This window comes from Actinomadura oligospora ATCC 43269 (assembly GCF_000518265.1).
In the GTDB taxonomy this organism is placed as follows: Bacteria; Actinomycetota; Actinomycetes; order Streptosporangiales; family Streptosporangiaceae; genus Spirillospora; species Spirillospora oligospora.
On record NZ_JADG01000012.1, the window covers coordinates 57,672 to 114,538 of the forward strand.

At 72.6% G+C, this 56,867-nt stretch carries 54 protein-coding genes (1 of these 54 only partly in view); 24 read left to right on the forward strand and 30 right to left on the reverse strand.

The genetic code is table 11. From position 1 onward, the window contains the following. Positions 1–117: 117 nt before the first annotated feature. The 3 genes from P696_RS0120400 to P696_RS0120410 form a co-directional block, all read right to left on the reverse strand. The gene (locus P696_RS0120400; protein ID WP_026413776.1) at positions 118–870 is read right to left on the reverse strand and encodes an amino acid ABC transporter ATP-binding protein; all 753 of its coding nucleotides are present in this window, start codon (positions 868–870) and stop codon (positions 118–120) included. Positions 871–1,034: 164 nt separating this feature from the next. Further along, on the reverse strand, positions 1,035–1,958 hold the full coding sequence (locus P696_RS0120405; protein WP_026413777.1) for an amino acid ABC transporter permease: 924 nt from the start codon (positions 1,956–1,958) through the stop codon (positions 1,035–1,037). Between the two features lie 5 nt (positions 1,959–1,963). Further along, positions 1,964–2,926: an ABC transporter substrate-binding protein gene (locus P696_RS0120410; RefSeq protein WP_026413778.1), complete on the reverse strand. Its 963-nt coding sequence runs from the start codon at positions 2,924–2,926 to the stop codon at positions 1,964–1,966. 356 nt (positions 2,927–3,282) lie between these two features. Here P696_RS0120410 and P696_RS0120415 point away from each other — a divergent pair, with 356 nt between their 5' ends. Both P696_RS0120415 and P696_RS46930 read left to right on the forward strand, forming a co-directional pair. After that, a complete protein-coding gene (locus tag P696_RS0120415) occupies positions 3,283–4,482 on the forward strand; it encodes an NAD(P)-dependent malic enzyme (protein ID WP_026413779.1) in 1,200 nt (399 codons plus the stop codon). 246 nt (positions 4,483–4,728) lie between these two features. Next, positions 4,729–5,352, forward strand: a complete 624-nt coding sequence (locus P696_RS46930; protein WP_064744077.1) for a CGNR zinc finger domain-containing protein — start codon at positions 4,729–4,731, stop codon at positions 5,350–5,352. On the opposite strand, the gene P696_RS0120430 is transcribed toward P696_RS46930, so the two are convergent. After that, the gene (locus P696_RS0120430) at positions 5,309–5,728 is read right to left on the reverse strand and encodes a S24 family peptidase (RefSeq protein ID WP_245627745.1); all 420 of its coding nucleotides are present in this window, start codon (positions 5,726–5,728) and stop codon (positions 5,309–5,311) included. The genes P696_RS46930 and P696_RS0120430 overlap by 44 nt on opposite strands. 181 nt (positions 5,729–5,909) lie before the next feature. Here P696_RS0120430 and sodN point away from each other — a divergent pair, with 181 nt between their 5' ends. The 4 genes from sodN to P696_RS0120450 all read left to right on the forward strand — a co-directional run bounded on the left by sodN (position 5,910) and on the right by P696_RS0120450 (position 8,304). After that, positions 5,910–6,311 (forward strand): superoxide dismutase, Ni, encoded by a 402-nt coding sequence (gene sodN / locus P696_RS0120435; protein ID WP_026413781.1) that lies wholly within the window; start codon positions 5,910–5,912, stop codon positions 6,309–6,311. A gap of 113 nt (positions 6,312–6,424) precedes the next feature. After that, entirely contained in the window at positions 6,425–6,895 is a 471-nt protein-coding gene (locus P696_RS0120440; protein WP_026413782.1) for a GNAT family N-acetyltransferase, read from the forward strand. 153 nt (positions 6,896–7,048) lie between these two features. Continuing rightward, complete coding sequence (locus P696_RS0120445; RefSeq protein WP_026413783.1) at positions 7,049–7,477, forward strand: ATP-binding protein; 429 nt, start codon at positions 7,049–7,051, stop codon at positions 7,475–7,477. Between the two features lie 68 nt (positions 7,478–7,545). Continuing rightward, entirely contained in the window at positions 7,546–8,304 is a 759-nt protein-coding gene (locus tag P696_RS0120450) for an RNA polymerase sigma factor SigF (RefSeq protein ID WP_026413784.1), read from the forward strand. 60 nt (positions 8,305–8,364) lie between these two features. Here the strand turns inward: P696_RS0120450 and P696_RS46935 are convergent, their stop codons facing one another. Then, positions 8,365–8,814 (reverse strand): hypothetical protein, encoded by a 450-nt coding sequence (locus P696_RS46935; protein WP_051467932.1) that lies wholly within the window; start codon positions 8,812–8,814, stop codon positions 8,365–8,367. Positions 8,815–8,969: 155 nt separating this feature from the next. Between P696_RS46935 and P696_RS0120460 the strand changes: the two genes are divergently transcribed. Then, positions 8,970–9,920 (forward strand): diacylglycerol/lipid kinase family protein, encoded by a 951-nt coding sequence (locus P696_RS0120460; RefSeq protein WP_026413785.1) that lies wholly within the window; start codon positions 8,970–8,972, stop codon positions 9,918–9,920. Between the two features lie 290 nt (positions 9,921–10,210). Beyond that, positions 10,211–10,465, forward strand: a complete 255-nt coding sequence (locus P696_RS0120465; RefSeq protein ID WP_026413786.1) for a WhiB family transcriptional regulator — start codon at positions 10,211–10,213, stop codon at positions 10,463–10,465. Between the two features lie 215 nt (positions 10,466–10,680). Here P696_RS0120465 and P696_RS0120470 read toward each other — a convergent pair whose 3' ends face one another. Further along, positions 10,681–12,486 (reverse strand): ABC transporter ATP-binding protein, encoded by a 1,806-nt coding sequence (locus P696_RS0120470; RefSeq protein ID WP_026413787.1) that lies wholly within the window; start codon positions 12,484–12,486, stop codon positions 10,681–10,683. Between the two features lie 90 nt (positions 12,487–12,576). Between P696_RS0120470 and P696_RS0120475 the strand changes: the two genes are divergently transcribed. Next, on the forward strand, positions 12,577–13,008 hold the full coding sequence (locus P696_RS0120475; protein WP_034486027.1) for a MarR family winged helix-turn-helix transcriptional regulator: 432 nt from the start codon (positions 12,577–12,579) through the stop codon (positions 13,006–13,008). 79 nt (positions 13,009–13,087) lie between these two features. On the opposite strand, the gene P696_RS0120480 is transcribed toward P696_RS0120475, so the two are convergent. After that, positions 13,088–14,743 (reverse strand): PAS domain-containing sensor histidine kinase, encoded by a 1,656-nt coding sequence (locus P696_RS0120480; RefSeq protein ID WP_026413789.1) that lies wholly within the window; start codon positions 14,741–14,743, stop codon positions 13,088–13,090. Positions 14,744–14,807: 64 nt separating this feature from the next. Between P696_RS0120480 and P696_RS0120485 the strand changes: the two genes are divergently transcribed. Both P696_RS0120485 and P696_RS0120490 read left to right on the forward strand, forming a co-directional pair. Then, positions 14,808–16,079, forward strand: coding sequence for an 8-amino-7-oxononanoate synthase (locus P696_RS0120485; RefSeq protein ID WP_084337872.1), 1,272 nt, complete (start codon positions 14,808–14,810; stop codon positions 16,077–16,079). Positions 16,080–16,116: 37 nt separating this feature from the next. Beyond that, complete coding sequence (locus tag P696_RS0120490) at positions 16,117–16,914, forward strand: GntR family transcriptional regulator (protein WP_084337874.1); 798 nt, start codon at positions 16,117–16,119, stop codon at positions 16,912–16,914. 56 nt (positions 16,915–16,970) lie between these two features. Here P696_RS0120490 and bioB read toward each other — a convergent pair whose 3' ends face one another. Both bioB and bioD read right to left on the reverse strand, forming a co-directional pair. Beyond that, positions 16,971–17,966: a biotin synthase BioB gene (bioB, locus tag P696_RS0120495; RefSeq protein ID WP_026413792.1), complete on the reverse strand. Its 996-nt coding sequence runs from the start codon at positions 17,964–17,966 to the stop codon at positions 16,971–16,973. Next, a complete protein-coding gene (gene bioD / locus P696_RS0120500) occupies positions 17,963–18,694 on the reverse strand; it encodes a dethiobiotin synthase (RefSeq protein ID WP_034486030.1) in 732 nt (243 codons plus the stop codon). The genes bioB and bioD overlap by 4 nt, the downstream gene beginning before the upstream one ends. A gap of 209 nt (positions 18,695–18,903) precedes the next feature. Here bioD and P696_RS0120505 point away from each other — a divergent pair, with 209 nt between their 5' ends. Then, positions 18,904–19,674: a hypothetical protein gene (locus tag P696_RS0120505; protein WP_157429818.1), complete on the forward strand. Its 771-nt coding sequence runs from the start codon at positions 18,904–18,906 to the stop codon at positions 19,672–19,674. Between the two features lie 77 nt (positions 19,675–19,751). On the opposite strand, the gene P696_RS0120510 is transcribed toward P696_RS0120505, so the two are convergent. The 11 genes from P696_RS0120510 to P696_RS0120560 all read right to left on the reverse strand — a co-directional run bounded on the left by P696_RS0120510 (position 19,752) and on the right by P696_RS0120560 (position 32,831). Further along, positions 19,752–22,328, reverse strand: a complete 2,577-nt coding sequence (locus tag P696_RS0120510; protein ID WP_026413795.1) for a glycosyl hydrolase family 18 protein — start codon at positions 22,326–22,328, stop codon at positions 19,752–19,754. Between the two features lie 10 nt (positions 22,329–22,338). After that, complete coding sequence (locus tag P696_RS0120515) at positions 22,339–22,926, reverse strand: DUF305 domain-containing protein (protein WP_245627746.1); 588 nt, start codon at positions 22,924–22,926, stop codon at positions 22,339–22,341. Then, positions 22,923–23,798, reverse strand: coding sequence for a lytic polysaccharide monooxygenase auxiliary activity family 9 protein (locus P696_RS46940; protein ID WP_211245814.1), 876 nt, complete (start codon positions 23,796–23,798; stop codon positions 22,923–22,925). The genes P696_RS0120515 and P696_RS46940 overlap by 4 nt, the downstream gene beginning before the upstream one ends. Before the next feature lie 35 nt (positions 23,799–23,833). Further along, complete coding sequence (locus P696_RS58815) at positions 23,834–25,399, reverse strand: chitinase (RefSeq protein WP_026413797.1); 1,566 nt, start codon at positions 25,397–25,399, stop codon at positions 23,834–23,836. 329 nt (positions 25,400–25,728) lie between these two features. Beyond that, positions 25,729–25,917, reverse strand: a complete 189-nt coding sequence (gene bsaP / locus P696_RS0120530; protein ID WP_034486033.1) for a biotin synthase auxiliary protein BsaP — start codon at positions 25,915–25,917, stop codon at positions 25,729–25,731. A 32-nt stretch (positions 25,918–25,949) separates the two neighbouring features. Beyond that, complete coding sequence (locus P696_RS0120535; RefSeq protein ID WP_026413799.1) at positions 25,950–27,296, reverse strand: acetyl-CoA carboxylase biotin carboxylase subunit; 1,347 nt, start codon at positions 27,294–27,296, stop codon at positions 25,950–25,952. Positions 27,297–27,463: 167 nt separating this feature from the next. Then, positions 27,464–28,834 (reverse strand): HD-GYP domain-containing protein, encoded by a 1,371-nt coding sequence (locus tag P696_RS0120540; RefSeq protein WP_034486154.1) that lies wholly within the window; start codon positions 28,832–28,834, stop codon positions 27,464–27,466. Beyond that, the gene (locus tag P696_RS46945) at positions 28,831–30,255 is read right to left on the reverse strand and encodes an HD-GYP domain-containing protein (protein ID WP_084337878.1); all 1,425 of its coding nucleotides are present in this window, start codon (positions 30,253–30,255) and stop codon (positions 28,831–28,833) included. The genes P696_RS0120540 and P696_RS46945 overlap by 4 nt, the downstream gene beginning before the upstream one ends. Before the next feature lie 571 nt (positions 30,256–30,826). Beyond that, positions 30,827–31,738 (reverse strand): NAD-dependent epimerase/dehydratase family protein, encoded by a 912-nt coding sequence (locus tag P696_RS0120550; RefSeq protein WP_026413801.1) that lies wholly within the window; start codon positions 31,736–31,738, stop codon positions 30,827–30,829. Positions 31,739–31,819: 81 nt separating this feature from the next. After that, entirely contained in the window at positions 31,820–32,107 is a 288-nt protein-coding gene (gene rsrA, locus P696_RS0120555; RefSeq protein ID WP_026413802.1) for a mycothiol system anti-sigma-R factor, read from the reverse strand. Between the two features lie 49 nt (positions 32,108–32,156). After that, positions 32,157–32,831: a sigma-70 family RNA polymerase sigma factor gene (locus tag P696_RS0120560; protein WP_245627747.1), complete on the reverse strand. Its 675-nt coding sequence runs from the start codon at positions 32,829–32,831 to the stop codon at positions 32,157–32,159. Between the two features lie 306 nt (positions 32,832–33,137). On the opposite strand from P696_RS0120560, the gene P696_RS54615 reads away from it, so the two are divergent. Continuing rightward, complete coding sequence (locus P696_RS54615) at positions 33,138–34,172, forward strand: methyltransferase domain-containing protein (protein ID WP_026413804.1); 1,035 nt, start codon at positions 33,138–33,140, stop codon at positions 34,170–34,172. 117 nt (positions 34,173–34,289) lie between these two features. Here the strand turns inward: P696_RS54615 and P696_RS0120570 are convergent, their stop codons facing one another. Further along, positions 34,290–34,628, reverse strand: coding sequence for a TraR/DksA family transcriptional regulator (locus P696_RS0120570; protein ID WP_026413805.1), 339 nt, complete (start codon positions 34,626–34,628; stop codon positions 34,290–34,292). A 66-nt stretch (positions 34,629–34,694) separates the two neighbouring features. Continuing rightward, the gene (locus P696_RS0120575; RefSeq protein WP_026413806.1) at positions 34,695–35,471 is read right to left on the reverse strand and encodes an SOS response-associated peptidase; all 777 of its coding nucleotides are present in this window, start codon (positions 35,469–35,471) and stop codon (positions 34,695–34,697) included. Between the two features lie 18 nt (positions 35,472–35,489). On the opposite strand from P696_RS0120575, the gene P696_RS52690 reads away from it, so the two are divergent. Continuing rightward, positions 35,490–36,287 carry a DoxX family protein gene (locus P696_RS52690; RefSeq protein WP_245627748.1) on the forward strand — a complete coding sequence of 266 codons (798 nt, stop codon included), beginning with the start codon at positions 35,490–35,492 and terminating at the stop codon, positions 36,285–36,287. A 188-nt stretch (positions 36,288–36,475) separates the two neighbouring features. Continuing rightward, positions 36,476–36,937, forward strand: a complete 462-nt coding sequence (locus tag P696_RS0120585) for an NUDIX domain-containing protein (protein WP_026413807.1) — start codon at positions 36,476–36,478, stop codon at positions 36,935–36,937. A 286-nt stretch (positions 36,938–37,223) separates the two neighbouring features. Here the strand turns inward: P696_RS0120585 and cydC are convergent, their stop codons facing one another. Genes cydC through P696_RS0120600 form a run of 4 tightly spaced genes read right to left on the reverse strand, consistent with a single transcriptional unit; the run spans position 37,224 to position 42,903 of the window. Then, on the reverse strand, positions 37,224–38,876 hold the full coding sequence (cydC, locus tag P696_RS46955; protein ID WP_170026532.1) for a thiol reductant ABC exporter subunit CydC: 1,653 nt from the start codon (positions 38,874–38,876) through the stop codon (positions 37,224–37,226). Between the two features lie 17 nt (positions 38,877–38,893). Beyond that, positions 38,894–40,468, reverse strand: coding sequence for a thiol reductant ABC exporter subunit CydD (cydD, locus tag P696_RS46960; RefSeq protein WP_034486038.1), 1,575 nt, complete (start codon positions 40,466–40,468; stop codon positions 38,894–38,896). Positions 40,469–40,481: 13 nt separating this feature from the next. Next, entirely contained in the window at positions 40,482–41,489 is a 1,008-nt protein-coding gene (gene cydB, locus P696_RS0120595) for a cytochrome d ubiquinol oxidase subunit II (RefSeq protein WP_026413808.1), read from the reverse strand. A gap of 13 nt (positions 41,490–41,502) precedes the next feature. Beyond that, positions 41,503–42,903 (reverse strand): cytochrome ubiquinol oxidase subunit I, encoded by a 1,401-nt coding sequence (locus P696_RS0120600; RefSeq protein WP_026413809.1) that lies wholly within the window; start codon positions 42,901–42,903, stop codon positions 41,503–41,505. A gap of 175 nt (positions 42,904–43,078) precedes the next feature. Between P696_RS0120600 and aroA the strand changes: the two genes are divergently transcribed. The 4 genes from aroA (at position 43,079) to P696_RS0120620 (ending at position 48,645) form a co-directional block, all read left to right on the forward strand. Then, positions 43,079–44,389 carry a 3-phosphoshikimate 1-carboxyvinyltransferase gene (gene aroA / locus P696_RS0120605; protein WP_026413810.1) on the forward strand — a complete coding sequence of 437 codons (1,311 nt, stop codon included), beginning with the start codon at positions 43,079–43,081 and terminating at the stop codon, positions 44,387–44,389. A 12-nt stretch (positions 44,390–44,401) separates the two neighbouring features. After that, positions 44,402–45,406: a ribosome small subunit-dependent GTPase A gene (gene rsgA / locus P696_RS0120610; protein ID WP_026413811.1), complete on the forward strand. Its 1,005-nt coding sequence runs from the start codon at positions 44,402–44,404 to the stop codon at positions 45,404–45,406. Between the two features lie 109 nt (positions 45,407–45,515). Then, a complete protein-coding gene (locus tag P696_RS52695; RefSeq protein ID WP_051467934.1) occupies positions 45,516–47,144 on the forward strand; it encodes a serine/threonine-protein kinase in 1,629 nt (542 codons plus the stop codon). A gap of 13 nt (positions 47,145–47,157) precedes the next feature. Next, a complete protein-coding gene (locus tag P696_RS0120620) occupies positions 47,158–48,645 on the forward strand; it encodes an FAD-binding oxidoreductase (protein ID WP_026413812.1) in 1,488 nt (495 codons plus the stop codon). Between the two features lie 118 nt (positions 48,646–48,763). Here P696_RS0120620 and P696_RS0120625 read toward each other — a convergent pair whose 3' ends face one another. Then, positions 48,764–49,618 (reverse strand): hypothetical protein, encoded by an 855-nt coding sequence (locus P696_RS0120625; protein WP_026413813.1) that lies wholly within the window; start codon positions 49,616–49,618, stop codon positions 48,764–48,766. Between the two features lie 112 nt (positions 49,619–49,730). Here P696_RS0120625 and hisN point away from each other — a divergent pair, with 112 nt between their 5' ends. From hisN to lhgO, 3 genes are all read left to right on the forward strand, one after another. Continuing rightward, on the forward strand, positions 49,731–50,543 hold the full coding sequence (hisN, locus tag P696_RS0120630) for a histidinol-phosphatase (RefSeq protein WP_026413814.1): 813 nt from the start codon (positions 49,731–49,733) through the stop codon (positions 50,541–50,543). A gap of 136 nt (positions 50,544–50,679) precedes the next feature. Next, positions 50,680–50,871, forward strand: coding sequence for a hypothetical protein (locus P696_RS0120635; protein ID WP_026413815.1), 192 nt, complete (start codon positions 50,680–50,682; stop codon positions 50,869–50,871). A gap of 127 nt (positions 50,872–50,998) precedes the next feature. Continuing rightward, positions 50,999–52,177, forward strand: coding sequence for an L-2-hydroxyglutarate oxidase (gene lhgO, locus P696_RS0120640; protein ID WP_051467935.1), 1,179 nt, complete (start codon positions 50,999–51,001; stop codon positions 52,175–52,177). 49 nt (positions 52,178–52,226) lie between these two features. On the opposite strand, the gene P696_RS0120645 is transcribed toward lhgO, so the two are convergent. The 3 genes from P696_RS0120645 to P696_RS0120655 all read right to left on the reverse strand — a co-directional run bounded on the left by P696_RS0120645 (position 52,227) and on the right by P696_RS0120655 (position 54,954). Next, complete coding sequence (locus P696_RS0120645; protein ID WP_026413817.1) at positions 52,227–52,736, reverse strand: GNAT family N-acetyltransferase; 510 nt, start codon at positions 52,734–52,736, stop codon at positions 52,227–52,229. Between the two features lie 54 nt (positions 52,737–52,790). Next, positions 52,791–54,254 carry a carboxylesterase/lipase family protein gene (locus P696_RS0120650; RefSeq protein WP_026413818.1) on the reverse strand — a complete coding sequence of 488 codons (1,464 nt, stop codon included), beginning with the start codon at positions 54,252–54,254 and terminating at the stop codon, positions 52,791–52,793. Between the two features lie 85 nt (positions 54,255–54,339). Beyond that, positions 54,340–54,954 (reverse strand): TetR/AcrR family transcriptional regulator, encoded by a 615-nt coding sequence (locus P696_RS0120655; RefSeq protein ID WP_026413819.1) that lies wholly within the window; start codon positions 54,952–54,954, stop codon positions 54,340–54,342. Positions 54,955–55,050: 96 nt separating this feature from the next. Between P696_RS0120655 and P696_RS0120660 the strand changes: the two genes are divergently transcribed. After that, positions 55,051–55,887, forward strand: coding sequence for an oxygenase MpaB family protein (locus P696_RS0120660; RefSeq protein WP_245627749.1), 837 nt, complete (start codon positions 55,051–55,053; stop codon positions 55,885–55,887). Positions 55,888–56,016: 129 nt separating this feature from the next. Next, positions 56,017–56,867, forward strand: partial view of an aldehyde dehydrogenase family protein gene (locus P696_RS0120665; protein WP_026413821.1) — the 5' portion only. It continues 610 nt past the right edge of the window; the window shows 851 of its 1,461 coding nt (coding positions 1–851); its start codon is at positions 56,017–56,019; the stop codon falls past the right edge of the window.

The window sequence follows — 56,867 nt, forward strand, 5'->3', positions numbered from 1 at the left end:
GTCACGGAACGGCCACCGGTTCGCCGGAAACCGGAAACGGCCCGCCCCGGGTGGGACGGGCCGTTCCGTTCGGAACCGCTTCGGACGCGCTTGCCGACCCGCGCCGGCGGACCCGCGCTAGAGGACCTTGGAGAGGAAGTCCTGGGTGCGCGGGTGCTGCGGGTTCTCGATGACGTCGCGCGGACGGCCCTGCTCGACCACCACGCCGCCGTCCATGAAGACCAGCGAGTCGCCGACCTCGCGGGCGAAGCCGATCTCGTGGGTGACCACGATCATCGTCATGCCGTCCAGGGCGAGCTGCTTCATGACCTCCAGCACCTCGCCGACCAGCTCCGGGTCGAGCGCGGACGTCGGCTCGTCGAACAGCATCAGCGCGGGCTCCATGGCCAGGGCGCGCGCGATCGCGACCCGCTGCTGCTGCCCGCCGGACAGCTGGCCCGGGTAGGCGTCCATCTTGTCGGCGAGGCCCACCCGCTCCAGCAGCGCGACGGCCCGCTCCCGGACCCGCGCCTTCGGCAGCCCCTTCACCTGGACGGGCGCCTCCATGACGTTGCCGAGCGCGGTCATGTGCGGGAAGAGGTTGAACCGCTGGAACACCATCCCGATGTCCCGGCGCTGCGCGGCGACCTCCCGCTCGCGCATCTCGTACAGCCGGTCGCCCTTCTGCCGGTAGCCGACCAGGTGGCCGTTCACCCAGAGCCTGCCGCCGTTGAGCTTCTCCAGGTGGTTGATGCAGCGCAGGAAGGTGGACTTCCCCGAGCCGGACGGCCCGATCACGCACATCACCTCGCCCGGCCGCACCGTGAGGTCGATGCCCTTCAGCACCTCCAGGCGGCCGAAGTTCTTGTGCACGTTCTCGGCGCGCACCATGAACTCGGGCGCCCCCGTCCCGGCCGTCGTCGCATCGCCGGACGCCGCCGTGTCGGACGCCTGCACGGCGTCCTCCCCGGAGGCCGTGGTCTCCGCCGCGTCCACGGCGTCCACGGCGTCCTCCGTGTCCGCCTTCGCCACGGACGGCCTGTCGTCGGTCGCCATCAGGCGCTCCTCCCGCCGCGGATCCGCAGGTTGGCCACGAACCGCTCCAGCATCGTCTGCCGCTGCGCGGTGCCCCGCCCGAAGTAGCGCTCCAGGTAGAACTGCCCGACGGTGAGGATCGAGGTCATGACGAGGTACCAGATGCTCGCCACCAGCAGCATCGGGATCGTCTGGTAGGTCCGGTTGTACACGATCTGCACCGAGTACAGCAGGTCGGCCAGCGCGATCACCGACACCAGCGAGGACGTCTTCAACATGGAGATCGTCTCGTTGCCGGTCGGCGGGATGATCACCCGCATCGCCTGCGGCAGCACCACCCGACGCATGATCTTCGCCCGGCTCATGCCGAGCGCGGTCGCCGCCTCGCTCTGCCCCGGGTCCACCGACAGGATGCCCGCCCGGACGATCTCCGACATGTACGCCGCCTCGTTCAGCCCGAGCCCGAGGCAGCCCGCGACGAACGCGGTGATCAGGTCGTTGGCGTTGAAGTGGACGAACGTCGGCCCGAACGGGATCCCGAGCGAGAACGTCGGGATGAGCGCCTTCACGTAGAACCACAGGATGATCTGCACCAGCACCGGCGTGCCACGGAACACCCAGACGTACAGCCAGGCCACGCCCGAGATCAGCGGGTTCGGCGACAGCCGCATCACGGCCAGGACGACGCCGCCCGCCACGCCCATCAGCATCGCGATGACCGTGAGCTCCAGGGTCATCACGATGCCGTCGAGGATCGAGCCGTCCCAGAACCACGCGTTGATCGTGTCCCAGCCGAACCGCTCGTTGTTGGCGACGCTGTGGATCGCCCACAGCGCGACATAGGCGATCAGGACGGCCGCGATCCAGCGTCCGTAGTGCCGGACGGGGACGGCCTTGATCTCGGCCGGCCGTCCCCGCGGGGTCTTCTCTTCGGTCAGGGTCATGCGGGTCAGCTCTGCGCGCCGTTGATGCCCGGGGTGCCGAGCGCGCCCGCCTCGATGCCCCACTTCTCGAGGATCTTCTTGTACGTGCCGTCCGCCTGCAGCGCCTTCAGCGCGCCGAGCACGGCCTCCTTGGTCGTGCCGAGCTGCTTGCTGAGGGCGATGCCGTACGGCGCGGTGTCATAGGTCGCGCCCGCGGTCTCGAACTGCCCGTTGGACTGCTTCACGGCGTACTCGATGACCGGGGAGTCGGCCAGCACGGCGTCCGCGCGTCCGGACGACAGCGCCAGGTTCGCGCCGTTCTGGTCGGGGAACGCCTGCCCCGTCGGGCCGGGCTTGCCGCCGTCCTTGCACTTCTTGGTGCGCGCGCCGGTGCCCTTGGCGGCGTCGACGGTCGCCGACACCTCGTCCAGCTGGACGGTGCCCTTCTCGACCGCGACCTTCTTGCCGCACAGCGACAGGTCGTCCGGCTTGTAGGCGCCCGGGTTGCCCTTCTTGACCATCAGCGCGGTGCCCGCGGTGAAGTAGGTCACGAAGTCGACCGTCTTCTCCCGCTCCTTGTTGTCGGTGATCGACGACATCGCCGCCTGGTACTGGCCGCTCTGCAGGCCCGGGATGATGCCGTCGAAGCTCGCCTTCTGGAAGGAGAAGTCGATGCCGAGCTTCTTGCCGAGGGCCTTGCCGAGGTCGAGGTCCATGCCGACCAGGGTCTTGTTGTCGTTGCCGTAGAACTCGTTGGGCGCGTAGGACGGGTCCGTCGCGACGACGATCTTGCCGGACGACTTGACCGCCGGGCCGAGCTGGTCGTGCAGCTGCGGGTCCTGCTTGATCGCCGAGAAGATGTCGCCGACGTCCTTGCCCGTGGTGCCGGTGTCCTTCTTGCTGCCGCCACAGGCCGAAAGGGCGAGCGCCGCCGAGATCACGAGCACGCCCGCCGTGGCGGTGCGGCGCCCCAGAGAACCGTTGTTCACTGGTCCCCCTCCAAGTCGATTCGTCGGACCGCGTCCCGGCCCGGGTTGGAAGGCACATTTTGGCGCATATTGCCTGTGGCCTTGATTAAGTCTCCGAAACAATCGGACAACAAGGCAGCGCCCAAAATCCAGATGAACCAGGGTAAATTCACCCTGTGTGAGCTAGTTCACACGGTACGTCGCCACGTGACCGAGACCATCCCGGCCACTCCCCGGGCGTCCGCGACCCGTGTGGCACAATCGGACAACGGGTGACCCCCGTACGTCGCGAGATGCACCCGACCGGCCCTGGCCACCAGACCAGCGCCCACCGTGGCGGCATCGTCCGTATCGCCGAAACTCTGACAGGGGTCGCTGTGGCCGCCGAGCCCATCACTCATCCCTACACACCCACCGCCTCGCTCAACGACGATCCGGCGTTCGCCCTGCACGTGGGCGGCAAGCTCGAGGTCCGCTCCTCGGTCCCCGTGCGCAACGCCGACGACCTGTCGCTCGCCTACACGCCCGGCGTGGCCCGGGTCTGCAGCGCGATCGCCGACAACCCCGAGCTCGCCCGCGACTACACCTGGACGTCCCGGGTGGTCGCCGTGGTCACCGACGGGACCGCCGTCCTCGGCCTCGGCGACATCGGCCCGGCCGCGTCCATGCCCGTCATGGAGGGCAAGTCCCTGCTGTTCAAGGAGTTCGCCGGGGTCGACTCCGTGCCGATCGCGCTGGACTGCACCGACGTCGACGAGATCGTCGAGACCGTGATCCGGATGGCGCCGAGCTTCGGCGGCATCAACCTCGAGGACATCAGCGCCCCGCGCTGCTTCGAGATCGAGGACCGGCTGCGCGCCGCCCTCGACATCCCCGTCTTCCACGACGACCAGCACGGCACCGCCGTGGTCGCGCTCGCCGCGCTGAAGAACGCCGCCCGGTTCGTCGGCCGCCCCCTGTCGGACCTGCGCGCCGTCGTCGCGGGCGCGGGCGCGTCCGGCATCGCGGTGTCGAAGATCCTGCTCGAGGCGGGCATCGGCGACATCGCCCTGTCCGACAGCAAGGGCCTCATCTACCAGGGCCGGGACGGCCTGAACCCGGTCAAGCGGCGCATGGCCGAGATCACCAACCGGACCGGCCTGACCGGCTCCACCGAGGACGCGCTGCGCGGCGCGGACGTGTTCATCGGCCTGTCCGGCAGCACCGTCCAGGAGTCCTGCGTGGCCGGGATGAGCGAGGACGCGATCGTGTTCGCGCTGTCCAACCCGACGCCCGAGGTGCACCCGGAGGTCGCCCGGCGGCACGCCCGCGTGGTCGCCACCGGCCGCAGCGACTTCCCCAACCAGATCAACAACGTGCTGGCCTTCCCGGGGATCTTCCGGGGGGCGTTCGACGTCCAGGCGCACACCATCACCGAGGGCATGAAGCTCGCCGCCGCGGACGCGCTCGCCGCGATCGTCGGGGACGACCTGACCGCCGACTACGTGATCCCCGGCCCGTTCGACCCGCGCGTCGCCCCGGCCGTCACCTCGGCCGTGGCCGCCGCCGCCCGCGCCGACGGGGTCGCCCGCGCCTGACCTCGCCTTTTCCCGCACGGCCCGCTCTCCGCCCCCGAGAGCGGGCCGTCCGCATTATGAGATCCGGTCGCGACCATAATTCCGGAACATCTTGTCGCGACCGGGTGGGGAGGCCAACAAATCACCGGTTCGGAGCGGTGAACGCCGAATGATTTCCCCTTTTCCGCCGTCCCGGCCGCCGAACGAAGTGCCATACTCGGCAAAGGGGAGAAACGCATCATCGGGTCAACTCCGGCAGGAGCGCACGTGGACCTCGCTTCCTACGCCGACCTGGCGATCGTGCTCGTGAACAGCCGGCACCGGCCGGACGGGGACGCCCTGCGCGACCTCGACGGGCTCCGCGACCTGCTCGCCGGGCGACCGCACCTGAGCGGCACACTGCGGCAACGCGACCTGGACGCCATGCGCGAGCTGCGCGACCAGCTGCGCGCGGTCTTCGCCGCGTCCGCCGCCGGCGAGCACGAGCTCGCCGCCGAACGGCTGAACGAGCTGCTCATCCAGCATCCCGTCCACCCGCAGCTGTCCGCGCACGACCACCTCGGCTGGCACCTGCACGTCAACGACGGCGGAGCGATCCCGGACGTCTACGCGGCCCGCGCCGCGATGGGCCTCGCCGTCCGGGTCGCCGAACAGGGCATCGACCGCCTACGCGTCTGCCCCGCCGACGGCTGCGGCCGCGTCTTCCTCGACACCACCAAGGACCGCTCCCACCACCACTGCTCCCCCGAACACGCCCCCACCCACCCCGACACGGACGCGTCCGGGCAGACGCGAGTCGGCGTGGACGGCAGCCGCCCTCAGGTCGGCGCGGACGGGCGGCCGGGGGTCAGCGCGGACGTGCCGAGCGGGAGAGCAGGCCCGCGCGCCTGAACGGCCAGTAGCGCGCGACGACCGGGCCGAGCACCAGCCCGTGCGGGACGGCGTCGAAGTCCCAGCTGTCCTGGCGTCCGTGCGCGCGCTGGTTGTCGCTCTCCAGCCACCAGCCATCCGCTTCCTCCCGGACGGCCCGCTTCACGATGAGCTGGTCCTCGTTCCATGGGTGCCGCGCGACGACGGCGTCGCCGTCCCGGACCCGCGCGCCCGACCGGACGAGCAGCCAGTCCCCCGCGCGCAGCGCGGGCAGCATCGACTCGCCGGTCACCGCGACCGCGCGCAGCCCGCTGCGCCGCCACGCCAGCGCCGCGAGTCCCGCGCCCGCGGCGCACGCCCCGGCCGTCGCCGCCGTGCGTCCGGCCCGCTTCCGCATCGCCACTCCTCGCCTCGCCGCCCGCCGACCCGCCACCCGCGGCGCGCCGGACCGGACCGGACCGACCGGACCGGCCGGGACCTACGTCCAAAGACCGAGCGCCCTGGCCGAACGCGCCGCCGCGCACAAGGGTAATGTCGGTGTCCTGAGCATGATCCGATATCGAGGGAAGGGAACGCAGGTGCTGGTCAACCTTCTGCGCCCGAAGACCACGGTCTCCGCCCACTGCGACCTGCCGTGCGGCGTCTACGACCCGGCGCAGGCCCGGATCGAGGCCGAGTCCGTCAAGGCGATCATCGAGAAGTACAACGCCAACGAGGACCCGGCGTTCCGGACGCGTGCCATCGGCATCAAGGAGCAGCGGTCCCAGCTGGTCAAGGAGCACCTGTGGGTGCTCTGGACCGACTACTTCAAGCCGCCGCACTTCGAGAAGTACCCGCAGCTCCACACGCTGTTCAACGAGGCGACCAAGCTCGCGGGCGCCGGCGGCACCAAGGGCGGCATGGACGTCGCCGTCGCCGACAAGCTCCTCGAGAAAATCGCCCAGATCGACAAGATCTTCTGGGAGACCAAGCAGGGCTGAGCCCCGCTGAAGACCTGACCGAGGCCCGTTCCCTCCTGCGGCTGGGGGGCACGGGCCTCGGCACGTCCCCGGACTTTTCGGAACGGCGCCGTCCGTGTGGCTAGCCTGGGGACATGATTCGCGCAGCACGTTCCGAGGACGTCCCGTCGATCCTGCGCCTGGTGCGTGACCTGGCCGAGTACGAGCGCGCGGCGCACGAGGCCAAGGCGACCGAGGAGGACCTGCGCCGCGATCTGTTCGGCCCGGAGCCGAAGGTCTTCGCGCACGTCGCCGAGCACGAGGGCGAAGTGGTCGGCTTCGCGTTGTGGTTCCTCAACTACTCGACGTGGCTGGGGCGCCACGGCATCTACCTGGAGGATCTCTACGTCTCGCCGGAGACGCGCGGCCACGGCTTCGGCAAGGCCCTGCTCTCCGAGCTGGCGCGGATCGCGGACGAGCGCGGCTACGGACGCGTCGAGTGGTCCGTCCTCGACTGGAACGCCCCCGCGATCGGCTTCTACGAGTCGATCGGCGCCCGCCCGCAGGACGGCTGGACGGTCTACCGCGTCACCGGCGACACCCTCCCGCGCCTCGCCAAGGGCTGAGGCGTGTGCGATTTACCGCTTCTTGACCGGGTTTACGGGGTGAACGACCACCTCGCCCCCTAGTTCGGTGGGCCACCCGCGCGCCGGACGCTCCGGAGGGGCTCCGCAAGCGGTAGTTTCGAAAACAGCGGGACCACCCCAAGAGGGAGAGACGTGACCGAGGAAACCGCTGCCATGGCGGCCAGTACCAAGTTGTCCGTGCGTGACGTGGTGACCGTCCGGCTGCCGGCCGACAGCGCCTACCTTTCGGTGCTGCGGACCGCGACGGCGGGGCTCGCCGCGCGTCTGGACTTCACCCTGGACGAGATCGAGGACCTGCGCATCGCGGTCGACGAGGCGTGCGCGATGCTGCTCGCCCAGGCCGTCCCGGGAACCGACCTGACCTGCGAATTCGAGCTCTCCGGAGACGCGATGCGGATCTCGGTGTCGGTGCTCACGGTGGACGGCCGGGAGCCCAGCCGCGACACCTTCGCCTGGACGGTCCTGTCGTCCCTGGCGGGCGAGGTCGACGCGCGGGTCGGCGCCGACGACCGGGTCACCGTGACGTTGCAGAAGCGCCGCGGTGCTGCGGGGGCCCCGTGACGGAGAACAGGACCACGCTCGCGGGCGACAGCCCCGGCAACTCGGGCACCGAGCGCGAGGGAGGCGCGGTGCCGGACCGGGCGCGTGCCCGCGCGCTGTTCGAGCGGCTCGCCGAGCTGCCGGAGGGCGACCCCGAGCGCCAGCGCATCCGCGACCAGCTGGTCGAGCTGCACCTGCCGCTGGTCGAGTACCTCGCGCGCCGGTTCCGCAACCGCGGTGAGTGGCTGGACGACCTGATCCAGGTCGCCACCATCGGCCTGATCAAGTCGATCGACCGGTTCGACCTCGGCCGGGGAGTGGAGTTCTCCACCTACGCGACCCCGACGATCGTCGGCGAGATCAAGCGGCACTTCCGCGACAAGGGCTGGGCGGTGCGGGTGCCGCGCCGGCTGCAGGAGCTGAAGCTGTCGCTGACCAAGGCGATCAGCGACCTCGCCCAGCGCGAGGGCCGCGCGCCCACGGTCAGCGAGCTCGCCGCGCACCTGCAGATGACCGAGGAGGAGGTGCTGGAGGGCCTGGAGTCCGCCAACGCCTACTCGACGGTGTCCCTGGACGCGCCCGACTCCGGTGACGAGGACGCCCCGGCCGTCGCCGACTCGCTCGGCATGATCGACGAGTCGCTGGAGGGCGTGGAGTACCGCGAGTCGCTGAAGCCGCTGCTGGAGAAGCTCCCCGCCCGGGAGAAGAAGATCCTGCTGCTGCGCTTCTTCGGCAACATGACCCAGTCCCAGATCGCCGCCGAGCTGGGCATCTCGCAGATGCACGTGTCCCGCCTGCTGGCGCGGACGCTGGCCCAGCTGCGGGAGGGCCTGACGGCGGACGAGTGATCCGCGCGCCTCAGAGGCCCGGCCGACCCCGTGTCGTCCGGGCCTCGCGCGTGTCAGGGGTCAGGAGCCGGATCCGGCCTTGTGGTCGGCGTCCTCGGCGGTGTCGGCGTCGTCCTCGTCGTCGTCCCGGCCGTCCTGGAGGTTGATCCAGGCGGTGACCGGCGGGCTGAGGACGAGCAGGAGCGTGATGATCGCGACGGCGCCGAGCGGGATCGCGAGGGCGGGCTGGTCGCTCTGCCAGAGGGACCAGGCGACCGGCAGCGCGAACAGCTGGGTCAGGACGATCGGGGCGCGGCCACGGCTGTCGCCGCGCAGCAGCAGCCGGGCGCAGCCGAGCATGGCGAGGCCTCCCCCGAGCGCCAGGACGGTCACGGCGACCGCGCTGGTCGGGTCCACGGCCGCGCCGGTGGCCGTCTCGATGCCGGAGAACAGCCCGAAGCCCACGGCGGCGAGGCCCTCGGCCCCCTCCAGCGCGGCGGCGGCGGTCACGATGCTGGGACGCTTCGACACAACCCGAAACCCTACCGGCCGCCCGCGCGAGCCTCCGTCCGGGGACGCCACGAGCCCTCCGTGACCTCCGCGCGGGGGGGCCGGGGTGTGGGGCGTGCGGGGTGTGGGGTGACCGCGGCGAGGCGTGCCGGGCGGGAGATCGGTACCCTTGCGCCGTGCGCGCCATGCTGATCGCCAACCCCAAGGCGACCTCCACCAGCCGACGCGCCCGTGACCTGCTCGTCCGGGCGTTCGCCGGGGACCTCGACCTGGAGACCGCCGAGACCGGGCACCGGGGCCATGCCACCGAGCTGGCCGCCCGGGCGGTCGCCGAGCGGTTCGACCTGGTGATCGCGATCGGCGGTGACGGCACGGTGAACGAGGTCGTCAACGGGCTGCTGCGGGACGGGCCGTCCGACGACCTCCCCGCGCTGGCGGTGCTGCCGTTCGGCAGCGCGAACGTGTTCGCCCGCGCGCTGGGCCTGCCGAACGACATGGTGGCGGCGACGCGGCAGGTGCTGACGGCCCTGCGGGCGGGACGGCACCGGACGGTCGGGCTCGGCGCGGCCGTCCTCCCGGACGGCTCGGAGCGGTACTTCACCTTCTGCGCGGGCATCGGCCTGGACGCGGAGGTGATCCGGGAGGTCGAGCGGGCGCGGCTGGCGGGCGCGAAGGCCGATCCGCTGCTGTACGTCCGGTCGGGGCTGCGCCGGTTCTTCGCGGGCACCGACCGGCGGCGTCCCGCGCTGACGATGGAACTGCCGGGACGCGATCCGGTCGGCGCCAAGGGAAAGCTGTTCCTGGCCTTCGTGTCGAATACGGCCCCGTGGACGTACGCGGGCCCGTTCCCGGTGAATCCGAGCCCCAAGGCGCACTTCGCGCGGGGCCTGGACGTGTTCGGGATGCGTTCCCTGGCCGTCCTTCCGACGCTGGGCGCGCTGGCCGGGATGTTCGTCGCGCGGGTGCGTCCGGTGCGCGGCCGGCAGGTGCTGAACGTGCACGACGCGCCGCAGGTCACGGTGACGGCCGACCATCCGACGGCCTACCAGCTGGACGGCGATTATCTCGGCGAGGTGGAACGGATCACGTTCCGTTCGGTGCCGAAGGCGATACGCATCGTCATTTGATGCCGATCGGGTGATCCGTTAACAACAAAGTCACACGAACGACCCACCCGTGTGACACATGCGACACCCATACTTCGAGAAACCTTTCTCGGAGGTCTTGCGTCTGTCCACGCCCCCCTGACACGCTCAAAGCGCGCCGGTAGTCAGGGGCCCAATGAGGCAGCCACCTGATCGCAGCGCCGCCGAACTGTCACCCCTGACGAAACCTTGACCGTTCCGGGGTGTTCGCGACATGTGAAACCGTTCACAAGTGGAGTGACTTCCGCCACCGCTGACGAAGGAGTGGACGCATGGACTGGCGCCACCGGGCAGCCTGCCGTGACGTGGACCCCGAGCTGTTCTTCCCGATCGGCAACACCGGGCCCGCGATCGTGCAGATCGAAGAGGCCAAGCAGGTATGCCGCCGCTGCGACGTGACCGACGCCTGCCTGCGCTGGGCGCTGGCGTCCGGCCAGGACTCGGGCGTCTGGGGCGGCATGGGCGAGGACGAGCGCCGCGCGCTGCGCCGCCGCAACGCCCGTGCCCGCGCCCGCGCCACGGCCTGAGAAGCACCGCCTCGGCTCAGGGCCGCCGAACCCCTCCCGGTCGGAACGGCCCCCGCCGCACAAACGAATCACGCCGGTCTCGTGGAGGCCGTCCGCACCCCTTAGGGAAGCGGCCGACCCCCATAAGATCGGCGTTTTTTCTTTCCCGCCACCGCACTTCATTCTTTTCCGAAGGAAAGGCGCCGCCGCATAGGCCGTGTCCTTAGGGCGCGGCCTTAGGCGGGGGTCAGGGAATCGTCTCGGGTGACGAGGGCGGCGTAGGGGCCCTCGGCGGCCATCAGGGAATCATGGGTGCCGCGTTCGGCGATTCGGCCGTGCGCCAGGACGATGATCTGGTCCGCGTCGCGGACGGTGGAGAGGCGGTGCGCGATGGTGATCGTGGTGCGTCCCCGCGAGAGCGCGTCGACGGCCTCCTGGACGGCCCTCTCGGTCTGGGTGTCCAGGGCGCTGGTGGCCTCGTCCAGGACGAGGACGGGCGGGTCGCGCAGGATCGTCCGGGCGAGGGCGAGGCGCTGCTTCTCGCCGCCGGAGAAGCGGTAGCCGCGTTCGCCGACGAGGGTGTCGTAGCCGTCCGGGAGGGCGGCGATGTGGTCGTGGATGCGGGCGGCGCGGGCGGCGGCCTCCAGCTCCTCGTCGGTGGCGTCCGGCTTGGCGAAGCGGAGGTTGTCGGCGACGGACGCGTGGAACAGGTAGGTCTCCTGGGAGACGACGCCGACGGCGTCCGAGAGGTCGGCGAAGGACAGGTCGCGGACGTCCACGCCGTCGAGGGTGACGCGGCCCTCGGTGACGTCGTAGAGGCGCGGGACGAGGTAGCTGAGCGTGGTCTTGCCCGATCCGGTCTCGCCGACGACCGCGAGGCTGGTCCCGGCGGGGACGGTCACGTCCACGTCGCGCAGGGCGGGCGCGGCGTCGGGATCGTAGGAGAAGCCGACGTTCTCGAACCGGACCTCGCCGCGGACGCGTCCGGGCAGGCTCACCGGGGTCTCGGACTCCTGGATGTCCGGGACCATGTCGAGGTACTCGAAGACGCGGTCGAAGAGGGAGAGCGAGCTCTGCACCTCGACGCCGGTCTGGAGCAGGATCATCAGCGGCCGGAACATGCCGGTCAGCAGGGTCGTGAACGCGACGAGGGTGCCGATGGTGACCAGCGGGTGGCCCTGGGAGACGGTCATCCCGGCGGCCCAGTAGACGATCGCGGGCATGGCGGCCATGACGATCCAGATCGTCGACTGGCGCCAGCGTCCGGCCATGCTGGAGCGGATCTCCAGGTCGACCAGGCCCTCGGACTCGGCGGCGAACCGGTCGGTCTGCGCGCGGGAGCGGCCCATGGTGCGGCCGAGCAGGACGCCGCTGACCGACAGCGACTCCTCGACGATCGCCGACATCGCGGCGAGCTGCTTCTGCCGGACCGAGGTGATCCGGCGGCGCTCGTTGCCGACCCGGCGGCTGATCCACACGAAGACGGGCAGGACCAGCAGCGAGACGAGGGTGAGCCGCCAGTCCAGCGCGAGCATGGCGGCCAGGCTCGCGACGACGGTGGTCAGGTTGGAGACCAGCTGCGTGGCGGTCTGGGTGACGGTGGACTGCATGCCGCCGATGTCGTTGGCGATGCGGGACTGCACCTCGCCGGTGCGGGTCCGGGTGAAGAACGCCAGCGGCATCCGCTGCAGGTGGGCGTAGACGGCGGTGCGCAGGTCGTGCATGACGCGCTGCCCGACGGCGGTCGAGATGTAGGTCTGCAGGACGCCGAACACGCTGGTCAGCACGGACACGGCGATCATGCCGAGGACGAGCAGCGTGAGCAGGCCGGTGCGGCCGCGGGGCAGCGCCACGTCCACGACCTCGCGCAGCATGAACGGCGAGGCCAGCGAGACCAGCGCGGACAGGCCGACCAGCAGGCCGACGACGGCGAGCCTGGCCCGGTACGGCCGGAACAGGCGGACGATCCGGAGGATCTGACGGTGACTCCTCGACGCGCTCGCCGAAGGGTCCTGAGGGAGGTGGTCTGTCGGGCTCGGCATGGGCGGCTCCTCTCCGGGGACTCGGTGTCCCGGGTTAACTGAGCTTAGCTCACAATTATTCCACTGCAACAGTGAGATAAACTCAGAAGCATGTCGGAGAGCACCCCGGGCGACCGCGCCGAGCTGGGCGAACTGTTCCTGCGAGCGGCCAAGAGGGTGCGGCGCGGGATGGCCGACCGGCTCGCGCCGCTGGGGCTGACGCCCGCGCAGGGGCGGGCGCTGCGCGTGATCGGCTGGCGGGACGAGCCGCCGCGCATGTCCGAACTGGCCGGGATGCTCGGCATCGTGCCGCGCTCGGCGACGACGATCGTGGACGCCCTGGAGGGGGACGGCCTCGTCCGGCGCGAGCCCGACGCGGAGAACCGGCGCGCGACCCGGGTCGTCCTGACCGAGGACGGACGCACGGCCCTCGCGCGCATGCGCGAGGCGCACATCCGCGGCGTCGAGGACCTGTTCGCGCCCCTGTCCCCGGAGCAGCGGGAGACGCTCCGCGACCTCCTCGCCGCCATCGACTCCAACTAGTCCGCGACCGGCCCCAACCCTCCCGCAGGCGGCGTCGACCGGCGTGCGGGCGGGGTTCGGTAGGCGCGTGGTCGGGGCGCTACGGGCGTGGCGGGGACGGCGGGCGCTGGTGGTGGTCGAGCGGGACGTCCACGACGACCTCGGTGCCGCCGCCGTCGCGGGCGTGGAACTCCAGCTTGCCGCCCAGCTCGCCGACGATCAGCGTCCGGACGATCTGGAGGCCGAGGCTGTTGCTGGCCTCCATGTCGAAGTCGGCGGGCAGCCCGACGCCGTCGTCCGCGACGACCACGACGAGGCGGCGGCCGCTCGGCTCGTCGCCCGCGCCCTTGTCGCCGGACGGCGCCTCCGGCTCGTCGGCGGGCCAGTCGCCCCAGACCCGGATGCCGCGCTGCGCGGCGGCCGGGACGCCCTCGCCGTACCGGCGGACGCGCACCTCCAGCGTCCCGTAGCGGTTGGCGAGGCCGTGCTCCAGCGCGTTCTGCAGCAGCTCGGTCAGGGCCATCGCGAGCGGGGTGGCGATCTCCGCGGGCAGCACCCCGAAGCTGCCGGTGCGGCTCGGCGCGACCTTGGACTCGGGGGTGGACACCTCCCCGGCCATGGTGATCACCCGGTCCGCGATGTCGTCGAAGTCGATCAGCTCGTCCGGGGTGTGCGACAGGGTCTCGTGGACGATCGCGATCGACCCGACCCGCCGGACGGCCTCGTCCAGGGCGGCGCGGCCCTCGGGGATGCGCAGCCGCCGGGCCTGGAGCCGCAGCAGCGCCGCGACGGTCTGGAGGTTGTTCTTCACCCGGTGGTGGATCTCCCGGATGGTGGCGTCCTTGGTCATCAGCTCGCGGTCGCGCCAGCGCAGCTCGGTGACGTCGCGGCAGAGCACGATCGCGCCGATCCGGTTGCCGCCGACGACCAGCGGGATCGTCCGCAGCTGCATGATCGAGCCGTGCGCCTCGACCTCGACCTCACGCGGCGCGCGCCCGGACAGGACGACGGTCAGGGCCTCCTCCATCGGCTCGCCGGTGTCGCACAGGTCGTTGGTGACGCGTCCGAGTGACTCGCCGACCAGGTCGGTGGCTAGGCCGAGCCTCCGGAACGCCGACTGCGCGTTCGGGCTGGCGTAGGTGACGTGCCCGGACCGGTCGAGCCGGATCAGGCCGTCCCCGACCCGCGGCGAGCGGACCAGGTTCGGCTCCTCCCCCGGCACCGGGAACCGGCCCTCGGCGATCATCTGGGCGAGGTCGCTGGCGCTCTGCAGGTAGGTCAGCTCGAGCCGGGACGGGGTGCGCGCGGACGACAGGTTCGTGCTGCGCTGGATCACCCCGAGCATCTTCGCGCCGCGCCGGACCGGGATGGACTCCTCGCGGACCGGGATGCCGCTGCCCCACTCGGGGTCGCCCTCCCGGACGATCCGGCGCTCCCGCCAGGCCACGTCGATCAGGCCGCGCCGTCCGGTGCGGACGACCTTGCCGACCAGGTCGTCCGGGTAGGCGGTCGGGCCGGTGGTGGGCCGCATCTGCGCGATCGCGACCCAGCCGGGCACCGATCCGGGCGGCTGCGGACGGCCCCGCCGGTCGGCCGGGGGCAGCACCGCGTCCGACCGCAGCGGGACCCACAGCACCAGGTCGGCGAAGGACAGGTCGGCGAGCAGCTGCCAGTCGGAGACCAGCGCGTGCAGCCACTCCAGGTCCTCGTCGGTCAGGTCGGTGTGATCGCGGACCAGATCGGTCAAGGTAGGCACTCTCCAATCATGGCCTACCGATCCTGTGCTCCGGACTCGCCGCTGACCTGGCAGGATGCCCGACATGACCGGGGGCACCATCGAACAGGCGACCGCGACCGACCCACTCGCGCGACAGCGTGCTGACGCGCGACCGGACCGGCCACGCGCGAACGCACTGGACCGGCCGCGCGCCGACCCGCTGGACCGGCTGCGCGCGGACGCGCGGGCGCGGGACGCGGCCGGGCTGCGCCGCGACCTGTCCCCCCGGGACGGTGATCACGACGGGCTGATCGACCTGGCGTCCAACGACTACCTGGGCCTGTGCCGCGACCCGCGGCTCGTGGCGGGCGCGGTCGCGGCCGTCCGGGAGTACGGGACGGGCGCGACCGGATCGCGCCTGGTCACCGGCACCACCGAACTGCACGCCGAGCTGGACCGCCGCCTCGCCGCCTTCACCGGGACGGCCGCCGGGCTGGTGTTCTCGTCCGGCTACCTGGCCAACCTCGGCGCGGTCGCGACGCTCGGCGGACGCGACGTCCTGGTGATCTCCGACCGGACCAACCACGCCTCGATCGTCGACGCCTGCCGGCTCTCCCGATCACGGGTCGCCATCGTCCCCCACCGGGACGTGGCGGCCGTCGAGCGGGCGCTCGCCGAACGTGACGAACCGCATGCGCTGGTCGTCACCGACGCGGTCTTCTCCGTGGACGGCGACGTCGCGCCGCTCGCCGGGCTGCACCGGGCCGTCCGGGCGCACGGCGCGCTGCTGGTGATCGACGAGGCGCACGCGCTCGGCGTGGTCGGCGACGGCGGACGCGGCGCCGCGCACGCCGCCGGGATCGCCGGGGAGCCCGACGTCGTCCTCACCCTCACGCTGTCGAAGTCGCTGGCGTCCCAGGGCGGCGCGGTCCTCGGGGCGCCCGAGGTGATCGGCACGCTCGTGGACGCCGGGCGCGCGTTCATCTTCGACACCGGCCTCACCCCGGCCGCCGCGGGCGCCGCGCTCGCCGCGCTGGACGTCCTCGCCGCCGAGCCCGGCCTGCCCGGACGGGCCCGCGACCGCGCCCGCCGCATCGCGGCCCTCGCCGTGGGCCTCGGCCTGGAGACGACCCCGGATCCGGCGGCGGCCGTCGTCCCGGTCGTCCTCGGGGCGCCCGAGGACGCCTTGCACGCCCGGGACCTGTGCCGCAAGAACGGACTCAAGGTCGGCTGCTTCCGGCCACCGTCGGTGCCGGACGGCCGGTCCTGCCTGCGGCTGACCGCCCGCGCCACCCTGGACGAGGCGGAACTCACCGTCCTCGGGACCGCCCTGGAGATGATCGCGCGCTCAACCGGCCGTAGTCTGCACACGTAACATCGGGGACAACCGGTGATGAACGTGAGGAGAGGCCGTGACGGAGGTCAGGGGCACGCCGTCCCGCCACGCCGGCGGGTACGAGCGGACGCCGTTGAGCGACATCGGCCGTCACCATTCGGCCTCCGCGCCGCGCATCCCGAAGTACTACAAGCTGAAGGAACTGCTCGTCGAGCTGATCCTCTCGCTCCCGCCCGGCAGCCCGCTCCCGCCTGAGCGGACGCTCGCCGAGAAGTACGAGACGTCCCGCACGACGGTCCGGCAGGCGCTCGCCGAGCTGGTCGTCGAGGGGCGGCTGCAGCGCATCCAGGGCAAGGGCACCTTCGTCGCCAAGCCGAAGGTCTCCCAGGAGCTCCAGCTCGTCAGTTACACCGAGGACATGCGCCATCACGGTCTGCACCCGGAGACCCGCATCCTGGACGCCGGGTACGTGAGCGCGGACGAGCGGCTCGCGGCCCTGCTGGCGATCCGTCCGGGCGGGCGCGTCCTGCGCATCCACCGGCTCCGGCTGGCGGACGGCGAGCCGATGTCGATCGACACCTCCCACCTGCCCGCCCGCCGCTTCCCCGGCCTGCGCCGCGAGTTCGCCCGGCACCGGTCGCTGTACGAGACGCTGGCCACGGCCTACGACGTCCACCTGGCCGAGGCCGAGGAGACGATCGAGACCGTCCTCGCGACGCCGCACGACGCGCAGCTCCTCGGCGTGGACGTGGGCCTGCCGATGCTGCTGCTGTCCCGGCACGCCTTCGACACCACCGGCCAGCCCGTCGAGTGGGCCCAGTCCCTCTACCGCGGCGACCGGTACAAGTTCATCACCCGGCTCAAGCGCGACTAGCCGCGCGCCCGCCAGGCCGCCCGGCGGCCTGGCGGCCTGGCGGGCCCGGCGGCCCGTCAGAGGGTCTTCGAGAGGGCCTTGATCGGCATCTGGAGCTCGGTGAGCAGCTCCAGGTCCCGCTCGGCCGGACGGCCGAGGGTGGTGAGGTAGTTGCCGACGATGATCGCGTTGACGCCGCCGAGCATGCCGTCGCGGGTGCCGAGGTCGCCGAGGGTGACCTCGCGTCCGCCCGCGTAGCGCAGGATCGTCCGGGGCAGCGCGAGCCGGAACGCCGCGATCGTCCTCAGCGCCTCGACGCCCTCGACGACCGGGTACCCGGCGAACGGCGTGCCCGGACGCGGCGCGAGGAAGTTCAGCGGCACCTCGTCGGGCTCGAGGTCGGCGAGCTGGGCGGCGAACTCCGCCCGCTGCTCGACGGTCTCGCCCATCCCGACGATGCCGCCGCAGCAGACCTCCATGCCCGCGTCCTTCACCATGCGCAGGGTGTCCCGGCGCTCCTCCCAGGTGTGGGTGGTGACGACGTTCCCGAAGTGGGAGCGGGCGGTCTCCAGGTTGTGGTTGTAGCGGTGCACGCCCATCGCGGCCAGCTCGTCCACCTGCTCCTGGGTGAGCATGCCGAGCGAGCACGCGATGTTGATCTCGACGGCGTCGTTGATCGCCTTCACGCCGTCGCGGACCTGGGACATCAGCCGCTCGTCCGGGCCGCGGACGGCCGCGACGATGCAGAACTCGGTCGCGCCCGTCCTCGCCGTCTCCTTCGCCGCCTCGACCAGCTCGGGGATGTTCAGCCAGACCGACCGGACGGGGCTGGTGAACTGCCCGGACTGCGAGCAGAAGTGGCAGTCCTCCGGGCAGCCGCCGGTCTTCAGCGACACGATGCCCTCGACCTCGACCTCCGGTCCGCACCAGCGCATCCGGACCTCGTGCGCGAGGGCCAGGGCGTCCTGGACGCGGTCGTCCGGCAGGGTCAGCACCTGGAGGGTCTGGGCCTCGTCCAGGCCGCGCCCCTCCTCCAGGACCTGGCGCCGGGCGATGTCGAGGATGTCGGTCACGGGTTCTCCTTGGTGGGGGCGTGGGCCGCGCGGAACGCGGCGGCGTCGAACGATCCGCCGAGCGCCGGAGCGAGCCCCCGGTGCGCGGCGACCAGGAACTCGGCGGGGTCGAGGGCGCCCGCGCCGGACGGCAGCGCCCCGGTGAGCGGGCGCGCGGCGAGCGTCTCCAGGTCGTGCAGGTTGCTGCGCATCGCCAGGTCCGGGTCGTCCGGCCAGGAGCCGATCACGACGCCCGCCAGGTTCAGGCCCCGGTGGGCCATGGCCTCCAGGGTGAGGGCGGTGTGGTTGAGGGTGCCGAGGTCCGGCCGGACGACCAGCAGGACGGACGCGCCGAGCCAGCGGGCCAGGTCGGCGATCGTGTTCCCCTCGTCGTCGTAGCGGACGAGCAGCCCGCCCGCGCCCTCCACCAGCACCAGGTCGCGGTCGGCGGCGAGGGCGGTGACCCGGCCGACGGCCGACGGCAGGTCCACGGGGTCGACCCCGGCGCGACGGGCGGCGGCGGCCGGGGACAGGGGGTCGGCGAACCGGGCGTACTCGTGCAGGTCGTCCAGGCCCGCGAGCCGGCCGATCTCGGCCAGGTCGCCGTCCTCGCCGGGCAGGACGCCGGTCTGCCCCGGCTTGACCACGGCGACCGACGCGCCGCGCGCGGCGGCGAGCGACGCCACCGCCGCGGTCGCCACCGTCTTCCCGACTCCGGTGCAGGTCCCGGTCACCACGATCACGCTCACGCCCGTGACACTAGCGTGGCGTCCTCGGGAGATCGCTCGGGGAATCCCACAGAGTCCGGACGCCGGGTTTGTATCCGACCTGCGGAGACGCCGCCCGGACCCCCCTTTCGCGGGACGTCCGGAACAGGGCGGAACCGGGGCGGGCGGCGGTGCGTCCAACCCGCATGGCGGTTCCCTCCGTACGACCGGCGGGCATGATGGCCCGAGGCGTGGCAGCGGTGCTGGTGGGCGTTTCCCTGCTCACCGGCTGCGGATCGAAGGCGGACGGCGTGGACGATCTCCCCTCGGCCACCGCCCTCCCGCCGGGGCAGGGCGGCGACCAGCTGGTGCTGCGCTGGAGGATGACGGGCGGCATGGCCGGCCTGGGCGGCCCCTGGACGGTCCCCGACCTCTCCCTCTACGCGGACGGCACGGCGATCGTCCCCGGCAAGCCGGGGAGGACGTCCAGGCTCCAGCGGTACCACCTGAAGCGGGCGGTGGCGCAGAGGTTCTTCGACGAAGCGAGGAAGGCCGGTCTCCAGCGGTCCAGGAAGGTCGACACGAAGACCCAGGTCGCGGACGCGATGGTCCTGGTCATCTGGATGGGCTCGGCGAAGACGGAGATCGTCATGCCGCAGGAGCAGCACATCGCGGCCACCGCGCTGTGGAAGAAGCTCCAACCCGACCAGTGGTCCACCGGCGACCAGCAGTCCCCGCCGGACGTCTACCGCCCGGACCGGCTCGCGGTCAGCGCGCTCGACACCGGCGAGCACCCGGCGCCGCCCGGTGCGATCCCGTGGCCCCTGTCGCCGCTCGGCAAGGGGCGGCAGCTCGCCCGTGGCGGGCTGTGCACGATCTACACCGGCGGGGACGCGGCGCGCCTCCGCGAGCTGGCCTCGAAGGCCGACCTCGGCGCGCGGTTCAGCAGCGGCGGGAAGGTCTACATGGTCCGGGTCCGTCCGCTGCTGCCGGACGAGAAGTCCTGCGACGCGCTCGTCTGAGCCGTCCTCCGGCCTGACCACGGGAATGGGCCCGCCCGGCCGTGGGGACGTGACGGCCGGGCGGGAACTCCGTTCTCCTACTTCTTGGCGGCGGTCTGGTTCAGGCCGGTGTCGAGCGCGGTGGTCAGGGTGCCGGTGTCACCGGACATCTCCCAGATCATCGCGCCGAGCAGGCCCTTGCTCTTCAGCCACGCGGTCTTCTTGCCGATCGACCACGGGTCGTCGAACGACCACCACTGGCCTCCGGCGCCGGTGTAGCAGGACGTCGCCACGGCCTGTTCGTCGTGGTAGACGGTGCAGTTAGGAACGCTGGAGATGAGGTTGCTGTAGCCACGCGTCCCGGCCTCTTCCTGGAACTGTCCGGGCGCGGCCCCCTGCGCGGCCTGCCATTCGCCGTGGACGCCGCCGTCGGTGACTCCTTGCCAGCCGCGTCCGTAGTAGGCGAGCCCGATGTCGAGCTTGCGCGGGTTCACGCCCGCGGTGAGGTAGGCGTTGACGGCGTTCTCCACGCTGAAGTGGAACGGGTACGGGTCGTTGGTGTCGGTGTAGAGGTTGCCCGCGTGCCCGGTCCGGTTCGGCTCCCAGGAGTTGTCGCTGCCCGCGCCGTGGAAGTCGTAGCCCTGGACGTTGAAGATGTCGAGCGACCTGGCGGTGGCGGGCAGGTCCCAGCCCGCGCCGATCTTCGCGGGGTCGGCGGGCGAGAACGCGGTGAGCAGGTAGCGCTTGCCGTTCTGCTGCCCGAGGGCGTCCAGCTGGGCGCGGAACTCGTTGAGCAGCAGGGTCAGGTTGGCCTTGTCGTTCGCGCCGACGTGGTTGCCGGGGTGTCCCTCGGCGCCGGGCCACTCCCAGTCGACGTCGATGCCGTCGAAGATCCCGGCGGCGGTTCCCGCGCCGCCCGCGCCGTTGTAGGACGGCAGGTTGCCCTTGATGTAGGTGTCGACGCAGGACGAGACGAACTTCTTGCGGGACGTGTCGGTCGCGGCCACGTCCGAGAAGTACTTGGAGTACGTCCAGCCGCCGAGCGACATCAGGATCTTCAGGTTCGGGTGCTTGGCCTTGAGCTTCCTCAGCTGGTTGAAGTTGCCGCGCAGCGGCTCGTAGCCGGTGTCGGCCTGGCCGTCGACGGACTGCGCCGCCGACATCGGCCGCGCGTAGTCGGCGTCCGCGTCGCCCGCGCCGTCCCCCTGGTTCGGGTCCTCGGGGTCGGACGAGGTGCCCTTGGTGACGCCCTCCAGGCAGGTCAGGTTGGTCGGGTCGATGTTGCCGAACGCGTAGTTGACGTGCGTGAGCTTGGCCGCGTTGCCGGTCGAGTCGAGGTTCTTCACGAAGTACTGGCGTCCGTAGATGCCCCACTGCACGAAGTAGCCGACACGGGCGTACCCGCTGACCACGTCATCCGTGGTGACCTGGAGCGGCGCGCTCTGCGCGGACACGTTGTCGTACTGGTCGCGGGCGAGCACGGTGAACGAGTACGCCGTGGACGGCGAGAGGCCGGTGACGGTCGCGCTCGTCCCGGTGACGGTCGTGGCGGCCTTGCCGTTCACGAGGACGTCGTAGTTCGCGACGCCGCTGTTGTCGGTCGACGCGTCCCAGGCGAGCTTGACGCTGCTGGAGTCCTTCCCGGTGCTGTGCAGGTCCCCGGGGACGGACGGCGGGGTCGTGTCGTCCGAGGGGTTGTTGGTGGTGACGGACACGGCCGCGCCGGCCGGGGACGCGTTGCCCTTGCGGTCCTTGGCCTTCACCGTGAACGAGTAGGCGGTGTTCGGGGTCAGTCCGTTGATCGTCGCCGTCGTCCCGGACACGGTCGCGGCGACCGTGGAGCCGTTGTAGACGTCGTAGGCGGCGACCGGGAGGCTTCCGGCCTTCGCCGCGTCCCAGCCGAGCGTGACGGACCTGGTCGTCTTCACGACGACCTTCAGCCCGGTCGGCGCGGACGGCGCGGTGTCCGGAGTGCCGTCACAGTTGGCGTCGTTGACCCGGCAGGACGTCGGTTCCGCGCCGGACGAGCTGAGCGTGAACGTCGGGCTGTACGGATCGGTCGTCCGCCCGGCCGCGATCGTCGTGTTGTAGTACGCGGGAGTCAGCGTGACGGTGGTGCCGGTCTGGCTGATCGAGCCGTTGTTCGCGTTGCCCGCCGTGACGCCGGACGGGAGCGTGAAGACGACCGTCCAGCCGTTCACGGCGGTCGTGCCGTGGTTCGCGATGACGAACGTGCCGGTCGAGCCGCTGACGGTGTAGTCGGCGGTGACCCCGGTCAGGGTCGGTGGCGGCGCGCCCGAGCCGTCGCAGTTCGCGCCGTTGAGCAGGCACGACGTCGGCTGGACGGCCTGGCTGAGGGTGAACGCCGGGCTGTACGGCTCGGTGGTCTTCCCGCCCTGGAGGGTGTCGATGTAGAACGCGGGCTTCAGCGTGACCTTCGTGCCGTTCTGGGTGATCGTCGCGTTCTGCGGGTTGGACGCGGTCACGCCGGACGGCAGCTGGAACACCAGCGTCCAGCCGGACACGGCGGTCGTCCCGGGATTGGACACGACGTACTTCCCGGTCGTCCCGGACAGGCTGAACGCTGCGGTCAGGCGTCCGTCCGCGGCGCGCGCCGGAGCGGCGAGCGCGGCGAGGAGGACGAGGGGAACGAGGGCGGCGAGCAGTCGGCGCATGGGCCGTCACCTACTTCGGAGGGTCGAGGAGCGCCAGCATCATGGCGATCTCCGCCGAACGTGAGCGGTCGATGGTCGCGGCGAGCGAACGCGCCCAGGCGTTCTCGCCGCGCGCGGTCTCCATCCGGGCGATCTGGACGGCGTCGTCCTGATGGGCGATGAGCAGGTTGAGGAAGGCGCGCTCGAAACCGTCCGCCGGGCCGCGCTCGACGGACCGGACGGCGGCGGGCGAGGTCGCGGGCATCCCGCCGTGCGCGGCGTGCGAGCCGGGCGCGGCGGTCGCCGGACGGCGCCAGTCGCGCAGCCGCGCCGACATCGCCCGGACCTCGGTGAGCTGCGTGCCGGCGATCGCGGCGGCGAGCCGCGCGACCTCGGGACGCACCGGGCGGCCCGGCGAGCCGTCCGCGAGCCGGGCCAGGGTCACGCCCTGCCCCTCGTGCGGGGCCATCATCTGCAGGAACATCACGTCGGTGGGGTTGAAGCCGGGGCCGCCGCGCGGCGCCGCGGGCGACGTGGAGCCACCGGCCGGCCCACATCGTCCGAGCAGGAGCAGCGCGCACGCGGCGGCCACGGCGAGGACGGCCCACCGCACGGTCACGCGGAACGCCACAGCGCCGGGGCGTTCGGCGGTTCCCAGCCCGCTATCGCGGTATGGCCCTGAAGGCAGGTGTAGGTGACGCCGTCGTAGGTGACCTGGTCACCGGCCGCGTAGGTCTTCCCGGCCGTCCAGGTGTCACCGGGCTGCTGCGTCGGAGGCGGTGTCGTGGGCGGAGGGGTGGTCGGAGGCGTCGTGGGCGGAGGGGTGGTCGGGGGCGGGGTCGGCGTGGTGCCGCCGCCGAAGTCCACGTCCGAGCAGGTGTAGAACGCCTCGTCGCTGCCGACGACCCGCTGCCAGATCGAGTAGATCAGGTGGCGGCCGGTGCGCTGCGGCAGGTTCAGCGTCCATCGGGTGTACGTGGACGGGTTCTGGTGGGTGAACGAGGCGAGCGGGACGAGGTCGGCCCAGCGGAGCGGCTGCGTCGGGTCCCAGCCGTCCCGGGTGATGGAGAAGTCGAAGTTGCTGTCCTGGTGCGGGGCGGTGGCGTAGTAGGTGACGGTCAGCGGCCCGGGCCGGACGGCCCTGGCGGGCCAGTCGGCGCGCTGGAGGTCCAGGCCCCGGTACTTGGCGCGGCCCGCGCTGCACAGCTGACCGTCCGGGATGATCTCCCGGGACCGTCCGCCCGCGTCCAGGCGGGACACCTCGTTCCAGTCGTAGAACGGCTGGGTGCCCGCGACCGCGACGGCGGCCTTGCAGGCGTCGGACGTCGGGTTCTCCGGTCCCTCCTGCTTGCAGGCGAACACCCGGCTCGGCGGGTCGGACATCGTGCCGTGCGCGGACGCGGTCCCGGCGGAACCGGCCAGCACGGCGGCCAGGGACGCCGCGGGGACGGCGGCGACCGCGAGGGCGACCTTCGCGTGGGCAGATCGCATGGTCATCCTTCTCTCGGGGTGGGGGGAGACGGGGACTACGGAAGGGTGTCGAGGTGCGGCCGGACGGTCTTCGCGAAGCCGTTGCCGTTCGTGACGTCCCAGTTGATGGACCAGGTCATCGCGCCGCGGATGTCCGGATAGGTCTGCGCGGGCCTGAACGAGCCGCAGCCCGTCCCGCGCGCGAGGCAGTCCAGCGCGCTGTTCACCAGGCTCGGCGAGACGACGCCGCCGCCCGCCGCGCCCGGCCCGGCGGGCAGGCCCAGCGCGACCTGGTCGGGCCGCAGCCCGTTCTGCAGCTGGACGCAGGCGAGCGCGGTCATGAAGTCGACCGAGCCCTGCCCGTACACCTTCTGGTCGCAGCCGAGCATGGAGCCGGAGTTGTAGTACTGGGTGTGGACGACGGTGAGGATGTCCTTGATCTTCAGCGCGAGCTGGAAGTAGGACGCGCCGGTCGACTGCATGTCGAGGGTCTGCGGCGCCATCGTGATGATCAGGTTCGCGCCGACCTGGGAGCGCAGCGCGCGCAGCGCCTGCTCCATGTACGCCGGGTTGACGCCGTTCTCCAGGTCGATGTCGACGCCGTCGAACCCGTACGCGCTGATGATCCTTCCCATGCTGGAGGCGAAGGTCGTGGCGGACGTCGCGTCCCCGACCTGGACGGTCCCGTTCTGGCCGCCGACCGACAGGATCACCTTCTTGCCCTTGGCGTGCAGCGTGGCGATGTCGGCCTTGAACTGCGCGTCCGTGTAACCGCCGAGCGCCGAGGACAGGCCCGGGTCGAGGTTGAAGGCGACCTCGCCGGGCTTGCCGGTCGCGTCCCCGAACGCGACGGCGACCAGGTCGTACTCACCCGGGACGTCCGCGAGCCTGAGCGGCTTGGCGGAGTTGACGAAGTCCTGCCAGTAGCCGGTGAGGAAGTGCTTGGGCAGCGGCCCCGTCGCGCATCCGGTGGTGGTCCCGGTGACGGCGGCGCTCGCCGCGGACTCGCCCTTCGCGTCGTACGCCTTGACCGTGTAGGTGTGCGTCGAGCAGGCGGTGAGGCCGGACAGCGTCGCGGTCGTCCCGGAGGCGGTCGCCGCGACCGTGGAGCCCTCGTAGACGCGGTAGCCGGTGGGGGTGCCGGTCCCGGCCGTCCAGGTCAGGGTGAGGGACGTGTCGGTGCGCCCGCTGACGGACGGCGTGCCGGGCGTGCCGAGCCCGCCGGGCGGGTTCGTCCCGCCGGAGCAGGACGCGCCGTTCAGCGTGCAGTTCGCGGGCGCGCCGGAGCCCGCGCCGAGGAACCCGAACGTGACCGTCCCGCCGGGCGGGATGGACGCGTTGTACTCGCGGTTCGCGAAGGTGTGGTGGGGCGGGGCCGAGGTGAGCAGGGCGTCCCAGTACGACCCGACGGTCGTGCCCGAGGGCAGGTCGAACGCGACCTTCCAGCCGCTGACGGTCTGGGACGAGCCGTTCGTGAGGGTGAACTGCCCCTGCCACCCCGAGCCCCAGTCGGAGACCTTCGTGAACGTGGCGGTGGGGGTCCCGTCGGCCCGAGCGGGCGCGGGGACGGCGGCGAGCGGGACGAGCAGGGCGGCGAGCAGGGCCGTGAGCACGGCGATCACGGCGGGAACGCGCGGAGGTGGGCTGGTTCGAGAGCGCAACGCGACTCCTGAGGCACGGTGACGACGGACGGACGTGAACCCCGATCCCCGAGACCCCGATGAACGCTGCAGCTGATCAGTTAGGAAAGTTTCTTTTCAATTAAGCGGCACCGTAACCAGCCGCCCGCCGCCCGGCAAGTCCCGCGCCGCGCCGCCGCCGGGCCACCGCTCGACCACCCCAGATGGCGCACCGAACCAGCTCGGCGGCCTCCGGAACTTTGGCATCTTCCGCCAACGCGAACGCCGCCGCCTTGGCATGTTCACGCAAGACGACGGCGAGGCGGTCCCGGTCAGGACGAGGTCGTGCCGTGCTCCACGCAGCGGGCCGTCCAGCCGAGCGGCGTCACCTGGACGACCATCCGGCGGCGGCAGTGCCCGCAGTAGCGCGGCGGCTCCAGGGCCCGGGCCGCCTGGCACGCGGCGTGGTCGCCGGCGCGGAGTTCCTCCCCGCACCGGTCGCAGTAGACATCGCTGGTCACAGCACGCACCGTACCGTCCCCCACCCTGATCCTCAGTTCGAGGCCGGACGCATGCGCCCGACGATTCCCGTGTCGTACCGGCCGGAGACGAACTCCGGGTTGTCCAGAAGCTCGGCCAGGAACGGCAGGTTCGTTGTCAGCGTCCCCTCGATGCGGAACGCCGCGACCGCCGCGCGCGCCCGCGCGAGCGCCGCGTCCCGGGTGTCACCGTGGACGATGAGCTTGGCGAGCAGCGGGTCGTAGTACGGCGTGACGCTGTTGCCCTCGGCGTACCCGGCGTCGATCCGGATGCCCGGCCCGACCGGCTCCTCCCAGACCCGGATCCGCCCCGGACGCGGCGCGAACCGGAACGGGTCCTCGGCGTACACGCGCAGCTCGATCGCATGGCCCCGGGACCGGACGCCCGCGAACGACACCCGCTCCCCCGCCGCGACCCGCAGCTGCTGCTCGACCAGGTCCAGGCCGGTCAGCATCTCGGTCACCGGATGCTCGACCTGCAGCCGCGCGTTCATCTCCACGAAGTAGAACTCGCCGGTCACCGGGTCGATGAGGAACTCGACCGTCCCGGCGCCGCGGTAGCCGACCGCCTCGCCCGCCCGGACCGCCGCCCGGTGCAGCCGCGCACGCAGCGCCTCCGGCAGGCCCGGCGCCGGACCCTCCTCGACGATCTTCTGGTGCCTGCGCTGCACCGAGCACTCCCGGTCGCCGAGCGCAACGACCGAACCGTCCGGACGGCCGATGACCTGCACCTCGACATGCCGCGCGCCGCGCACGAACCGCTCCAGCAACACGTCCGCGCTGGCGAAGAACATCTCCGCGCGAGACCGCGCCGCCGGGTACACCGCGCGCAGCCGCGCCTCGTCGTGCGCGACGCCCATCCCGATGCCGCCGCCCCCGGACGCCGCCTTCACCATGACCGGGTAGCCGATGCGGGCGGCCTCCTCCAGCGCGGTCTCGGTGTCCGGGACGGGCTCCCACACGCCGGGCGCGACCGGGACCCCGGCCTCCTTCATCAGGTTCCGCGCGTTGATCTTGTCTCCGAGCCGCGCGATCGTCAGCGGCTGCGGGCCCACCCAGGCCATCCCCGCCGCGTGCACGGCGCGCGCGAACCCGGCGTCCTCCGCCAGGAACCCGTATCCCGGGTGGACGGCGCGCGCGTTGTGCCGCCGGGCCGCCTCCAGCACCGAGCGCGCGTGCAGATAGCTCTGCGCGGGAGCGGACGGGCCGATCAGCACCGCCTCGTCCGCCTCGTGCACGAACGGCAGGTCGGCGTCGGCGTCGGAGTGGACGGCGACCGCCTTGAGCCCGAGACCGCGCACCGTGCGCGTGATACGGCTGGCTATCTCGCCGCGGTTGGCCACCAGGACCGATTCGAACACCTGCGGACACATCCTTCTTCTGTCGGTTCCGGGCCGCAGCACCCAACCTAACGGCGACACGCCCGCGGGTCCGAACCGTCCGGCCACAAATACCGGGCGCTAGGTCTGTCCGTGCGCCACGTTGGCCTCCCGTTCACCTGCCCTTGTTCAACCGGGCGAACCAGGGGCTAGGTGCGGGGACGCCGGTCCACGACCCGGCTGAGCGCCTCGACCACCGACGGGTCGTACTCGGCGGCCGAGTCGAGCCGCAGGCGCTCCAGCACCGCCGCGCCCCGGTCCCGGTCGTTGGAGTCCCCGACGAGGTCGTCGTAGGCGTTGGCGACCTTGATGATGCGGCTGGCGAGCGGCGGCCCCGGCGGCAGCTGGCGGTCGGTCTCGACCCGCCCGTCCGACGGCGGCGCGGCGGGGGCGCGGTAGGGCGCCGACGACAGCCGGACGATCCGCGCCACGCCGTCCAGCACCCCGGTCTGCTCGATCACGCCCGCGCCGAGCTCGGCGATGCGCAGCTGCTGTCCCGGCGCGGCCAGGACGGTCGCGCCGCCCGGGATCGGGTCGCCGAGCGACAGCTGCCCGATGTCGTGCATCAGCGCCGCGTACTCCAGCTCCAGCAGCTCGGCCTCGGACATGCCGAGCTCGCGGCCCATCGCGACGGCCAGCCGCGCCACCCGGCGCGAGTGGTCGCGCTCCACGTACCCGCCGACCTCGGTGACCCGCGACAGCGCCCGGACGGTCTGCAGATACGTCGCGCGGATCCCCGCGTACCGGCGGAACGCGACCTGCGTGACCAGGATCGGCGCGGTGAACACCGCCAGCGCCACCGGCCCCAGCGCGGTCGTCGCGACCGCGATCAGCATCGCCGTCGCGGCGGTCGCCGCGCACAGCCCGGCCTTCGCGGTGAACTCGTCCCGGATCGCGATCCCGAACCGGGCCCGGACCGCCTCGGCGCGGATCAGCGCGGCCAGCCCGAGGTCCACCGCGCAGGCCAGGACGGCCGCGACCACCATCACGACGAGCAGCACCCGCCAGCCGAGGTGCAGGCCGAGCAGCGGCCGGAAGCACAGCGCCACCGCCCCGACCGAGATCAGCCGCCGCGCCACCGCGTCCGGACGGGGCGGACGCCCCACCGCCAGGTGCGGCAGCGACCCGAGCAGCGCCGCGACCGCCGTCACCGCGACCACCTGGAACGCCGAGTGCGTCGCCGGGACCCCGCCGAACGGCGCGTCCTTCGGAGCGCCCCGCGGTCCGACCCCGGCGAGCAGCGCGTACCCGATCGCCCCGGCCGTCGCGATCGGCGCGACCTCCCGGTTCCCGGGCATGAGCATGCGGAACAGCTCGCCGAGCGCGATCAGCACGCCGAACACCACCGCGACGTTCGGCTGCCGCAGCCCGGACGCCGCGACCTGCGTCACCGCGCCGATCACCAGCAGCACCGCCGCCGCGACCAGCAGCAACTGCCCCGGATCCACGGCCTGCCAGCCCGAACGCGCCGGCCGCGAGGCGGGCGCGCGCCGCGCCGCTCCCCGCGAGGTCGCGCTCACCGCCGCCACGCCCCGTCCCCGGCCGCGGGCCGCCCGGCGTCGTTCCCTCCGGGCTCCGGACACGACGCGTCCTTCCCCGGGGCGGGCTCGTCGCCCTCGACCCGGATGGGGGCGCTCGGGTCGTCATGGTCCTGCTGCGTGGTCTCGACGACGTCGTCGTCGGGCGGCGGCTCGGACGCCGGCGGCTCCCAGCCGTCCCGGTCGAGCGCGCGCAGGAACGCCTCGACCATGGCCGGGTCGAAGTGGTCGTCCATGCCGCGGCGCAGCTCGGCGACGGCCTCCTCGATGCTGCGCGCCGCCCGGTACGAGCGGGTGGAGGTCATGGAGTCGAAGGCGTCCGCCACCGAGATCACCCGCGCGAACTCGGGGATCTCGTCCCCGGCCAGGCCCATCGGGTAGCCGCGCCCGTTCATCTTCTCGTGGTGGTGCATGATCCCGGCGAGCGCCTCGTCCAGGAACCCGATCTCCCGGACGATCTCCAGCCCGCGCATCGGGTGCAGCTGCACGGCCGCGAACTCCTCCTCGGAGAGCTTGCCGGACTTGCGCAGCACCTTGGTCGGGACGCCGAGCTTGCCGACGTCGTGCAGCATCCCGGCGTACCGGATCGCCTCCACGCGGTCCGGCCGCATCCCGATCTCCTGCGCGATCATCACCGACCCGCGCGACACCCGCTCGGAGTGGCCGCGGGTGTAGTAGTCCTTGGTCTCGACGGCCTGGCAGAGCGCCGCCAGAGTCGCCGCGTGCGCCTTGCGCTGGTCGTGCGCCTGCTCGAACGCCCACCGGGCGATGAACAGCGGCAGCAGCACCAGCACGGCGGCGAACGGCCCGACGCGCGGCCACAGACCGGCGATGAGCAGCCCGAACATGCCGTAGCCGAGGAACCCGACCACGACCGTCCCGGACTCGCGCACCAGCTCGCGCGGCGCGGCCTGCCGGGACAGCACGAGGATGCCGGCGGTCAGCGCCATGTTGACGAACACGAACGTGACGAGCGCGCCGAGGAACGGGCCGATGACGTGCTCGGCCCACTGGGCCTGCTGCGGCTCGAAGCGGTGCCCGCCGAGGACGGTGAAGACCGTCCCGGCGGTGAACCCGCTCAGCACGAACTGCGCGCCGTTGAACAACCGCTTGACCGGCGCGAAGAAGCGCTGCCCGGTGATCAGGGCGCAGCCGCCGAGCAGCGCCGCGCCGGCGGCGCCCACCAGGACGACCGAGGCCAGGCTCGCGGCGAAGCTGAGCGAGACCCTGGCTCTGGCGACGTTCAGCCGCGCGGGCGCGGAGTCGCAGACCAGGAACAGCAGGGCCAGCACGGCCAGCGTTCGCCAGTCCACCTCCGCGTAGGACGCCGTCCCGATGAGTCCGACCGCGAGGGCCACCACACCGCAGACGTACGCCCAGGCAGCCAGAGGTAGTCCACGCAATGCCGCCCCCTCCGGGAGTCGACGTTCCCGTCCCCCCGGCGGGGACGGAGGCCCGTTGAGGGGAACGTCCCCCTCGACGGCGGGCGGGCGGACGCCGCCCTGCCCGGGAGCGCGAGGCCGCGTCCCGGGACCCGTGGCATCTTAGGCCCGGGCGGGCGGCCCGGGCGGTCAGGTCCGGGCGGCTAGGCCCAGGACACGCCCTTGCGCACAGTCAGCGACGACACCTCGGCGTGCCCGACGGGACCGTCACCGGTCCTCTGCGGAGTTGCACACATCGGCTTTCAGCCTCCCCCCGTGATCCGGGATCCACCCGGGCCGCGGTCGCGGCCCGGATCCGCCCGGGTGAGCCCGTTTCCGGCCCTTCCCAGGGCGGGAACGTGCTCCCGTCGCTGTTTCCGGGCACAAGCCTAACGCGGGAGACCCAGGTCACACAGGCATGCCGGGAATCGTGAGCAAAGCGTGAACTATCTACCACGCAGCGTCGCCGAACGGCCCCGAACACTCACCCCCAGTACACGCACAACCCACCTGCACGTGCACCTTTCAGGGCGGGGTCATGAACCCCTGTGGATCAGGTCGACCGGGCCCACGCGACGGTCTCCGCAAGGCCCTCCGCGAGGGACGTGCGGGGGCGCCAGCCGAGGGCCTCAGCGGTCCGGGACGCGTCGACCGCCATGGCCGGGAGGTCGCCCAGGCGCGGCGGCGCGAAGGCGGGCTCGTCGGGGGCGTCCGCCGCCCGCGCCACGAGGGTGTGCAGCTCGCGGTCGGTGGTCTGGAGCCCGGTGCCGACGTTCAGCCGCATCCCGGACGCGTCGTGCCCGGCGGCGCGGGCGAAGGCGTCCACGACGTCCAGGACGTAGACGTAGTCGCGGGTCTGACCGCCGTCGCCGAACACCCTGGTCGGCTTCCCGGCCAGCAGCGCGTCGGTGAAGATCGAGACGACCCCGGCCTCGCCCTCGGGCGTCTGCCGCGGGCCGTAGACGTTCGCCAGCGTCAGGATCGTGTGGTCGAGGCCGTGCAGGGCGGTGTACATGCCCGCGTAGACCTCGCCCGCCACCTTGGACGCGGCGTACGGCGAGGCGGGGCGCAGCGGGGCGTCCGGCGGGACGGGGATCGCGTCCGGAACGCCGTAGACGGCGCAGCTGGAGGTGAAGACGATCTTGCGGGCGCCGGCGAGCCGGGCGGCCTCCAGCACGTTGGTGGTGCCGAGCACGTTCGTCCGGGCGTCCGCCTGCGGGTCGCCGACGCTCACCCGGACGCTGACCTGGGCGGCGAGGTGACAGACGACCTCGGGCCCGAAGGCCGCGACCCGCGCCGCGAGGGCGGGGTCGGCGACGTCGGCCCGCCACAGCTCGATCGCGTCGTTGCGGTGGTGTCCGGTGGACAGATCGTCCACCCCGGCGACCTCGTGGCCGTCGGCCAGCAGCCGATCGACCAGGTGGGACCCGATGAACCCGGCCGCGCCGGTGACCAGAACGCGCATCCCAGCACCCTACTGGGCCGCCCGGGTGCCCACCGGACAGCCGTCAGGCGGCCCGCCGGGCGGTGGTCAGGTGGGCGGTGGTCAGGCGGGCGCGCTGCCGTCGGTCTGCTTGAGCTCGACGCAGATCTGCTCGATGCGGCCGAGGACCTTGGCGCGCAGGTCGTCGGGTGCGGCCTCGCACTCGCAACCCTTCTTCACCAGGCGTTTCACGGCCTCCTCGAGGCCGAACTCGCGCAGGCAGGGCCCGCACTCGTCCAGGTGCTCGCGCACCTCGCCGCAGCCGCCTTCGTCCAGCTCCCCGTCCAGGTAGGTGTAGACCCGGGCGAGGACCTCACTGCACGAGGTCTCGTGGTGGTCGCCGCAGCTCATCGCTCATTCACCTTCCAGGGGCGGACACCGGTACGGTCCGGAAGGGGGATCATTTCGACCCCTCCCCCGCGCGGGTCAGGCCACGGTCCTGAGCGTAGTCCTCCAGCATGCCGCGCAGCTGGCGCCGGCCCCGGTGCAGCCGCGACATCACCGTGCCGATCGGGGTGCCCATGATCTCGGCGATCTCCTTGTAGGCGAACCCCTCGACGTCGGCGAGGTACACGGCGATCCGGAACTCCTCCGGCAGGTCCTGCAGCGCGCGCTTGACGTCGGAGTCGGGCAGGTGCTCGAGCGCCTCGGCCTCGGCCGACTTCAGGCCGGACGAGGTGTGCGACTCGGCGCGGGCGAGCTGCCAGTCCTCGATCTCCTCGGTCGCCGACTGCTGCGGCTGCCGCTGCTTCTTGCGGTAGGAGTTGATGAAGGTGTTGGTCAGGATGCGATACAGCCAGGCCTTGAGGTTCGTCCCCTCCTTGAACTGGTGGAAGGACGCGAACGCTTTCGCGAACGTCTCCTGGACGAGGTCCTCGGCATCCGCGGGGTTGCGCGTCATGCGCAGCGCCGCTGAGTACAGCTGGTCCAAGAACGGGAGCACGTCGCGCTGGAAGCGCTGCTGACGCTCCTCGACGGTCTCTGTGGTGCCCGCTACCAGACCCACCCCCTCGGCTGTGGCGACGCCTCCCCTGGCGTCGTACACCACAGACGATATCGGTCCGGCAGCGCGCATAACGCCGTCGGGGGCCGAGCCTCGCGGCAGCGGAACGGTTTTACCGTTTCGTGCCCCGGCAACGGCTGTGGTCATCAAGCGCCCCTCCGTTGTACTACTGTGCCTCGCTCCGCGACGCGTGCGGACCGTCATGGTGCGTCACAACGCACAGAGGGTCGGTTCGATTCCCCTACCGGGGGTGACGCGGCGAACAAGTTTCCGGACGGTTCGGATCACCTTCCCCAAATCCTGCACGGAGGGTGATGTCCGGGATGGCGGGGAAGAAAGCTCATACACGGCGAGAACAGGAGCAAAGCGTTGCTACCGGTGCCGGCGCAGCCTCCAGAACCCACCATCGCCAGTCTTCGCGAGGCCCCCGGCGCCTCGGGGGAGGCCGACGGCGGTGCCCTCGGCCCCTACTGGACCTTCTACTGGGCGGTAGCCGCCGCCCAGCTCGCCCGGTGGCTCCCCCGCCACCCCGCGCGAGTGCTGGACCTCTCCGGCGGCGGCGGCCGGTTCGCCCGGCAGGCCGCCCGGTCGGGCCACACCGTCCTCGAGGTCCTCGACCGCCCGCCGGAGCCGCCCGTCCCGATCGTCCCGGGCGGTGATCATGCCGCGGACGGCCCGGTCCCGGGCGGCACAGCCCTGGACGGCCCGGGTACGGCGCTGGACGGCCGGGTGCCGGAGGCGCGGGGCGACGGGATGCCGGACGACGGCGCCCGCACGAACGGCCTTCGCACCGGCGGGCGCACGGGGCGCGGGCTGCCGGTGAACGGGATCACGCCCGGCCCCCGGACACCCCTCGGAAGGGCCCGGATCCCCGGACTCGGCCCGGCGCATCCGGCCGTGCCGCCGGGCGAGGTGCGGCGGGTGGTCGGCGACCCGGGCGCGGCGGCGTTCCTGGCGGACGGGTGCGTGGACGCCGTGATCGCGGAGAACCGGATGCTGTCGCGGCACCTGGTCGCCGAGTCCACGGTCGCCGAGATCGCGCGGGTGCTGCGGCCCGGCGGGCGCGTCCTGCTGACGGTCGACTCGCTGACGCTCGGCATGGCGCTGCTCGCCGAGCAGAACTGCTGGGCGCACCTGTCGGACGTGCCGCGCGCCGAGGTCGTCCTCGTCCCCTGGCCGGACGGCACGATCACGCGCTGCTTCCAGTCCGACGAGCTGCGCGAGCTGCTGACGGACGCGGGCCTGGAGGTGGAGTGGATCCGGCCGCGCACGGCGCTGTCGGCGTCCACGGTCGAGCACGTGATGGCGACGTCCCCGGGGGCGCTGCCCCGGCTCGTCCGGACCGAGCTCAACGTCCCGCCGGGCGACGAGTCCCTGGGCATCCACCTCCTCGCCAGCGCGGTCCGCATCTGACTCAGCTGTCGGAAGGTCGGAAGGCCCGTCCACCAGGGAGTTCCGCCCGTCAGGGAGCGTCGTCCGTCAGGGAGCGTCGTCCGTCACAGGGCTTCGCCTTGCGGGGGGCTTCGGGGGTCAGCGGCGGCGGTCGTGCTTGGCTTGGCAGGGGACGCAGCGGGCGGCATCGGGGCGGGCCTCCAGGCGACCGGGCGGGACGGGCTTGCCGCAGGTCACGCAGAGGCCGTAGGTGCCCTCGGCCACCCGCTGCATCGCGGCCTGGACGGCGGCGCACTGGCGGCGCAGGGAGGCGAGGGCGGCCTCGACGCGTCCCGCGTCCGTGAGCCAGGCGCCGGCGTCGGCGTCGGAGGACTCGGTGGCCGGGCGTTCCCCGGTCAGGATCTTGATGGACCGGTCCAGCTCGGCGCGCTGCTCTTCCAGGCGGGCGCGGGCGGTGACGAGGTCGACGGTGTCCACGGCGCTCCGTTCTCCTTCCGGAGCCCCGGGCGCGGGGGGCCGCGCCTGATCCTCGTGGCGGGGGCGTCAGAACAGGGCTTCGGAAGCACTGCCTGGACTATCCCCGTTCGCGGCGGGTTCTATGAGTTGCGGGCCGTTGTTTCTCACGTTGCCGACGAGCGGCGCGACCGGATAGGCGTCCATCGTCCCGGCCATGGCGGGGACGAGCAGGCTCCGCACCTCGTCGGGCGTGGTGAGGGCGGGGTCGAGCCAGGCGTCCCAGCGGTCCGGGGTGACGACCATCGGCATCCGGTCGTGGATGCGGCCGAGGTCGTCGGGGGCGTCGGTGGTGATCAGCGTGCAGGTCCACACCCACTCGCCCTCGGGGGACTTCCAGAGCTCGTAGAGCCCGGCCATCGCCATGACCTCGCCGTCCTTGGGGTGGATGTAGAAGGGCTGCTTGCGCGGCTTCTTCTTGCGCCCCTTCTCGTCCACGGCCGGATCGGCCTCGAGCGTGTACCACTCGTAGTAGCCGTCGGCGGGCAGCAGGCAGCGCCGGCGGGCGAAGGCCCGGCGGTAGGCGGGCTTCTCTGAGACGGTCTCGACGCGCGCGTTGATCATGCGCGCGCCACCGGACAGATCCTTGGACCAGGACGGCACCAGGCCCCAGCGCAGCATGCGCAGCTGGCGCACCGCCTCCTCCTCGGCGTCCCCTCCGGGATGCCGGATCAGGACGGCCGGAACCGGGTCGGTCGGGGCGACGTTGTAGTCAGGCTCCAGGTCATCGCCGGTCTCGTCCGCCTGGATCGCGAACTGGTCGAGCAGCTCCTGGCGCGCCCTCGTGGTGGCGTAGCGTCCGCACATGGCCCCATCCTGCCGCGCTTGACCGACGAAGTGGTGGGCATGAAGCCCATCATGCGACCCATCACGAGTCCGGTCCGCACCCTGGTGGCGGCCCCGTACATCATCACCGGCCTGGAGGCGCTGCGCGATCCTCGTCCCCGCGCCGACCAGGTCGCGCCCACCGTCAAGCCGATCGCCGACCGGCTCGGCTGGCTGCCGAAGGACCCTGTGGCCCTCGTCCGGCTCGAGGGCGCGGTGAGTCTCGGCACGGGGGCGCTGCTGCTCAGCGGGCGGGCCCGCAGGCTCGTCACGCTGCTGGCCGCCGTCCAGCTGGTGCCCGCGCTCGCGACCGAGCACCGCTACTGGACCGAGGACGATCCGGAGCGGCGCGCGAGCGAGCGGTCCCACCTGCTGAAGAACGCGGCGCTGTTCGGCGCGCTGCTGATGCTGTCGGGGGCGCCGTCCCGGGCGCACACCGCGGAGCTGCGCCATCAGCTCCACGACGCGCGCGCCCATAGCGGGATCAATACCAAGGAGCTGCGCAAACAGGCGGAAGCCGAGATCAAGGCGCACCGGCGCGAGGCCATGGCGGACGTCATGACCAAGCGCCGGGAGGCCCTCGCCGAGGTGAAGGCCGCGCGCAAGGAGGCCGCCGCGAAGGCGAAGGCCCGGCGGCGCAGGACGGCCGCCGGAATGGTGGCCGGCGCCGCCGCCATGAAGGCCGCCCAGAAAAAGGTCAAGGCGGCCCAAAAGAAGGCCACGGGCTCCCAGCGAAAGAAGGCGGGCCCACCCAAGCTGGTCCGAACCGTCCTGTCCGCCGGCAAGAACGGCCGTTGACCCGGCAGCGCGCCTCCGTCGTGGGCGTCGGTGGCGGCGAGCGGGGTGGCCGGGTTCCCTCACACCCGCACCGCGAACCCGGCCACCACGTGGGTCGCACATTAGGAGGCCGACCGTAAGCGTCAGGTGAACGTCCCCGAAACCCCCCGATAGGACAGGTTGCGCCCTGGTTCCGGTTGGATGGACGGGTGCGTGCGATCGGAGTCGGGATCTGGCGGAGGCTGAACGGGCGCTGGCAGTGGCGGCTGGTCCGCTGGCGGCATCACGGTTTCCTCGTGTACGCGGCGGGCGTCCTCCACGATGAGGAGGGCCGGGTGCTGCTGCTGCGGCACCGGCTGTGGCCCGAGTCGCGGCCGTGGGGCCTGCCCGGCGGCTACGTCAACGCCGGGGAGCGGCTGGAGGACGCCGCCGCGCGGGAGATCCGCGAGGAGACCGGCCTGGAGGTCGCCGTGTCCGGCCCGCCGGTCGCGGTGTTCAGCGGCTACCTGTACCGCGTCGAGACCTACTGGACGGCCCGCCTGACGGGCGGTGACCTGCGGCTCGACCCGTCCGAGGTGCTGGAGGCCCGGTGGTTCGCGCCGGACGAACTGCCGTCCGGGCTGTCGGAGAACCACCGCGCCCTGCTGGGCGGCGCCACCGGCCGCCCCTGACCCGCCAGAAGGCGGCGGAATGGCATACCCCCAGGGCCCCGCCTTCCACGCGCAGTCGTGAGTGGGTCTACCTAAGCGATTGTGCGGCGACGCGGATGACGGTCGCGGATTGCTCGCCTGGGTCGGTGGTGCGGGTGCGGCGGGTCGCCTCGCGCAACGGGGGGCTGCGGGAGCTCGGATTCGTGCCCGGCGCGGTGCTGCGATCCTTGCCACGGGGGGCGGCGGCGGTCGGGGCCCCGGCCGTCGCGTTCGCGGGCAGCCTGAGAGGCGCCCGGCCACACTCGCTCTAGGCAGTGGGTTGGAGGGTGATGACCTCGTCTATGTGGCGGAGGACGGGGTCGCCGCCGGGGATGGCGTTGCGGTGGGTGATGAGGATGACGGTGCGGTCGGCGGCGGCTTTCAGGAGGTCGGTCAGGACGGTCACGGCGGTGGCGTCGTCGAGGTGGGCGTCCGGTTCGTCCAGGACGAGGACGGGGACGTCGGCCAGGAGGGCGCGGGCCAGGGCTATGCGCTGACGTTGGCCGCCGGAGACGGCTGAGCCGTGTTCGCCGACGCGGGTGGCGAGGGCGTCGGGGAGGGTGTCGAGCCAGGGGCCGAGGCCGGCGCGGCGGAGGGCGTCCGCGACGTCGTCGTCGGACGCGCCGGGGCGGGCGAGGCGGACGTTCTCGGCGAGGGTCGTGTCGAAGACGTGGGAGTCCTGGCCGCTGAGGCCGATCACGCGGCGGACGTCGTCGGACGGCAGGTCGCGCAGTTCCACGCCGGACAGGGTGACCGAGCCGTCGTAGTCGAGGAAGCGGGCGAGGACGGCGGCGAGGGTGGACTTGCCGACGCCGCTCTCGCCCATGATCGCGATGTGCCGTCCCGGGGGCAGGTCGAGGTCGAGGCGTGGTTCGCGCAGGGAGTCGGACGCGGCGCCCGGCCAGCGGGCCGTCACGCCGTCGATGCGCAGGTGGGGAGGGCCGTCCGGGAGGGGCGCGGGGGCGGCGGGCTCGGTCACCGGGTCCGGGAGGGACAGGACGGCGGCGACACGGCGGGCGTCCTCACGCGCGCGCAGGAGGCGCTGGGCGGCCTGGGAGAGTTCGGCGACCGCCTCGAAGGCGGCCAGGGGCGTCAGGACGATCACCGCGAGCAGGACGGGCGAGAGGTGTCCGTCGCGGACGGCCGGGACGCCGAGGGCCAGCGCGGCCAGCACGGACGCGCCGGTCGCGAGGACGGTGAGGGCCGAGCCGAGTCCGGCCGTCCAGGCGGAGCGGGACGCGGCGCGGGTGACGGCGCGGTCGGCGTCGCCGAGGACGGCGAGGCGGTCCGGGAGGGCGCCGAAGGCGACGAGTTCGGGCAGGCCGTCCAGGGTTTCGGCGGTGCGCGCGGTGAGGGTGGCGCGCGCTGCGGCGGCGCGGAGCTCGGCGCGGCGGGCGCCGGACGCGGCGAGCAGCGGCGCGACCAGGCCGCCGATGAGCAGGCCGACCAGCAGGACGGCTCCGGCGGACGGCAGCAGCCACCATTCCAGGACGACGGCGCCGCCGCACGCGATCGCGGCGGACGCCATCGGCAGGACACCGCGCAACCAGCGGTCCGCGACGCCTTCGGCGTTGTCGAGGACGACGCCGAGCGGCCCGCCGTCACCGGACGGCCGGACGGCCGGGGTCAGGTCGGCGAGCCGTTCGAAGACGCGGACGCGCGTGCGCGCGAGGAGCCGCAGGGCCGCGTCGTGGGAAACGAGCCGTTCGGCGTAGCGGAGCACGCCGCGTCCCATGCCGAACGCCCGGACGGACACGATCGCGACCATCAGGTACAGGACGGGCGGGTGCTGCGAGGCGCGCGAGATCAGCCACGCCGAGGTCGCCATGAGCGCGATACCGCAGCTCAGCGCCCCTGCCCCGGCCAGCACGGCCAGCCCGAGCCGGAATCCCGGCCGCCGGGTGGTGGAAGAACCACTCATGGTCGCCTCCTGCGCGGTCATGCGGGCACCGGCACGGTGTCGAGGCGGACGAGGTGGTCGGCGCGTTCGAGGAGGGCGCTGCGGTGGGTCGTGGCGATGACCGTCCGGCCGCGCAGCGGGCCGTCGAGGAGGTCGAGGACCTCGAGTTCGGTGCGGGGGTCGAGGTGGGCGGTCGGCTCGTCCAGCAGGACGAGCGGGGTGCCCAGCAGGTCGACGCGCAGGACGGCCCGGGCGAGCGCCACGCGTTGCCGCTGACCTGCGGAGAGCGCTGACGCCTCGGCGTCGAGCGAGGTGAAGCGGGTGATACCGACCGCTTCGGCGGCGCGCCGGACGGCGGCGCCCGACGCGCCCGGGACGGCGAGCGCGATGTTGTCGGCGACGGTCCCGGCAATGAGGAACGTCCGCTGCGGGACCCAGGCGATGCCGCGGCGCCACTCGTCCCCGGGCGTGACCTCCGCGCCGTCCGCGAGGACGCGGCCGGACGCGGCGGGGGTGAAGCCGAGCAGGACGTCCAGCAGGGTGGTCTTGCCGAGCCCGGACGGCCCGGCCAGGACGGTCAGCTCCCCGGCCGGGGCCGTGAAGGAGAACGGTCCGACCAGGTCGCGCCGCACGACGGTCACGTCCTCGACGCGGATCTCGCCGTGCGGGCGCGCCGACCCTTCTTCGGGGACGGAGACGCCGGGCGCGTCCAGGGCGGCGAAGATCTTCTCGGCGGCGGCGACGCCGTCCTGCGCGGCGTGGAACTGCGCGCCCGCCGCGCGCAGCGGCAGGTACGCCTCGGGCGCGAGGATCAGGACGAACAGGGCGGTCTCGAACGTCAGCGACCCGGACACCAGCCGCAGCCCGACCGAGACCGCGACCAGCGCGACCGACAGCGTGGCCGCGATCTCCAGGACCAGCGCCGACAGGAACGCGATCTTCAGCGTGCCCATCGTCGCGCGGCGGTGCTCGCCGGTGATCCGCTCGATCTGCGCGGCCTGCGCCTTGGCCCGTCCGAACGCCTTGAGGGTGGGCAGGCCGGTGACGACGTCGGTGAAGTGCCCGGCGAGCACCTCCAGGCTGCGCCAGCGGCGGCGCGTCCGGCCGGCGGTGTAGAGGCCGATCAGCGCGCCGAACATCGGGATCAGCGGGAGCGTCACCGCGACGATCACCGCCGACTGCGGGTCGGTGACCAGCAGCGCGACCACCACCGTCACCGGGACGATCACCGACAGCACCAGCTGCGGCAGGTACCCGGCGAAGTAGGGGTCGAGCGCGTCGACCCCGCGCGTCACCAGGGCGGTGATCTCGCCGGACGAGCCGTCCGGGCGGTTCCGGACGACCTTGTCCAGCACCCGCGCGCGCAGTTGCGCCTTCACTCCGGCGGCGGCGCGGTGGGCGGTGACCTGCTGTCCCCACACCAGCAGCCCCCGGAACGCGACGACGCCGATCAGCGCGAGCGGGACGGTCAGGGCGGCGATCCCGTGGGCCAGGAGCGCCGCCTGCGCGAGCGCGCAGGCGGCGGCCAGACCGCCGGACACGGCGCAGGCGACCAGGTAGGGCGCGGTCGCGCGGGCCTCGCGGACGAGCCTCGGGTCAAGCGGTCTGGGCATCGCGCACCTGCCTCTAGTGCTGGTAGGCGGGGATGTCGCGCACGCCGATGCGCTTGCGGAACACCCAGTACGTCCAGCCCTGGTACAGGAGCACCAGCGGCAGGAAGATCACCGCGACCCAGGTCATGATGCCGAGGCTCTTGGGCGTGGCGGACGCGTTGTCCACGGTGAGGCTGTTGGCCGCGTCGATCGTGGACGGCAGCACGTTCGGATACAGCGACACGAACAGCGTGACCACCGTGAACACGATCGCCGTGCCGGACAGCGCGAACCGCCAGCCGTCCCTGCCCTCGGTCCGGGTGAGGACCCAGGACCCGACGAGCGCCAGCGCGGCCAGGACGGCGGTGATCGCGGTCGCGGCCGAACCGTGGTTGACCTGCGTCCAGATCAGGAACAGCGCCGCCAGGACGACGGTCGCGACGCCGACCTTCGCGGCCAGGGCGCGGGCCCGGTCCCGGATGTCGCCGTGGGTCTTCAGGACGGCGAAGACCGCGCCGTGGTAGGTGAACAGCAGCAGCGTGGTGAGGCCGCCGACCAGCGAGTAGACGTTCAGCAGGTCGAAGACCGAGCCGACGTACAGATGGCGGCCGTCCAGCGCGACGCCGCGGACCATGTTCGCGAACGCGACGCCCCACAGGAACGCGGGCACCAGCGAGCCGAAGAAGATCGCGTGGTCCCAGCCCTTCCGCCAGCGGTCGGAGTCCCGCTTGCCGCGGTACTCGAACGCCACGCCGCGCACGATCAGCGCGACCAGGACGAGCAGCAGCGGCAGGTAGAACCCGCTGAACAGGGAGGCGTACCACTCGGGGAAGGCGGCGAAGGTCGCGCCGCCCGCCGTGAGCAGCCACACCTCGTTGCCGTCCCAGACCGGCGCGATCGTGTTGATCAGGACGCGCCGCTCGGTCTCGTCCTTCGCCAGGACGCGGGTCAGGACGCCCACGCCGAAGTCGAAGCCCTCGAGGAAGAAGTAGCCGGTCCACAGGACGGCGATGGCGATGAACCAGAGGTCTTGGAGATGCATCGTCGCGGTCCCCTCAGTACGCGAAGGCGAGGGGCTTGTCCTCGCCGTCCGCCTCGGCCGACTCGTCGGGCGTCACGTCGGGCGGGTCGGACTTGGCGTACTTCACCATCAGCCCCACCTCCACCACGGCCAGCACCCCGTAGAGCAGCGTGAACACGATCATCGAGGTCAGCACGGTGCCCGCGCCGACGGACGGGGACACGCCCTGCTCGGTCCGCATCAGCCCGAACACCACCCAGGGCTGCCGCGCCATCTCGGTGAAGATCCATCCGGCGGAGTGCGCGATGAACGGGAGCGCGACGGCCAGCAGGGACGCCCGCCAGAACCAGCGGGACTCCGGGAGCCGTCCGCGCCGGGTCAGCCACAGCCCGGCGAGCGCGATCGCCGCCGCCAGCGCGCCCGTGCCGATCATGACGCGGAAGCCCCAGTAGGCGACCGGGATGATCGGACGGTAGTCGCCCGGCCCGTAGAGCTGCTGGTACTCGGCGTTCAGGTCGTCGATGCCCTTGACCTCGCCGTCCCAGCTGCCGGTGCCGAGGAACGACAGCAGGTGCGGGACCTGGACCTGGAACAGCGGACGCGAGCCGTCCAGCGTCCCGACGGTGAAGATGGAGAACGACGCGGGCTTCTCGTCCTTGTAGAGCGCCTCGGCGGCGGCCATCTTCATCGGCTGCGTCTCGGTCATGACCTTGCCGAGGAAGTCGCCGGAGATCCCGACGCCGATGAACCCGACGAGGGTCGCGACCAGGCCGAGCCGGAACGAGGTGCGCATGACCTCGGTGTTGCGCTTGCGCGCCAGGTGCCAGGCGGCGACGCCGGAGACCAGGACCCCGGCGGTGACCCAGCACCCGAAGATCGTGTGGGGGAAGGTCGCGAGCGAGACCTTGTTGGTCAGCACCGCCCAGAAGTCGGTGAGCTCGGCCCGGTTCCGGACGGGGTCGTACCGGTAGCCGACCGGGTGTTGCATGAACGAGTTCGCGATCAGGATGAAGTAGGCCGACAGCATCGTGCCGACGGCCACGATCCAGATGCACGCCAGGTGCAGCGCCTTGGGCAATCGGTCCCAGCCGAAGATCCACAGCCCGAGGAACGTGGACTCCAGGAAGAACGCCAGCAGCGCCTCGATCGCCAGCGGCGCCCCGAAGATGTCGCCGACGAACCTGGAGTAGTCCGACCAGTTCATGCCGAACTGGAACTCCTGCACGATCCCGGTGACCAGGCCCATGCCGAAGTTGATCAGGAAGAGCTTCCCCCAGAACTTCGTGGCCTTGAGGTAGCGCTCCCTGCCGGTGCGCATCCATGCGGTCTGCAGGATGGCGACCAGGAGCGACATGCCGATCGTGACCGGCACGAACAGGAAGTGGTACACGGTGGTCACACCGAACTGCCACCTCGCGAGAAGCAACTCGTTCACGCCTTGCCTCCTCGATCTACTACAGAGCGTAGATCTACTACACAGCGTAGAACTTAGCGCCACCGCCCCGGCCGAACGGGGGTGTGAATCCGGTCATTGCCCCAAACTTGGCAAGATTTTGCCCAGGCCGGTTCCGAGTCCGGCCGGGCGCGCCGGGGCCCGATAGCCTGGACTCATGCCGCTCTCCCAACCCGAGCGCGACTGGGTCGCGCCCGTGGCGCACGGCCCGGTGAACGCCGTCGTTCCGCTGCCCGGTTCCAAGTCGATGACGAACCGGGCGATGATCCTGGCCGCGACCGCGACCGGATCGTCCCGGATCGGCCATCCCCTGGTCAGCCGTGACACCCGTCTCATGGCGCATGCCCTGCGGGCCCTCGGCGCGGACGTCCTCGAGACCGAGACCGCGGTGAACGACGGGCAGGACTGGCTGGTCGACCCGGGCGAGCGGCCCCGCGGGCCCGCCGAGATCGACGTCGGCCTCGCCGGGACGGTCATGCGGTTCCTGCCGCCCGTCGCTGCCCTCGCCGACGGGGACGTCGCGATCGACGGCGACCCGTACGCGCGCAGGCGCCCGATGGGCCCGATCCTCGACGCGCTGCGCGCGCTCGGCGCCGACATCGACGACGGCGGACGCGGCGCGCTCCCGTTCACCGTGCGCGGGAAGGGCGGCCTGCGCGGCGGCGAGGTCACCCTGGACGCGTCGGCGTCGTCCCAGCTCATCTCGGGTCTGCTGCTGTCCGCGCCGCGGTTCGACGAGGGCCTTGTGGTGCGGCACGAGGGGCCCCCGGTGCCGTCCGCGCCGCACCTGGCGATGACGGTCGCGATGCTGCGCGAGGCCGGGGCGGTCGTGGACGACTCCGAGCCGGACGTCTGGCGCGTCGAGTCCGGCGCGCTCAAGGGCCGCGACTGGGAGATCGAGCCCGACCTGTCGAACGCGGCGCAGTTCCTCGGCGCGGCGCTGGTGACCGGCGGGCGGGTGACCGTCCCGGGCTGGCCCGCCGCGACGACCCAGCCGGGCGACGCGCTGCGCGCCCTGCTCACCGACATGGGCGGCCGGGCCGAGCTGACGCCGGACGGCCTGACCGTGCGCGGCGGCTCCGGTTTCCGCGGCCTGACCGCCGACCTGCGCGACGTGGGCGAGCTGACGCCCGTGCTGGCCGCGCTCGGCGCTCTGGCCGACGGGCCGTCCCGGCTGACCGGGATCGCGCACCTGCGCGGCCACGAGACCGACCGGCTCGCAGCCCTCGTCGCCGAGATCAACGGCCTCGGCGGCGACGTCCGCGAGCTGCCGGACGGCCTGGAGATCCGCCCGCGCCCGCTGCGCGGCGGCGTGTTCCACACCTACGACGACCACCGGATGGTCATGGCGGGCGCGGTGCTCGGCCTCGCCGTCCCGGGCGTCCGGGTCGAGAACGTGGGCACCGTGGGCAAGACACTTCCCGACTTCACCGAACGGTGGGCCGCGATGCTGACGACGGCCGGATAGAGGGGCGGACCACTGGCACGCCGAACACGCGACTACGACGAGGACGACGTCCGGATCCGGCCGGGACGCAGAGGCTCCCGGCCGCGCACCCGGATCCGTCCGGCGCACGAGGACGCCGTCACCGCGCTGGTGACGGCCGTCGACCGGGGCCGCTACCGCTGCCTCGTCCAGGACGCGTCCGGTGACCGCGAGGTCACGGCCATGCGCGCGCGCGAGCTCGGCCGCAAGAGCGTCGTGGTCGGCGACCGCGTCGCCCTGGTCGGGGACGTGTCCGGAAAGCCCGACACGCTCGCCCGGATCGTCCGGATCGAGACGCGCACGTCCACGCTGCGCCGCACCGCCGACGACACCGACCCGTTCGAGCGGGTGATCGTGGCGAACGCCGACCAGCTCGCGATCGTCGCCGCGCTCGCCGACCCCGAGCCGCGCCCCCGGCTGATCGACCGGCAGCTCGTCGCCGCCTACGACGCGGGCATGGACCCGCTGCTCGTCCTCACCAAGGCCGACCTCGCGCCCCCGGCGTCCCTGCTGGAGATCTACGAGCCGCTCGGCGTCCCGTACGTGGTCACCCGGCGCGGCGGCGAGACGGCCGAGCTGCGCGACCTGCTGGCCGGACGGGTGACCGTGCTGGTCGGGCACAGCGGCGTCGGCAAGTCCACGCTGGTCAACGCGCTCGTCCCGGACGCGGGCCGGGCCGTCTCGCACGTCAACGCCGTCACCGGGCGCGGGCGGCACACCTCGTCGTCCGCGCTGGCCCTGGAGCTGCCGGACGAGGCGGGCTGGATCATCGACACGCCGGGCGTGCGCAGCTTCGGCCTCGCGCACGTCAAGCCCGAGAACGTCATCGACGCCTTCGAGGACCTCGCCGAGGGCGCGGCCGAGCGCTGCCCGCCGCAGTGCGACCACCTCCAGGACGACTGCGGTCTCGACTCCTGGGTCGCCGACGGCCACGCCGGGCAGGCCCGCCTCGACTCGCTCCGCCGCCTCCTGCGCAGCCGCGAGGGCGAGCCCGAGTAACCCCGCCGCCCCGGGACGAACCGGCCGGGCGGCCCCGGACGAACCGGTCGGGCGGGCCCCCGGCGAATCCGTCGGGCGGTCGCCGGACGAATCGGTATCGTCTGGGGCCATGCCCCCCAAGGTGATCGCAGGGCGGTACGAACTCCTGGAGACGCTCGGCCGCGGCGGCATGGGCGCGGTGTGGCGCGCCCGCGACCGCACGCTCGACCGCGAGGTCGCGATCAAGGAGGTCGACCTGCCGCCCGGCCTGGCGGGCGACCAGGTCCGGCGGGTCCACGAGCGGACGTTCCGGGAGGCCCGGTCGGCCGCGCGGCTCGACCATCCCGGCATCGTGACCGTCCACGACGTCGTCGAGGAGGACGGACGTCCCTGGATCGTCATGAGCCTCGTCCGCGCGCCCGCGCTCGACGCCTATATCAACCGGCTCGGGCGTCCGCTGCCGCCCGCCCGCGTCGCCGCGATCGGCCTGGACCTGCTGGACGCGCTGCGCCACGCGCACGCCGCCGGGGTCGTCCACAGGGACGTGAAGCCCGGCAACGTGCTGGTCAGGGACGACCGGGCCGTCCTCACCGACTTCGGGATCGCGTCGATCGCGGGCGACGAGACCCTGACGCGGACCGGCGTGGTCGTCGGCTCGCCCGCCTACCTCGCGCCCGAGCAGGCCCGGCACCAGAAGGCCACGCCCGCGTCCGACCTGTGGTCGCTGGGCGCGACCCTGTACGCGGCCGTCGAGGGGCGTCCGCCGTACAAGCGCGACGACGTGTGGGGCGTCATGGCCGCCCTCCTCGCGGACGACCCGGACCCGACGCGCCTCGCGGGCCCGCTCACCCCCGTCCTGACCGGCCTGCTCCAGCGCGACCCGGACCGCCGGATGGACGCGGACGACGCCGAGCGCGCGCTGCGCCAGGTCGTCCAGGCGCCCGCGTCCGTCCCGTGGACGCCGCCGGGCGGCTCGGTCGTGGAACCGCCGAAGGATCCGTCGGTGGAGGACCTGCCCTTCCCGCCGCCGCAGCCTCCCCCACCAGCGCCCGCGCCTGGTTTCGGCGACGTCACGACCCTGCCGCCGCAACAACAGACCAGGCGGATCCCGTGGCCGCTCATCGTCCCGGCCGGTGTCTTCGGGGTGTTGTTGCTGGTCGCGGTCATCGTCCTGGCCACTTTCCTGGACGGCGACGACCGGAACGGCGCGGCGAGCCGGTCCTCGCCCACGAAGGGCACGACCGCGATGGAGTCGCCGCCCCAGGGAACCTCGTCCCAGGGAACGCCGACGCCCTTCCCGACCGTCCCGGACGGCTACAGGCTCTACAACGGCTCCGACTTCACCGCCGTCTACCCCAAGGACTGGAGGGTGGACGACGGCGGCGGGCAGCCCACGTTCAAGGATCCCGCGCCCGGGGTCGTCCGGGGCATCTCGGCGTTCAAGGCGTCCGGCCTGTTCATCAGCAAAAAGCTCACACTCGACCAGGTCAGCAAGTCCCTCAAGGAGAGCAGCGACTACCGCGCCTACCACGAGGTCGGACGCAGGGACTCGGTGCCCGTCGGCGGTCACGACGCTGGCGAACTGGAGTTCACGTTCACCCGGACCTCCGGCGGGAAGGACGTCCAGGGCAGGGCCAAGGTCCGGGTCTTCCGGATCAGCGGCGGCGCGGAGGCCGTCATGCTCGCCGCCGCGCAGAAGGACTGGGACGGCGGCCAGGCCGCGTACGAGGAGTTCTGCAGGTCCTTCCAGCTCAAGTGATGGGAGCGGGGTCTTGGAACGGCGCACGTTCCTCCTGGCGGCCGGGGCGGGTGTCCTGGCCGGATGCTCCACGTCCAAGAAGCCGACCCGCGCGCGCACGAGCAGTCCCCCGCCGACCAGCGCTTCACCGACCGGCCCTGCCGACTGGAACGCGCTGGCCCGCGGGCTCCGCGGACGGGTGATTCGTCCCGGGGACGCCGACTACGACCGGGCGCGACGGCTCTACATCCCGCGCTTCGACGACGTTCGTCCGGCCGGAATCGCCTACTGCGAGCACGCTTCGGACGTCGCCGAGTGCATGGCGTTCGCCACACGTCAGCGGCTCCCAGTGGCCTTGCGCAGCGGAGGACACAACTACGCGGGCTGGTCCACCGGGACGGGCCTGGTCATCGACGTCTCACCCATGGACGCGATCGACGTCACGGGCGAGAGGGTCGCCGTCGGGGCGGGCGTCCGGCTCGTCGACCTGTACGGACGGCTCGCTCCGCGCGGCCTCGCCGTCCCCGGCGGGACGTGCCCGACGGTCTCGGTCTCCGGCCTCACGCTCGGCGGCGGCCTAGGCGCGACCTCGCGCGCGTTCGGCCTGACCTGCGACAACGTCGAGTCGCTCCGGATCGTCACGCCGGACGGCGTCGTCCGCGAATGCAGCGCCTCGAATGAACCCGACCTGTTCTGGGCCTGCCGCGGCGGAGGCGGCGGCAACTTCGGCGCGGTGCTGGACTTCACCTACCGGACGCACCGGATCGAGTCCGAAGTCACACCATTCCGGATGAGCTGGCCGAGGTCGCGGGCCGCCGATGCGCTGCGCGGCTGGCAGCGCTGGCTGCCGTCCGCGCCCGACGAGGTCTGGACGAGTTTCCAGCTGGACGCCACGCGCGGCGTCTCGGTCGAGGGACTCGCGCTGTCCGACCCGTCCGCGTCCACCGACGCCCTGGCCGCCGTGGTCGGCGGCGCGGACCCCGTCCTGACCGTCCACCCCCAGCCCTACCTGGACGCCATGCTGCGCCTCGCCGGATGCGTGGGCCAGACCGTGGACGAGTGCCATGAGCAGGGACGACTCCCCGGGCAGCGGCTCGACGGCCGCTTCCCGCGCACCGACTACGCCGCCAAGTCGCACGTGGCCCGGCACCCGCTCCCCGCCGAGGCGATCGCCGCGCTCGTCCCGCGCGTCCGGGGACGCGACGGACGGTCCGTCCTGCTCGACGCGATGGGCGGCGCGATCGGACGGGTCGCGCCGTCCGCCACGGCCTTCCCCCACCGCGACGCCCTGTTCACCGTCCAGTACCTCGCGCCGGGCGACGACCTGGCCTGGCTGCGCGGCGTCCACGACGCCATGGACCCGTACCTGCGCGGCGCCGCCTACGTGAACTACATCGACCCGGAACTGGCGTCCTGGCGCACCGACTACTACGGCGCGAACGCCGACCGCCTGAGCGCCGTGAAAGCGAAATACGACCCGAACGGCCTACTCCACTTCCCCCAAGCGATCACTCCCCGCTAGCCACGCGGGCCAAGAATCCAGAGCGCGGAACCCCGGCGCGCGGGCCGCGACATGGCGCGGGCCGGGACCTGGCGCGCTGGTCAGGACCTGGCGCAGGGGTCAGGACCTGGCGTGCGGGTCAGGACTCGGCGAAGCGGTCGAAGAGGGTCGCGGCGCGGGCCTCGGTCTCCTGCAGCACGCGGACGTGCTCGGGTGCCAGTTCCTCGACGCAGTCGGTCATCGCCTGCGTGACGTGCGAGAACGCCGTCTCCTCCGACGCCCGCAGCGCGGCCCGGACGGTCGCCGACCGGGCCCCGAGGGTGGCCCACTCCAGCTCCAGGCGCGCGACGGCCTCGTCGAACGTCCGGGACAGCTCGGTGCTCTCGTCGCGCAGCCCGTCCGGAACCTCGCCGCGTCCGGCCTGCCTCGCCCGCGTGGACAGCCCCGAGATCCGGCTCGCGAGCGCGAGCCCCTCGCGCGCCATCGGCAGGACGCCGTGGATCAGCTCGGTGACCGCCTTCGCCAGCTCCTCCACCCGCGTCAGCAGCGTCTGCGTGGCCTCCTCCAGCGCCGCCGACGTCCGCCCGGCGACCTTCTCGGCGACCTCCCTCTGCCGCCGGGTCAGCTCCGGGACGATGTCGCCCTCGAGGCGGCGGCGCAGCTCCCGCGCCCGTCCGCCCGCCGGGTCCGTCGCCCGGACGCGCTCCAGCCAGTCGGCCCAGATGCGCTCGACGCGTTCCGCCCCGGACGCCGCGATCTCGGCGGTGATCTCGTCCATCGCCTCGCCGGCCCGCGTCTTCAGCCGGTCGACCCGCCCGTACAGGGCCTCCCGCTTGAACGGGTCGTTCAGCTCGTTCAGCAACGCCTGCAGCCGCCGTGACACGTCGATCGCGTGCTCCGCCAGCGGGACGAGCCGGTCGGCGAGTTCGTCGAGCGTCGAGGCCCGGCGCGGGTCGGTCAGCTCGGCCACCCACGCGGGAAGATCGTGCGCCATGCCCGCCATCGTCCCATCCCGGCACGCTCCGCCGCCCTTTCGCCACGCTCCGGCGGCGACCTTCGGGGGATGGCTGTCGCCGCACGCGCAGGTCGCGGTAGCGTGTGCGGCCGTGGCGAGCTATTCCGATGACCTGCGGCTGGCGCATGTGCTGGCGGACGCGGCCGACGACATCACCACCAAGCGGTTCCGCGCCCTGGACCTGTCGATCGAGACCAAGCCGGACCTCACCCCGGTCAGCGACGCGGACCGGAGCGTGGAGGAGCAGATCCGGTCGACGCTGAGCCGGGCGCGCCCGCGCGACGCCGTCCTCGGCGAGGAGTACGGGCGCACGAGCGGCTCGGGCAGCGGCAAGCGCTGCTGGGTCGTCGACCCGATCGACGCCACCAAGAACTTCGTCCGGGGCGTCCCGGTGTGGGCGACGCTCATCGCGCTCATGGAGCACGACGAGGTCGTCGTGGGCGTGGTGTCCGCGCCGTCGCTGAACCGCCGCTGGTGGGCGATGCGCGACGGCGGCGCGTGGACGGGCCGGGCCCTGAACCGGGCGCAGCGGATCCAGGTGTCGCAGGTGGCGGACCTGTCGGACGCGTCGCTGTCGTTCTCCTCGCTCAGCGGCTGGGAGGAGCAGGGACGCCTCGACCGGTTCCTCGACCTCACCCGCTCGGTCTGGCGGACGCGGGCGTTCGGCGACTTCTGGTCGCACATGATGGTCGCCGAGGGTGCCGTCGACATCTCCGCCGAGCCCGAGGTCTCGCTGTGGGACCTGGCGGCCCTTCAGGTGATCGTCGAGGAGGCGGGCGGCATGTTCACCGACCTGTCCGGCGTGCCCGGGCCGGACGGCGGCAGCGTCGTGTGCACCAACGGCCAACTGCACGCCGAGGTCCTCAAGGCCCTGGGCGGCGGCCGCCTCACCCTCCGCGTCTGACCCGCTCCCCTCCGCGACTACCTGGGGAATCTTCCAGGTCGCGGCGCTCGACCACCGGGGAAACGCGACATATCGTGGAACCGGCGGCCCAGCTCGGTCGTCTGAACAGGTAGGCGGCCGCTACGGAGGTTCGGACATGTCATCCCCGGCAAAATTCGCCATCGGCGGCGTGATCATCGCGCTGGTGCTCTGGCTCTTCCTGCCGACCTGGGTGGTCGGCCTGCTGGTGCTCGCGGCGATCGGCATCCCGGTCGCGGGCTACCTGATGCTCGACCCGTCGCAGCGCAAGCGCGTGCGCTCCCAGGGACGCAAGCGCCTGGGCAGCTGACCCCCACGACCGATCCGGACGCCCCGGCCACCGACCCGGGCGCGTGGCCGGATCCGGGCGGGTGGGGCTGGGCGGTTCGTCCTGGGCAGTGGGCCGGTCCGGGTCGTAGGGTGCCCGGGTGAGTGGAATGCGGATCGGCGTGGTCGGCGCGGGCATTCTCGGCCTCGCCGTGGCGCGCCGCCTGGGCGAGGTCCGTCCCGGCGCGGAGATCACCGTCCTCGACAAGGAGGAGCGGGTCGCCGCGCACCAGACCGGGCACAACAGCGGCGTCGCGCACGCGGGCCTGTACTACGCGCCCGGGTCGCTCAAGGCGAGGCTGTGCCGCCGCGGGATCGGCCTGCTCAAGGAGTACTGCGCCGAGCGCGGCCTGCCGTACGAGGAGTGCGGCAAGGTCGTCGTGGCCCGGACGACGCGTGAGCTCGAACCGCTCCTGGAGATCGAGCGGCGCGCGACCGCGAACGGCGTCCCGGGGCTGCGGCGGCTGACGGCGGCCGGGCTGCGCGAGGTCGAGCCGAACGCGCGGGGCGTCGCCGCGCTGCACTCCCCCACGACCGCGATCGTCGACTTCCCGGCGGTCGCCCGTTCGTACGCGCGGGACGTGGTGAAGGCGGGCGGCGAGGTCCGGCTCGGCTTCGAGGTCGTCCGCATCGAGCGCCGGGGCGACCGGGTCGCGGTCGCGTCCCGTGACGAGGAGCTGGTGTTCGACCGGCTGGTGATCTGCGCGGGCCTGCAGTCCGACCGCGTGGCCCGGCTGGCGGGCGACGGCCCGGGCCCGGCGATCATCCCGTTCCGCGGCGAGTACTACCGGCTGACCAGGCCGGATCTGGTGCGCGGGCTGATCTATCCCGTCCCCGACCCGCGCTACCCGTTCCTCGGCGTCCACTTCACGCGGCGGGTGGACGGCGGTGTGGACGTCGGCCCGAACGCCGTCCTGGCGCTGGCCCGCGAAGGGTACCGCCGCCGCGACCTGAACCTCCGCGACCTCAGGGACACCCTGGCCTGGCCCGGTTTCGGCGCGCTCGCCCGGCAGCACTGGCGGACGGGCGCCAGGGAGATGTACGGGTCGCTGTTCCGGTCCGCGTTCGTGAGGGAGGCGCGCTCGTTCGTCCCGTCGCTGCGGACGTCGGACGTCGTCTCGGCCCCGTCCGGCGTGCGGGCGCAGGCCATCGACCCGGACGGCTCGCTTGTGGACGACTTCCGCATCAGCACGCTGGGTCCGGTCACGTCTGTCCGGAACGCGCCCTCGCCCGGGGCGACGTCGTCCCTGGCCATCGCCGACTACGTCGTCGCGGAGGCGTTCGGGTAGGAGCGCCGGGGTCAGCACCGAACTCGCCGCCTGGCGCGAGATCTTCCTCTCAACCGCCCACGTCTGAGCCCAGCGCCTTCCGCATCACGATCGTCGGACGTCCCTTGGCCACATCAGGCCGCCGGTCGAGCTCCACACAACCGAGGGCCGTCCAGAACGCGAGCGCCTCAGGGTTGTTCTCCAGCACCCCGAGCCCGATCGCCGTCGCCCCGCACCCGCGCAGACGCGCCTCGACCGCACCCGCGATCGCCCGTCCCAGCCCCTTCCGGCGGTGTTCGCCGTGGACCAGCAGAAACCCGATCCACGGATACCCGTCACGTGGGTGGTTCAGCAGCAACTCGACATACCCGACGAGCGCTCCGTTCCCGTCCCGCGCGGTCAGCACTTCGTGCCCTTCCACACCCGCCTCGGCACGCACCATGTCCCGGACGGCCTCCAGGGTCACCGCACCGGGCTCAAGGTCCCCGCTGAGCCGCCAATAGTCCGGATTGGACGCGAAAACCCCCTGCAACTCGGAGATCTCGTCATCGTCCAGCACCACCGCCGCAAGCCTGATCACCCCGCGATGTTCCCAGCCCACGGCGGGACGGGCACCCGGATCATCCGTCCGCGGTCAGTCGTGCCAGAGGCGGCGGAGGTGGTCGTTGGGGGCGGTGACGAGGGGGTTGTCGGGGTCGCCGAAGCGACGGGTCTGGCGGGTCACGGGGGTGTACTGGGGCCAGCCGGGGGCGCCGGTGGTGGCGTAGTCGACCCAGACCTTGTGCATGGTGTCGGCGAGGGGCTGGGGCGGGTTGGGACCGGCGAGGCCGTTCGGGGTGATGGACGCGAGAGTGTCGAAGACGAAGCCCAGCTCCAGGGCGTGGCAGGCGCCCAGGTTGTGGACGGGGCTGCGCCAGGCGAACTCGTACATCCACGTGCGGGCGCGGTGGGTCTCGGCGACGCGGGTGGCCGGGATGCGGAAGAGGGCCTCACTGATGACGGCCGCCAGCTGCTCGCCCGGGGTGGCGTGGAGGTCGCGGTGGGCGTCGAGGACGCGTCGCGGGACGCCCCACGCGGACGCCACGGGCGTCAGGACCTCGTCGGTGATGAGGTCGGCCAAGCCGTTCGGCATGAGGAAGAAGCGGAACTCCTCGGAGTTGTAGCCGATGAGGAGGTCGGTGCCCGCGCCCGCGCCGTCCGCGATGGCCTCCTCGGGACGGCGGGTGAGCAGGTCGCCGTCCAGGACGGGGACGTGGGACATCGCGGTCCGGACGGTCGAGGCGCCCCAGCGGCCGGCGTCGGGGAACATGGAGACCTCGGCGGCGACGGCCGCCTGCGCCGGGATGATCCGGGACGGCGCGATCTCCGCGAAGGACGCCGCGGTGGGCTCGGCGCCGAGGCGGGCGGCGACCTCCGCGATGACGAGCGCGGCGTCCTCGGGGGTCTGGGCGACGTTGCCCGCGCCGCTCTGCGCGACGGCCCGGCGGAAGAGGCCGAGGTCCAGGGAGAGCAGCGTCGTGACGCTCATGCCGCCCGCGGACTCGCCGAAGACCGTGATGTTGTCCGGGTCCCCGCCGAAGGCCGCGATGTTGTCGCGGACCCAGGTGAGGGCGAAGATCTGGTCGAGCAGGCCCCGGTTGGACGGCGCGTCCGGGAAGTGCGCGAAGCCCTCGACGCCGAGGCGGTAGTTGAAGTTCACGCAGACGACGCCGTCGCGGGCGAAGTTCGCGCCCGAGTAGGTCGGGACGGCTCCGGAGCCGTTGCGGAACGCGCCGCCGTGGATCCAGACCATGACCGGCAGGCCGGAGCGTCCGGGGTCGGGCGTCCAGACGTTGAGGTTGAGGAAGTCCTCGCCCGGGACGACGGGCTCGGGCAGGAGGCGGTCGAACGGCCGGGGGTAGCCGGGCTTGGGGGCGGTCGGGCCGTACTCGACGGTGTCGCGGACGCCGTCCCAGGGCCGCGGCGGGCGCGGCTCGCGGAACCGGTTCCCGCCGACGGGCGGCGCGGCGTACGGAATGCCGAGGAAGACCGAGACGCCGTTCTCCAGGATCCTGCCTCGGACCTTGCCGTGGCGGGTCGCGACGATCGCCGACTCCATGCGCGCCTCCGGTTCTAGAACAAGATTCGGAGACTGCAGCCTAACCCGAGAGGCCCCGGAGGTCGCCGCACGGGCCGGAACGCGGCTAGCCCGGCAGGAGGCGGGTGAGGTGGACGCGGGCGAACGCGCGGATGTCGGCCTCGTCCTCGAGCGCGATGCCGCCGTCCGGCATCAGCAGCATCGACACCGCGACCCGCAGCATCACCTCGGACGCCGTGGCGATCTCGGACGGGTCGGCGGCGGGCAGGGCACGGCGCAGCCGGGCGGCGAGGATGTCGCGGGCGGCGAGCAGCACCGCGCCGCCGTTCATGCCGAGCTGCCGGACGAACACCTCCGGGTCGCTCTGCAGGACGCGGGTGATCAGCGGGTTCGCGCGGGCGGTGGCGAGGCCGACGACGAAGCCCTCGACGACGGCGTCCACGGCGTTCGGGCGGCTCTCGGTCGCACTCGAGATCGCGGTCAGGAAGCGGCGGACCTCGCGCAGGTTGACGGCCTGGAGCAGCAGTTCCTTGTTGGTGAACCGGCGGTAGATGGTCGTCCGGGCGACCCCGGCGCGGCGCGCGACGTCCTCGACGCTGACCCGGCGCAGCCCGTAGGTGGTGAACTCGGCGAGCGCCGCGTCCAGGATGCGGGTGTCCAGGTCGTCGGGGGTGGGGGCGGCCTCCAGCAGCCCGGCCAGCGGGGACGCGTCCATCGTCATGACCGCACCCTATGCTGGCCGCCGGGGTGGAACATAGTTACAATTCTGATGTCTTTGTCCCTCTGCGGCCCCTTCCGGCGGTGTCCCATGACGGCCATGCCCGCTCCCCTCGGTCCGACCTCGCTGACCTGGGCCTACTTCGCCGACACCCGGTTGCTGCTGGTCGGGCCGCGCGCCGCCGTGCTGCAGAACATGCTCCCGGCGCTCGGCCAGGGCGTCCTCGACCACTCGGTGTTCTTCGACGAGACGTTCGCGCGGCTGAAGCGCTCGGCCGGGCCGATCCTGGACACGGTCTACGGCGGGACGGAGGCCGCCGCGTCCGGACGCCGGGTCCGCGACTTCCACCGCGACATCAAGGGCGTCCAGCCGGACGGCGCCCGCTACCACGCGCTCGATCCGGACACCTACTTCTGGGCGCACGCCACCTTCTTCGACCACCTTCTCTACGGCATCGAGACGTTCGTGCGGCCGCTCACCACGGCCGACAAGCGGCGCCTCTACGCCGAGTCGAGGACCTGGTACCGGATGTACGGGGTCAGCGACCGGACCATGCCCGAGACCTGGGAGGACTTCGAGGCGTACTGGGAGCGGATGCTCGCCGGGGTCCTCGTCGCCCACAAGACCGCCCGGTACGGCGTCGGATACGTGACCAAGGGCCTGCCCGCGCCCCCGAAGGTGCCGAAGGCGCTCTGGCGGGCCGTGTCGCCGCCGCTCAACGCCGTCGCGCGGTTCGTCACGGTCGGCGGCTGCCATCCGCGCATGCGCGAACTGCTCGACCTTCCGTGGAGCGAGGCGGACGAACGCCGGTACCGGCGGTTCGCGGCACTCGTCCGGCGATTCGGAGTGATTTGGCCGGTTCTGCCGGAAGTCGTCCGGTACCTTCCACAAGCCAGGCGCGCCTTCGCCCGCGACGGCCGTCCGCGCGTCCGCTGACCGCCTGTCCGCGGGCGTCCCGCCGGGAGGCTTTCCGCTGAGCGGAAAGGCACGGCGCGCGGACGGCCGTCCAGGGCGGACACTGCGCGGAAGACCCGTCGCGACGGCGCGGCCCCCTAAGGAGTCACCATGCCCATCACCCGTGAGCTGCTGATCGGCGGCAAGGACCTGCCGGCCCGCTCGGGGCGGACGACCGACGACGTCTCCCCCTACACCGGCGAGGTGTACGCGACCGTCGCGGCGGCCGGGCCGGAGGACGTCACGGCGGCCGTGGACGCGGCGGACGCGGCGTTCGAGGAGTGGGCGGCGCTGTCCCCGTTCGCCCGCCGCGCGATCTTCCTCCGCGCCGCGGACCTGCTGGACGGGCGCGCGGCCGAGGTCATCGCGCTGATGGCGGCCGAGGTCGGCGGGACGGCGCCGTGGGCCGGGTTCAACGTGATGCTCGCCTCGAACATCCTGCGCGAGGCCGCGGCCGCGATCACCGCGCCGCGCGGGGACGTGCTGGCCGCGCAGCAGGAGGGTGTGCTCGGCCTCGCGATCCGCGAGCCGGTCGGCGTGGTCGCCGCGTTCTCCCCGTGGAACGCGCCGATCATCCTGGGCGTCCGGTCGGTCGCGGCGGCGCTCGCCGCCGGGAACACCGTCGTGATGAAGCCCAGCGAGGACGCCCCGGTCGCCTGCGGCCTGCTCGTCGCGGACGTGCTGCGCGAGGCGGGCCTCCCGGACGGCGTGCTGAACGTCATCACCAACGACCCCGCGGACGCCGCCGAGATCGCCGAGACCCTGATCGCGGACCCGCGCGTCCGGGCGGTGAACTTCACCGGCTCCACCGGCGTCGGCCGGATCATCGGCACGCACGCGGCCCGGCACCTCAAGCCCGCGCTGCTGGAGCTGGGCGGCAAGAACGCGATCATCGTCCTCGACGACGCGGACCTGGACTACGCCGTCGACGCCGCGACCTTCGGCGTGTTCATGAACGCGGG

Bases quoted from the DNA above. Each gene is read 5' to 3' on its own strand.
- P696_RS0120485 (WP_084337872.1), top strand. From the start codon at position 14,808: ATGACCGGGGGCACCATCGAACAGGCGACCGCGACCGACCCACTCGCG.
- P696_RS0120465 (WP_026413786.1), top strand. From the start codon at position 10,211: ATGGACTGGCGCCACCGGGCAGCCTGCCGTGACGTGGACCCCGAGCTG.
- rsrA (WP_026413802.1), bottom strand. From the start codon at position 32,107: ATGAGCTGCGGCGACCACCACGAGACCTCGTGCAGTGAGGTCCTCGCC.
- cydD (WP_034486038.1), bottom strand. From the start codon at position 40,468: ATGCCCAGACCGCTTGACCCGAGGCTCGTCCGCGAGGCCCGCGCGACC.
- P696_RS0120430 (WP_245627745.1), bottom strand. From the start codon at position 5,728: ATGCGGAAGCGGGCCGGACGCACGGCGGCGACGGCCGGGGCGTGCGCC.
- P696_RS0120550 (WP_026413801.1), bottom strand. From the start codon at position 31,738: ATGCGCGTTCTGGTCACCGGCGCGGCCGGGTTCATCGGGTCCCACCTG.
- P696_RS0120405 (WP_026413777.1), bottom strand. From the start codon at position 1,958: ATGACCCTGACCGAAGAGAAGACCCCGCGGGGACGGCCGGCCGAGATC.
- P696_RS46940 (WP_211245814.1), bottom strand. From the start codon at position 23,798: ATGCGATCTGCCCACGCGAAGGTCGCCCTCGCGGTCGCCGCCGTCCCC.
- P696_RS0120655 (WP_026413819.1), bottom strand. From the start codon at position 54,954: ATGACGATGGACGCGTCCCCGCTGGCCGGGCTGCTGGAGGCCGCCCCC.
- P696_RS0120400 (WP_026413776.1), bottom strand. From the start codon at position 870: ATGGTGCGCGCCGAGAACGTGCACAAGAACTTCGGCCGCCTGGAGGTG.
- cydB (WP_026413808.1), bottom strand. From the start codon at position 41,489: ATGCATCTCCAAGACCTCTGGTTCATCGCCATCGCCGTCCTGTGGACC.
- cydC (WP_170026532.1), bottom strand. From the start codon at position 38,876: ATGAGTGGTTCTTCCACCACCCGGCGGCCGGGATTCCGGCTCGGGCTG.
- P696_RS0120625 (WP_026413813.1), bottom strand. From the start codon at position 49,618: ATGGCGCACGATCTTCCCGCGTGGGTGGCCGAGCTGACCGACCCGCGC.
- P696_RS0120440 (WP_026413782.1), top strand. From the start codon at position 6,425: ATGATTCGCGCAGCACGTTCCGAGGACGTCCCGTCGATCCTGCGCCTG.
- P696_RS0120510 (WP_026413795.1), bottom strand. From the start codon at position 22,328: ATGCGCCGACTGCTCGCCGCCCTCGTTCCCCTCGTCCTCCTCGCCGCG.
- P696_RS0120560 (WP_245627747.1), bottom strand. From the start codon at position 32,831: ATGCGCGCTGCCGGACCGATATCGTCTGTGGTGTACGACGCCAGGGGA.
- P696_RS0120635 (WP_026413815.1), top strand. From the start codon at position 50,680: ATGTCATCCCCGGCAAAATTCGCCATCGGCGGCGTGATCATCGCGCTG.
- P696_RS0120475 (WP_034486027.1), top strand. From the start codon at position 12,577: ATGTCGGAGAGCACCCCGGGCGACCGCGCCGAGCTGGGCGAACTGTTC.
- lhgO (WP_051467935.1), top strand. From the start codon at position 50,999: ATGCGGATCGGCGTGGTCGGCGCGGGCATTCTCGGCCTCGCCGTGGCG.
- P696_RS0120650 (WP_026413818.1), bottom strand. From the start codon at position 54,254: ATGGAGTCGGCGATCGTCGCGACCCGCCACGGCAAGGTCCGAGGCAGG.
- P696_RS0120660 (WP_245627749.1), top strand. From the start codon at position 55,051: ATGCCCGCTCCCCTCGGTCCGACCTCGCTGACCTGGGCCTACTTCGCC.
- aroA (WP_026413810.1), top strand. From the start codon at position 43,079: ATGCCGCTCTCCCAACCCGAGCGCGACTGGGTCGCGCCCGTGGCGCAC.
- P696_RS0120470 (WP_026413787.1), bottom strand. From the start codon at position 12,486: ATGCCGAGCCCGACAGACCACCTCCCTCAGGACCCTTCGGCGAGCGCG.
- P696_RS0120575 (WP_026413806.1), bottom strand. From the start codon at position 35,471: ATGTGCGGACGCTACGCCACCACGAGGGCGCGCCAGGAGCTGCTCGAC.
- P696_RS52695 (WP_051467934.1), top strand. From the start codon at position 45,516: ATGCCCCCCAAGGTGATCGCAGGGCGGTACGAACTCCTGGAGACGCTC.